Below are 56,608 nucleotides of genomic sequence, written 5' to 3' on the forward strand. Positions count from 1 at the left end.
CCGGCGTCGGCGTTCATCGACGCCCCTCCGTCGCAGGGGCGTCAGTCCGTGTCGGCACTGTCCGATATGTCCTCGTCATTTCGCTGTCGCCTCCTGGATGGCGTGTTCGACGTCCGCGAGGATGTCCGCCGGGTCCTCGATGCCGACCGACAGGCGCACCAGATCCGGCGTCACGCCGGCCTCTTTCTGTTCTTCGGGCGTCAACTGCCCGTGGGTCGTGCTCGCCGGGTGGATCACCAGCGTCTTCGCGTCGCCGATGTTCGCCAGGAAACTCGCCAGTTCGGTCTCCTCGCAAAAGCGCTTGCCGGCGGTGTAGCCGTCTTCGAGTCCAAACGCGACCATGCCACCGTATCCTCCCTGCAAGTACTTGTTTGCGTTCCCATGCGTCTCGTGGCTCTCCAGTCCGGGGTAGGAGACCCACGCGACGTCGTCGTGGTCGTCGAGATACTCCGCGACGATTGCGGCGTTCTCACAGTGTTTCTCCATCCGGATCGGCAGCGTTTCGAGTCCCTGCAGGGTCTCCCAGGCGTCGAACGGTTTCTGCTGGTTGCCCAGACTGCGCAGCGAGCGGTATCTGACCGCGGCCGAAAACGGGGCGTCGGGGAAATCGCGCGTGAAGTCCGTGTCGTGGTAGGCCTCGTTCTGGCCCGCAATCTCCTCGTAGCCGCCGGCCGCCCAGTCGAACTCCCCGTCCTCGACGAGCACCCCCCAATCGTCGTTCCCGACCCGTGGATCCACTTGGTTGTCGACTCCCAGACCAGGTCGGCACCGTGTTCGAGCGGGCGACAGAGCGCGGGCGTCGCGAAGGTGTTGTCGACGAACAGCGGCGTATCGTGCTCGTGTGCGACTTCGGCGATCGCCTCAGATCCGGCGTCACCAGCGAGGGGTTCCCGACCGTCTCGACGTGGACGTAGGCGGTGTCCTCGTCGATCGCTTCCTCGTAGGCGTCGACGTCGAGCGTCGGAACGAACTCGACGTCGATGCCGCGCCGTCGCGCCGTATGCGAGAGATAGGCCGCCGTCCCGCCGTAGGTATCCGTCGAGCAGACGACGTTATCGCCCACCGACGCCAGCACGAGCGTCGCGGCGTCGAGCGCGGCCATCCCGCTACCCGTCGCCACCGCCCCGGCCCCCCTTCCAGATCAGCCAGCCGATCTTCCAGCATCGAGACAGTCGGGTTGCTGATCCGGGAGTAGATGTCCTCCTCGCGGTCGAGTGCGTACAGCTCCGCGGCGTGGTCGGCGTCGTCGAAGACGTATGAGGTCGTCTGGTAGAGCGGCGGAGCACGTGAGCGCGTCGCCGAATCCGGCGACTGCCCCGCGTGGAGGCTCCGCGTCCGAAACTTCGGGAGGTCCGGGTCGGTCATGTGTAGTATGCATATATCTCTACACTCCTATAACTCAGAGTTACGGCAATATTCGCAAATATTGTCGCTTGTTTGCATGCCACACTCTCGTCGTCGAACGAATCGAGTCGTCGTGTACCCTCGCTCCCTACTGGCGCTGAACTGTCGATAGGGGAGCGGAGACGGGCAGAAACGCAACAGGTAACCGGATCGCACCCCAATACTCCGGCGTGTCTTCGACTCGACGCGAACGGGTCCTGCTCGCGGCGGTCATCTACGTCGTCCTGCTCGCGCAGGTGCTTCTCTACCCTGGTCTCGGCAGACTCGTCGCGACGCTCGGCGCGACGACCGACCTCCAGCCACGGATGTGGTTTCTCGGCGCCGAGTTCGCCGCGTTCATCCTCTTTGTCGGGATCTGGGGGCGGTGAGCGATGCGACGGGACGCCGGGTGCCGTGGATCGTCGTCGGTGCGCTCGGCGGTGCGCTCGGGTACGGCGTACTCGCCCTCCTGCCGCGTCTCTCGCTTGCCTCGTTCGAGACCGTCCTCATTCTGCGCGTCGTCCAGGGCGCGGCGACTATCGGTGCGTTCTCGCTCGCGATTACGATGCTGATGGATCTCGATGGCGGCCACGGCCGGAACATGGGCGCGGCAGGGATCGCTATCGGCCTCGGAACCGCTATGGGCGCGCCGATCGGCGGCCAGTTGACCGAACTTTCACCGGTCGCGCCGCTGTACGCCGCCACCGTCCTGCTGGCCGCCGTCGGCCTGCTCGTCACGCTCGTCGAGGACCGGGCGCCGCAGGGACGGCGGAGTACCCGCGAAGCCCTGGCGACGATCCGGCGGACGCCGACGCTGTCGATTCCCTACGCCTTCGGCATGATCGACCGCATGACTGCCGGCTTCTTCGCGCTCGTCGGCGTTGCTTACTTCGAGTCGGCGTTCGACCTTTCGCCCGGCGAGAGCGGGATTATGCTCGCGCTGTTTTTCGCCCCCTTCGCCCTGCTACAGTATCCGATGGGTGCGCTCTCGGACCGGATCGGGCGGACGATACCCATCGTCGTTGGCTCCTCGCTGTACGGCCTGGGGATCGCAGCCATCGGCCTGGTCGAGCGGGTCGAGTTCGCGGGCGCTGGAATGGTCGTCATCGGCGTCCTCGGGGCGTTGCTGCGCCCGCGACGATGGCGCTCGTCACCGACGTCGCGAGCGATATCGACCGCGGGACGGCGATGGCCGGGTTCAATCTCTTCGGTAGCGTCGGCTTTTTCGCCGGATTCCTGCTGGGTGGTACCATCGCCGGCGCGTACGGCTATCCGCTGGCCTTTTTCGTCGTCGGTGGGCTGGAAGTCCTGATCGCCATCGTCACGCTGCCTGCGTTCCTCAGACTCGGTCTCGGCGATGTGCCGACGGTCACCGCTGGTTCGTCGGACTGACTGAGTTTTCGTATAGCGGTATATGATTTACCACCTCTGACAGCCGTCACTCCCAACACAGGTCCGATCGGTCGAAAATAGCCCGTATCGCCGTCAGGCGCCGTTTCTGGATCCCGGTGTGACCGATATCGACTGCTCGGCGCCATCGCGGATCACCGTCATCGAGATGGTCTCCCCGGGGCTCGCTTCGAGCGCCAGATACGACGAAAACGAGTTCCCGTCCTGGATCTCTTCTCCGTCGACTGCGACGACTACGTCGCCCTCCATGTTCGCTGGTCCGGTGCCCGTCTGGAGTTTGCCGTCGGCCGGTCCGCCGGGTTCGACGCCCGCGATCAGTACGCCCTGCGCTTCGTCGAGGTTGTTCGCCTCGGCGATTGCCGGGGTTACCGGCAAGAACCGTATCCCGAGATACGGATGCTCGTACTCGCCCGTCTCGACGAGCGCCGGGACGACACGCCGGGCCAGCGCCGCAGAGATGGCAAACCCGATGTTATCTCCGCCTCCGGCGAAAATCACGCCCTCGACGCCGCCGTCGAGATTGACCATCGGCCCCCCGCTGTTACCGGGGTTTACCGCGGCGTCGGTCTGGATGGCGTCCGGGATGTTGAAGTTTGTCGGACTCGGGAGCGAGCGGTTGACGCCGCTTACGATACCCCGTGAAACGGAGGCGTCGAGTCCAAGCGGGTTGCCGATTGCGACCACTTCCTGTCCGACGACTGCGTCGGATTCCGATAGCGAGAGCGACGTCGCCGATTCCGGTGGATCGTCGACCTCGAGCACCGCAAGATCGCTGTACTGGTCGGTCCCAACCACCGAGGCGGGACGCCACTCGCCGCCGTTGAACTGGACGTTGATCTCCTCGGCACCGGCCGCGACGTGGTTGTTCGTTATCAGATAGCCGTCCTCGTAGACGAAGCCCGTTCCCTCGCCCTGACCGAACTCCGACCCCGTGACCTGTACAAGGACGACGGAGTCGATCACCGCCTCGTAGACCTGTGTATACGGGCTGTCGACGTCGGATTCATCCGAGTGGTTCAGTGACGATTCTCCCCCGTTCTGCTCCTCGTCCGAGTCCGACGTGTCCATACATCCCGCACTCGCAGTGACAAGAGCCACGCCCGTCGCCGACAGGAACCACCGTCTGGTCGCCTGCTTCTCTCCCATACGCCATTTCTAGGCCGCCGGGCGGATATATCGCTCGCACAGGATACCACCTGCCTCGTTTCCGGCCTACTTTTGTGTACAAGCCTCCTTACCCCGGATATGACTGAGTTCGACCCCGAAAAGTTCGAGGACAAGTATGCCAACTACTTCCCCGAACTCCAGCGAGCCTACAAGAACGCCTTCGAGACGATGAACGACGCCTACGACTCGGAGCTAATCCACGCCATCGATCAGCAGGTGCTCAACGAGAGCGAACCGTTCTACGAGGACGGCGGTTTCCGCATCGAACTCCCCGAGAACCCGACAGAGCGTGTGAGTGCCATCGTCGTCGACGACGAGAAGCTGAAAAGACCCTCGAGATCTACCTCGACGAGATCGAGGCCGAACTACAGCGCGTGTTCGGCCTGCAGAGCGAGTAAACCGTTCCGAGACGGCCGTTCGGCCGATCCGGGGCAACCGGAGACCAAAGGTCTAAGGACGGTCGCGCCCAACTGGTCTCTATGAGTACCGAGACAGCCGAGGGGGACGACCTTGAAGAGCGTATTGCGAACTTCCTGCGACGGAACTTCCCACAGATACAGATGCACGGCGGCAGCGCAGCGATTCAGAACATCGACCGAGAGACCGGCGAAGTCGATATCCAGCTTGGCGGCGCGTGCAGTGGCTGTGGTATCTCTCCGATGACGATTCAGGCGATCAAAAGCCGCATGGTCAAGGAGATTCCGGAAGTCGAGAAGGTCCACGCCGGAACAGGCGAATCTGCCGGTCACGGCGGCGAAGGCGGTATGAGCCCGTCGTTCCCCGGTGAATCCAGCGACGACGACGCTGACGAAGGCCCACAGGCCCCGTTCTGATACTTACCGGCCCCCGTTTTCTCGCTCCCACGACCGAACGAGCGTCGCGAGCGTTACGTTGACCGGCACGTTGACCCCGTGTTCGTCCGCACGGTCGACCACTGCGCCGTTGATCGCATCGATCTCCGTCCGTCGACCCGCGACGACGTCCTGATACATCGAAGAGCGGTTGTTCGCGGTCCCGTCGATCACTTTCTCGATAGCGCCGACTGCGCGTTCGTCTGCGAGTTCGACCGCTTCCGCTCTGGCGACCCGGGCCGTTTCGGTGGCGGCGCGGCGGGCGAGCCGATTCGTCGACCCCTCGCCGAGTACCCCGTTTTGCACCCGTGAGAGCGCCGTAATCGGGTTGATACCGGCGTTGACCGCGAGTTTCTGCCAGAGCCGTCTGGGCATATCCGCCACCGCTGTGGCATCGATATCGGCGGCGTCGAACGCGGCGGCGACGTCGTCCGCGAGTGGGGAGACGCCGCCTGCGGCCGCGCCGACTGTTACGGTGCCTGTTCCTGTACACGCCACGTGTCCCGGGGCTTCGAGTCGTGCACCGTACGTCGCCGTGCCGGCGAGGACCGGGCAATCCAGATATTCTTCGAGCACAGCCTCGTTTCCGATGCCGTTCTGTACCGATAGTACGGCGTCGAACGTCCCGGATGAGAGCGTTCCCGCGGCCTGCTCGGTATCGAAGCTTTTGACGGCGACGACGACGAGATCCGCAGTCAGATCTCGTCCGTCAGTCGTCGCGTCCGGGTGCACTCTGTGGTCAAACTCCCCGTCGATGTACAGTCCGTCGTCGCGTACTGTCGAAACGTGTGGATCCCGCCCCACCAGAGTGACTTGATGTTCGGTTGCGAGTAGGCCTCCCAGTAACGTTCCCAGGCTCCCTGCCCCGAAGACGACGATCTCCATACCCGAACGGGGTGTCCCACAGCGAAAAAGCTAGTCCTCGGTCCAGTAGTACAGTTCCTCCTTCCCTGCCTCACAGGAGGGGCATTCCTCGGGCATCGAATCGATGCTACCGATCTCACCACACTGCCAGCAGCGCCACATCAGGTTCATCTCGCCGTAGCTCTGCCCCGAGCGAAGCCGTTCGACGGCGTCGACATCGGCATCGGGATTCAGTCTGACGTAAAACCCGCTCTCGTCGAACCCCGGACAGTCCCCAGTTTCGTCCCATCGTCGTTGTAGATGGCTGCCCCCAGTGACACGTCCGATTCGGTTTGCTGACTCATACGGTAGCATACGACATGATCCATTATAAACGAATACCGCTGCTCAGAATCGGCTTCCACCTGCTGATCTGCTCCCTACCTCTGTCGGCGCTTGCTGCACGCTCTATTCGTATATTGTATGCCGCTATATCAAACCATGTCGGCCGCGGGGTTTGCGCTGTATCGTTCCGGCAAGTCGCTATCGAGAACGGTGAGCGCCGCACCGTCGACTGGGCGGAGACGCATCCGAAGTGGGCGCTAGCCGGAAACGTAGGTTTCGTCGCCGGTCACCGAACTACTTGACAACGACCGGCCCTCGATAGTTGTCGACCCCCAGCGCGAGCACCGTGCGTTCCACTACGATAGGGACCTCAGTTGGACGCCGACCGAGGAACCGGCCCGGAGCGGTCCGGAACCGGCGACAAGCCCGACCGTCGCGGACGACTGACCGTCGTTACGGCGGCCGCAGGAGGAAGCCAGCGACGCCCGCGGCCAGCGCAGCCCCCACCGAGCAGGAACGCGGCCTCCCAGCCGATGACTCCGATCAGCCAGCCGACGACGCCGCCGCCGAAGATCCCGCCCCAGATCTTCCCCGAGTACACCAGCGAGTTGTTCGTCGAGGAGTGTTTCGTACCGTAGTAATCGCCGACGATACTGGGGAACAGCGAGAACTGAGAGCTCCAGAAGAAGACGGCGATGGCGACCGTGAGGACGTAGCCGACGCCGCTTTCGATCCCGGCGAGCAGGACGACGCCGATCGTTCCGACGCCACAGAGGAGAAAGGAGATGGCCGTCACGCGCTCGCGGTCGAACCGATCCGAAAGCCCGCCGACGACGAGGCGTCCCGCCCCGGACGCGACAGGGAGGACGGTCGCCGCGGCGGTCGCGACGCCCGCGGAGAGTCCCGCCTGCTCCGCGTAGAGGATGCTCCGAGCCGTGATCATCAGGCCCGCCGCGCTCACCGCCACGAACATGAAGTACATCACCCAGAACTGCCAGGTCCGGATCATCTCTGTCCACGAGTACTGATACTGGCCGCCGTCCGGTGCTCGTTCGGCCGCGTCACCGGGGTCGGCAGCAGACGTGCCCTCTTGCTCCTCCTCGTCGGCGGCCGCCGCGCCGTCATCAGCGGCGTGCCAACCCACCGGCGGGTCCTTGAGGATGACGGTGCCGACCACGACGCCGACGGCGATGAGAACGCCCATGCTCCAGAGCGCAGTCGTCAGGCGTCCCTCCCCGATCATGTACCGGAGGAACGGGACGAACGCCGCGCTACCGGCGGCGAAGGCCATCGTGCCGACGCCGGTCGTCAGTCCGCGCTTGTCGGGGAACCACTTGAGCGCGGTGTTGACCGCCACCGTGTAGACCATGCCGACACCGACTGCACCCACGCCGTAGGCGATGTACACCTGCCAGAGTTCCGTGGCGAACGCCAGCGCGACGTAGCCCGCCCCGGCGAGAACACCGGCAGTGAGCGTCACCGTTCGCGGGCCGTAGCGGTCCCGCCACCACCCCGCGGGAAACTGGACGAGCGACATCACGACGACGAACAGGGTAAACACGAACCCCAGCGCTGACAGGGAAGCGTTGAGTTCGGCCGCAAGCGGCCCCTCGAGCGAGGACCAGACGTACTGGTAGGGGCTCACGAGCGCCATCATCACTGCGGCGGCGGCGATTTGCCACCAGCGTGAGTAGCCAAGCAGCGACTTGGCTCTGGCACCGAGTTCGTCGGCCGTACTCATCGCCACGACGCGGTCGCTGCGGGGGCGAATCGCTTCCCGACTGTCCCGATAGCTTCCGACACCCCTTCACCATCCGAAGTGGTCCCGCCGCCGGACTCGACCGAGTCGGTTCCCGGACTCTGCCCGCCAACGGCCGCGCGGACCGATACCTGTCCGTGGGATTCGTCCCTGATCACACCACAACGAGGAACGGTGCGGTAAAAAACGTGCCGCAGGGTGCTCGTAGACGACTGACTCGCCGACCCGGTCAGCTATCGCTCCGCGGCAGGCCCCGATCAGGCCGGTTCATCCTGGCCCCGCACCCAGTGGTCGATCAGCACGGCGACGATGATCACCAGCGGCACGAGTCCCAGCGTGTACAGTCCGGCGACGAACAGCGCCGCGAACAGGGCGACGGTCGTTCCCACCTGCATCTCGATCGACTGCTCGCCGAACCAGTCCAGAAAGCCCCCGAGTAACGACATTGTCCATGGCTTGGACGGCCAGAATAAAATACCAGTGCCTGACCGGGCGACCCGTGGCTGGACTCCGAGCGGTTCACATGAAGTCCGCAATACCGCTCTGCTTGTTGTTGTCGTTCTCGAAGATGCTCTCAGCTTCGTCTCCAGCACCTCCAGTCGCTGTTTCGTGTAATCGCGCGTGCCGAACTCGTCGGCGACCGTGATCGCGGTCTGCATGTACTTGTTCACGGAGCCCTCGTGGACGGTGAGGTTCACCCGGCCGCCACACTCCCGACACTCGCGGGACAGGGGCATCCGGCGGTACTTCTCGCCGCAGTCCAGACAGCGCGTTTCCTGGCGGGAGAAGGCCCGGAGGTTCCCGATCAGATCCGGCAGGAAGTGGTACTCGATCACCCGCTCTGCGACGTCGGTTTCGTCGACGGCCCGGATCTTTCTCGATAGCTCTAGCTGGGCGTTCATCTTGTCCATCATCGAGTCGAGCGTTTTGTACGCCGACAGATCCGGCCCGAGCGCGATGTCCGTGGTGTCGTGCGTGTGGCCGAAGCCGGCGTATTCGAGATCCGTGCCGAGCGTATCCTCGGCGATTTCGACGTCGACCGACTCCGGATCGGCCATCTCCCGGGTCGCCTCGTAGAAGTCGAGTGAGTACCGCTCGACGACGTCCATGTTGTGCGCCTCGTCGTCGATTTCGGTAGGGTCGATCCTCGAAGACATGACCAGCGGGGCGTCCATCCGCCCCCGCGCTTGTCTGGCAAATATGTTATACTAAAGTTCAAAAGTCCATCAAGGAGAAGCATTACACAATCTTCATCTCCGTCACAGTTCCGCCGCTTCGCCGCGTGGAAGAACGGATGCGCATAGCCGACTGCCGCGCTGGTAAAGCCGATGACGCGTCCGACCGTCGCCGCGCTGGTGTGGGGGCCATCCCGAACACGAGTTCGCCGACCAGTTCCTGGCGTTCCTCGACCTCGTAGTAGGGGTCGAGCCCGTAGTAGCTCTCCAGCAGGTCGTCGACGAAGTCCGCGGTCTTGAGCATGTGCTCGGCCGCGCCGTCCGAAAGCACGACGTCCTGGACTTTCAGCTCGACGAGCTGGTCGTCGTGCTGGAGCAGGTCGCCGTGGATATCCTCGTGGTAGCCGAGGCCGCGAAGCTGATCGACGGTGATGTCGAGTTCGCTCGCGCGAACCGACGTGACCGGCAGGTCCGTCATGTCGTAGCGGACGGTGCCGTCCTTGAACGAGGAGACGCCGTGTTTCGCGCGGAAGACGCCTTTCTCCATCGGCTCCGGCGTCTTGTTGTGCGAGGCGAGCCCTTTGACCCCTTTGAGCATCTCGAAGGCGTTCTCGCGCTCGCCGACGGATTCGAGAGCCTCGCGGTACTCCGCGTGAATGTCGACGATGCGCGTTTCGACGGAGGTCCCGTCGATCTCACAGTGATCGCAGTGGACCCGTCCGGACTCGTCGGGGTAGAGTCGGGTCTCGCAGTCGGGACACTCGTAGTGTGGCTCGGTGCGGGCGTCGCAGTCGGGACAGCGCGTCTTGAAGCTGTGCGTGCCGCACGCGGCACACTCCCGGCGGCCGACCTGGACTTCGACCTCGCCGGGCGTGTCGGTCATCGAGTCGGCGTGTTTGGCCGCGGCGGAGACGTCACGCTGGGCGCCGCCGGCCTCGCCGATGGGAAAGAGGGTGTGGACGGCGGGGCTCAGTTCGCGCGACTCGGACTTTTCCGGGCGGCCCATCCGGTTGCCGACGCGGGTCGGCGAGCGCTCCCGGATCTCGAAGGGGGCGACCTCGTTGACCGCGTCGACGGCGTTGGGCCACGTCCGGGCGTCCTCGGAGAGTGTCTCCCAGGTTCGGGTAAGCCGGTCGCCGTCGACTGCGAAGCCGAGCGAGCGGACGAACGGCCGCCAGACGGGAACTCGCAGCGTCGTATCGGTCTGAGTGTGTTCCAGCAGGAGCGCCTCGACGGCCTCCAGCACCGTCTCCGAGCGCGGCAGGACGAGCACGTCGGTGTGGGTCGGTTCGACGCTATTGTGTTCGACCTCCGGGATGTCGGCGTCGACCGTTCCGTTCTCGACGGCCTCGACGACGGCCTCGAACGTCTCGACGTCGATGTCGTGCCAGAGACAGGTGTGGTCGGGGTGGAGCGGTGCATCGTGCTCGGTCGCCCACTCGATGGCCTCGTCCGGACCGGGAGACTGCAGGTCGATGCCCGGCGAGTCCTCCATCGCCTGAACATCCACCCCGGTCTCGGCGAACTCCTGAATCCACCACTCAAAGGTGTAGCCTGCGGGCGCGAGCGAGTGGTTGTTCTCGACGAACTCGCCGTAGTTGACCAGATACTCGCCGACGTCGATGATCTTCTCGACGCCGTTTCTGATTTCGAGGGCCTCCGCCGGATCGTCGATCTGGCGGACCTCGCCGTTGGCGAGGCGCACTGTCGGCCCCTCGATGCTGTCGACGGGGACGACACCCGCCGCCTTTCCGGGGAGTTCGGTCTTGATCTGCGTGCCGGTCGCGAGGAAGTCGTCGACCAGATGCATCGTCGCGGGATGGACGCCCGCCGTCGCGAAGCCGTGGTTGCGCGACCGACCGTAGTGGAGGCGAAAGCCGCCGGTCTCGCTGGGATGCGAGAAGACGGGTCGCCCGGCGATCAGGTCCCGCAGGAACTTCTTGCTGGAGTCGACCCGCGGCGGCCCCTCTCGCTCTGCGGGTTCGTCGCCGGCCTCGTCTCCCTCGTCATCGGTGTGCTCGCCGCTTTCGCTCTCGTCCCCGGCGTCGTCTTCCTCGTCAGAATCGCCGATCGTTCCGTCGATGAGGTCGTCGAGCCAGGGCCAGTCGACCTCCTCCAGGTTCCGCGTGTAGCGCTTGATCTTCGGCGCTTTGAGCGCGATTCCTCCGCGAGGACGAGACACATCCCGCCGCGGGGGCTGTTGGTCTCGATCCGTTCGAGATCCCGAAAGCCCGAGACTTCCTCCTCGCCGGTCGCCTCGCCGTCGAGCATGATCGGGCAGTTCCGCGTGATGAACTTCGTCTCCTTGTCCTTCGGCGAGTACTGCAGGCCGGTCTCCTTGTCGTAGAGGCCGACCTCCTCGGCGTAGCGCTCGACCTCCTGGTCTCTGGCTCTGAACTCGTCGACGTCAAGCAGCGCCCGGGCGTAGTCAGCGACGAGCACGGAGAGCGCCTGTGCGGTCCCGCCGGCCGAGCGGATCGGCCCGGCGTAGTAGACCGCGACGAACTCGGTGCCGTCGTCGTTCTCGTTGAGTTCGACCCGGTCGATCCCCTCGATCGGTGCCGCGACGACGCCCTCGGTCAGCAGGGCGACTGCCGTCCGGACCGCGCCTTCGATCTTCCCCTCCCGAGACTCGTAGTCGCCGACCCGCCCCTCGACGAAGTCGGTTACCAGTTCTGCGCGGCCTCCTCGCGGCTCATCTCGCCTTCGAGGTCGCGGACGCGCTCGGCGACGCCGTCGATTCCGAGGATGTTCTCGACCCGGTCGGCCATGTCCTTGGCGATCGGAATCTCGACTTCCGGTTTGGGGTCGCCACCGCGCGCTTTGGCCTCGCTCGCGACGTCCATCGCCACGTCGAGTTCGTCTTCAAGCCGGCCGAAGTAGCGCTCGTCTTCCTCCCGCATCTATAACCAGAGATCCAGATCGGTCTCGTCGTCGTGTTCCCGCACCAGCGGTTCCTCGAACACCCGCAGATACACCTCGCCCGCCCAGACGGTCCCGCCGTCCAGATGGCCGGCGAGCGCCTGCCCGCTCGGGCGAGAAAGGACGGCGTGCGTGTGGGCGAACCGCTCCTCGTCCAGCAGGGAGACGTTCCCGACGCAGCTAGCGACCTCCAGCGGTTCGTCGAACTGCACCGGGTAGTACTCGGTCTCGGCCTGATCGTAGAACCACAGTTCGGCGTCCTGAACCGCACCCAGCGCCGTAAACCACGCCGCGTCGGCGTCGACCGACTCGGCGAGGGCTTCGATCTCCTCGCGCCAGTCCGCGCCGTGTTCCAGACTCGCGAGGTACTCCCCGTCGTCTCGACCTCCCGATAGTTCATAGCCAGTCAAGCGTGTCCCACGGACAAAAATCTGCGTGTTCCGCTCACCCGGACAGCCACTGCCGGAGCCGTGCGTCGAGCCGCTGTATCCGGACCGTTGCCCACCCGAACGCATCTCGTATCGGATCCTGTACCGACGCGGGTAGCCAGTGTGCCCACCGGATGAACGTCGCCACCGACCCGACCGGATATCGCGCTCTGGGCGACGGATCGCTTGCGGCATCGACGACCGTCGCTGCGACAGTCGCCGGGGAGATAGCGAGCGGGCCGCCGTCCAGCGCCCACCCCTCTTCGAGGGCTGCGTAGCTCTCGGCGTACGCCCCGGTACGGTCGAGGTCGGCGAGTCGCTCGCGGGCCTGCTCGTCGAAGTCGGTATCCACCCACGGCGGTTCGACGAGCGCGACGTCGACGCCTGTCCCGCGTAGCTCCAGTCGGAGGGAGTCGGTCAGCGCCTCCAGCGCGGCCTTGCCCGCGGCGTAGCCTCCCAGCCCCTGATAGGCCGACAGTCCGAGGACGCTGGAGACGTTGATGATCCGTCCCTCGCCGCGCTCGCGCATGCCGGGTAGGACCAGCCTGACCAGCCGGTGGACGCCGTGGACGAGCACGTCGAACTCGTCTCGTACCTCCTCGACGGGGACGTCCTCGACCGGACCCGATACGGCGTAGCCGGCGTTGTTCACCAGCGCGTCGATGCGTCCGGTCTCGGCGGTGATCGCTTCGACGACCGTCTGGCACTGCTCGGCGTCGGCCACGTCCAGTTGGCGGGTGCGACAGCGGTCGGCCACCGGCGCGGGCAGCGGCGTCTCGACGTCCGTCGCGTACACCGTCCAGCCCCGGTCGGCGAAGGCGATGGCCGTCGCTGCGCCGATGCCCGAGCCAGCACCCGTGATCAGGACGACTCGCGGATCGGTTCTCGTCGCGCCGTCGGCCGTCGATTCCCGGGCGGTCACAACTGTTCGGCGCTTCGAGGTGTCGGCTTGTGATACTTGTGATGCGAGCAGGATCCGGGCTGTGAAGGGCATCCGACACGTACGGCGGGGTATGACTGCTCCCGAGGAGATCGACGACACGCCGACGCTCGCCTGTTCACGCTGTGGTCGCGAGTGGGACCTCGCCTTCGAACTCGACGAACTGGGCGTCGGCAATCAGGCCGTCGAACAGTTCGCGCTCGATCATATGCGGCATACCGGGCATTTCCCCGATGGCGTCGCGACCTGGCGCGCGGACTGCCGGCAGTGTCCCGCCGGCGAGGAGCGTCTCTCCGAGCACGGTGTTCGGCGCTGGGCGGAGACCCACGCACGACACACGCGTCACGAGATAGAGATCCGGAGCGACAGCGACGCGGTCAGCCTCGTCGAACCGGACGAGTAAGAGAGCGCTCCCCGGCCCGAGTGTCATCTTTGAAACTATATCCGTTATTATCGGTGGCGTCGTAGTTCGGTATGCAATGGCATCCCAAGAGATCCACGAGGAGTTACATGTCGATCAGTACACGCTCGGACTGGTCGGCCCAGAGCAGGAGTGGGCCGGCACGGTCGCCGACGGCGGAACGATTACGACCCACACGCCGCCGGCGTGCTGGGGCCCGATGATCACGCCCGGGTTCCGCGGCGGCCACGAGGTCACTCGGCCAATACGGGTCGAGAACGCAGAGGTGGGCGACGCCATCGCGCTCCGGATCAGGGATATCGACGTGACCAGCGTTGCGACGAGCACCGGATCGATGCGCGAGCGCGAGGAGGCGTTCGGGAGCGACCCGTTCGTCGACCACCGCTGTCCCGAGTGTGGCACCGAGTGGCCCGACAGCGTCGTCGAGGGCACTGGCGAGGACGCGATCCGGTGTGCGGAGTGTGGCGCGAACGCCTCCGCATTCGGTTTCGAGTTCGGCTACACCGTCGCGTTCGACGAGGACCGGACCGTCGGGATCACCGTCGACGAGTCGGGCGCACACGACCTCGCCAAGCGGGCCGAGGAGGCGATGGACCTCCCCGAGAACTCCCGTCAGCACCCGATCCTGCTCTACGAACCCTCGGAGATTCCGGGGACGCTCGGTCGGCTTCGACCGTTTATCGGGAACGTCGGGACGACGCCGCCGGTCGAACTGCCGGACTCGCACAACGCCGGCGACTTCGGCCAGTTCCTGATCGGGGCCGACCACGACTGGGGCCTCGACGACGAGAGCGACCTCGACGCCCGGACCGACGGCCACATGGACGTCCCAGAGGTCCGCGCCGGGGCGACGCTGATCTGTCCGGTCAAGATCGAGGGCGGCGGCATCTACGTCGGCGACCTCCACGCAAACCAGGGTGATGGCGAACTCTCCCTGCACACGACCGACGTGAGCGGGCGCACCGAGATCGATGTCGAGGTGATCAAGGATGCGGGCATCGACGGGCCGGTGCTGTTGCCGAACCGCGAGGATCTACCCTTCATTAGCCAGCCCTACACCGAGGCGGAACTCGACGCGGGCCGGGACCTCGCCGCCGAGTACGAGACCGACCTCGACGAGGAGATGGGGCCGATCCAGGTGATCGGGAGCGGCGCGACGATCAACGACGCCACCGAGAACGCCTTCGACCGCGCCGGGACCCTCCTCGACATGAGCGAGGGCGAGGTCCGCTCCCGGTGTACGTTCACCGGCGGCGTCCAGATCGGTCGGCTTCCCGGCGTCGTCCAGTTGGATATGCTCGCGCCGCTCGACCGCCTCGAAGCGCGCGGCCTCGACTCGCTCGTCCGCGAGCAGTACGATCTGGCGTAAAATCGCGTCCAGCGCTCCGCTGGACGTGCCGGTTGCCCTCCAACCTATTAAAAAAGAGCTCTCGCGCTGTCGCGTTACTCCTCCTCGGTGTCGCCGCCCAGTCGCTTGCTGGCCAGCGCACCGCCGGCCGCGCCAGCGATAGCCGCACCGATGCCGAATCCTGGCGAACCGTCGTCGTCTTCGGTGTCGCTCTCTTCGCCGTTCTCCGCCCCGTTCTCCATTCCGTTTTCGTCGCCGTTTTCGTCGCCGTTCTCCGTCCCGTCTCCGTCACCGTTCTCGTCGCCGTTCTCCGATCCGTTCTCGTCGCCGTTCTCCGATCCGTTCTCGTCGCCGTTGACGTTTTCGTCGTCGGTCGAATCCGGTTCCTCGTCGCCGAGAGTCACGAGCGGTATCTGGGGTGTCGTCTCGGGCGTGTTCGCCAGCACGTCCGCCCGGGTCGCGCCCTCGGGTAACAACAGATCCATGGCGGCCGGGTTGTTGGCTCCCGCGGTTCCACCCCCGATAACGTACTCGGCGGCTTCGGGCTCGATTGCGCGAATGCTTCCGTCTCCGTACCCGTCGAACGGCGTCATGATCGCGGAGAAGGCGACCTGGTCGTTCCAGTCGACTGCCTCCTGTGGGAAGTCGACAGCGACCGCGTTCGACGCGGTCTGTGTGTACTCGACGTCTCCCGAGACCTCCTCGCCGTCCGCGCTCTCGACCGCTGCCAGTCCCTCCCCGTGTGCGACGACCCGAGTGTGATACGGAGACTCGAACGCGAAGTGCGTGCCCGTCCGTCCGTTGGGGTCTTCGGGCCCGTCGGCCTCAGGTGAGTTGATATACACCTGGACGAACTGGTGAGAGACCGGATCGAGGTCGAAGTTGTTCTGGATGTCGGCCGCCATCGTGAACTCGATGCGGACCCGCTCGTCCGACTCGTACAGCGTCACCGTCTCGACGTCCCAGACGCCCTCGTAAAAATCCCCGCCGGTCGGCAGCGTGTACTGATCAGGGCCGTAGGGCGCTCCGCCGGTACCGGTCTCGAAGGCCTCGACTTCGGTAAAGTCGCCCTCCTGGGCGGCTACCGATGGCACGCCGACGACTGTCGCTGCAGTGGCTGCGCCGATTCCTGCAAGGTATTCTCTTCGTTGCATAGCTGAGTAATTATATTATAGATATAAAAACATTATGAACAATTGCATCATAATTAGATATAGCTCGCTCCACGGAGCACGTCAGATACATACCGGTACACCCGCTACGCCCGGCCATGAGTGAGGATTCGGTTCAGTGTTGGCTCGTCGAACGCTCCTACGGCGACGAGAACCTCGTCTCGTTCGTCTACGCGACGCCGGACGGGGGCCGGTACCACCAGCGGGACCTCTCTGCGAACATGCTCTTTCGCCTCGACGTGACGGCCGCCCGGTCGGTGCCCGAAGCGGACCTTCAGCCAGTCGATGACGAAGCGCTTCAGGAACGCTACGCCACCGAAGCCGAGCGAATGGCGAGCGACCACGACCCCGACGACGTGATCTGAGGGGATACTTTCGCGCTCCGTTGCACAAAGAAAATATACACTCGGCTCGTGGCCTTCCGATATGGCCGCCATCGAACTCGACGGGGTCACGAAACGGTACGACTCGGTGACCGCGATCCGTGACCTGTCCCTCCAGGTCGAGGACGGTGAGATCTACGGCTTTCTGGGACCGAACGGCTCCGGGAAGTCGACGACGATCAACATCCTCCTCGATTTCGTCCGACCGACCGACGGCACTGCGAAAGTGTTCGGTATCGACTGTCAGGAAGACCCGCTCGCCGTCCGACAACGGATCGGCGTCCTCCCCGAAGGATTCAGCGTCTACGACCGGCTTACCGGCCGCCAGCACGTCCAGTTCGCCTGCGAGTCCAAAGGCGTCGACGCTGACCCCGAGGCGTTGCTCGACCGCGTCGGACTCGTCGACTCGGCGAGCAGGCGAGCCAGCGACTACTCGAAAGGCATGAAACAGCGGCTGATACTGGCGATGGCGCTCGCTGGCGACCCTGACTTGCTGATACTCGACGAGCCGACGACCGGCCTCGACCCCAACGGTGCACGCCGGATGCGCGAACTGATCGAGGCCGAACGGGACCGCGGTGCGACGGTCTTCTTTTCGAGTCACATTCTCGCTCAGGTCGACGCCGTCTGTGATCGGGTCGGCATCCTCACGAACGGCGAACTCACCGCTCAGGACAGCATCGACGCCCTCCGCGAGTCGACCGACTCGACGGACACGCTTCGCATCACTGTCGCCCGACCGGACGGGCGTGCGCTCGACGCCGTCCGCTCGCTCGCGGGCGTTTCTGAACGTCTCTACGGACGGGAACACGATGCTGGTCGACTGCGCGGACGCCTCCAAAACCGCCGTCATCTCGGCTATCGAGGAGGCTGGTGTCGAAGTCACGGACTTCTCGACCGAGGAGGCGTCGCTGGAGGAACTGTTCGAGCAGTTCACGACGGAGGCACGCCGATGAGTTGGCAGGTCATCGCGCGCAAGGAACTGAAGGACTCGATCAGGTCCCGGTCGCTCATCGTGCTCTCGGTGCTGTTCGTGTTGCTCTCGCTGTTTATTACCGGGCTGTACGCCGCAGTCCCGTTCCTGGGTGCGACGGGCAGCGAGGAGCTAACGGTTCAGAGCCTGATCTCGTTTTTCGGTACAGCGGTGATGTTCGTCCCGATCATCGCCGTCCTACTTGGCTACAAGGCCATCGTCGGCGAGCGCCAGTCGGGCAGTCTCGCACTCACGCTCTCGCTCCCGCACACGCGTGACGACGTGGTCCTCGGGAAGTTCCTCGGGCGGTCGGTCGTCCTCGCCATCCCGATACTGCTCGCCTTCCTCGCCGGACTCGTCGTCGTCATCGCGCTGTTCGACGCGTACTCGGTGATCGACTATCTGGTGTTCGTCTTTGCCGTCCTGCTCATCGGGGTCGCGTACCTGAGTCTCGCGATCGGCTTTTCGGGCTCGACGACCTCCTCGGTGCTGTCAGGCGTCGGCGTCTTCGTCCTTTACGTGCTCTTTCGGTTTCTGTGGGGACCCGGCCTGTTCGTCACACAGAGCGCCGTCAACCGAGTCCAGACCGGTGAGTGGTCGATACTCTTCGAGTTCGACTGGTGGATGTACCCCATCGCGATGATCAACCCGCACTACGCCTACCAGATGGTGCTGTACGGCTTCGTCTACGGTGACGCCGCACAGCCGCGATATATGGGCGCGTGGTACGTCAACGGCTGGACCGGACTGGCCGTCCTCGCCGCCTGGACCGTGGTTCCGCTCGCGGTTGGCGGGTGGCTGTTCCGCCGGAGCGACCTCAGACGTTCGCCGTTTCGACGCCCTGCTCTTCAGCAACGCCTCGAACTCCGCCTCGCTGAGTCGTTCGACAGCCTCCGCTTCGGCGTCGTCGACCTTCGTCGCACCGGGATTCTCGCCGGTGACGAGATAGTCGGTGTTGCCCGAGACGCTGCTCGTCGCCGACCCCCGTGGGCCTCGACCAGTTCCTGGGCCTCGCTTCGCGTGTACTCGTCGAGGCTGCCGGTAAAGACGACTGTCAGACCGTCAGCTCGTCGCCGCCGGACGTCTCGGCGGACTGTGGCTCGACGCCCTCTTTGCGGAGTGCGGCGATCACTGCGCGGTTCGCCTCGGAAGCGAAAAAGTCGTGGATCTCCCTGGCGACGACCTCGCCGACCTCGTCGACCGACCGGAGCGCGTCGACGTCCGCGTCCATTAGGGTATCTAGATCGCCGAACTCGCGGGCCAGTTCGCGGGCCGTCGCCGGTCCGACGTGGGGGACGCCGAGCGCAGAGAGGAACTCCGCGAGCGGGGGTTCGGTCGTCGCCTCGATGGCGTCGACCAGGTTCTGTGTGCTCTGCTCGCCCCAGCCCTCTAACTCGGCGAGTTCGTCGGGTGAGATCCGGTAGAGGTCGGGAAGCCCGTCGATCAGCCCGGCGTCGAGCAGCTGGCGAACCGTCCGCTCGCCCAGCCCCTCGATGTCGAGGCCGTCGTCGCTTCCGTAGTAGACGATCGACTCGCGCAGTTGGGCATCGCAGGCGATCCCTCCGGTGCAGTGGGCCATCGGACCGTCGCGCTCGACGGCGCTGTCACAGACCGGACAGGTCTCGGGAAACTCGAAGTGGCCGTCGTCCCCGTCTTCGAGCACCTCCGCGACCTGCGGGATCACGTCGCCCGCACGCTCGATGCGGACCCTGTCGCCGACGTCGACGCCCAGTCTGGCGATCTCGTCGGGGTTGTGGAGGCTGGCGCGGGCGACTGTGACGCCCCCACGTCCACCGGATCGAGCAGTGCGACCGGCGTCAGGCGGCCGGTGCGCCCGACCTGTACTGCGATCTCGCGAACCGTCGTCTCTTCGGTGCGTGCGGGGAACTTGTAGGCCATCGCCCAGCGGTAGTGTCGGGACGTCGCGCCGAGTGTCTCGCGCTGGTCCCGGTCGTTTACCTTGATCACGACGCCGTCGATCTCGTAGTTGAGGTCGTCGCGACGCTCCAGCATCCCGTCGCGGTACTCGATGGCTTCGTCGATCCCCTCGACGCGGGTCGTGTGTTCGTTGACACGCAGGCCGTACTCTGGGAGGGTCTCGTCCTCGGCGTAGCGGGTCTCCCACTCGCGACTCGCGTCGAGCACCTCGAAGAAGAAACAGTCCAGTGGGCGCTCCGCGACGACTGTCGGGTCGTGCTGACGGATCGTCCCCGCCGTCGCGTTCCGGGGATTCGCGAAGGGGTCCTCGCCGCGCTCGACGAGTTCGCGGTTGTACGCCTGAAAGGCGTCCCTGGGCATGTAGATCTCGCCGCGGACGGCCAGGAACTCGGGATAGTCGCCCGACAGTTGGAGTGGGATCGACCGGATCGTCCGGACGTTCGCGGTCACGTCGTCGCCCTCCTGACCGTCGCCGCGGGTGACAGCGCGCTCTAACTGGCCATCGTTGTAGACGACTTCGATCGAGATGCCGTCGAACTTCGGTTCGCAGACGTAGCTCACGTCGGCGAACTCGCTCTCGACGCGCTCGGCGAAGGCGCGGATCTCCTTGACGTCCTCGCTCCCCTCGATCGAGAGCATCGGCGCGACGTGCTCGACGGTGTCGAACGCCTCGACTGGCTCGCCGCCGACGCGCTGGGTCGGGCTCCCCTCTCGGTCGAGGTCGAACGTCTCTTCGAGCGTTTGTAGCCGCTCGAACAGGGCGTCGTAGGCCCTGTCTGCGATCACCGGGTCGGCCTCGAGGTAGTACTGTCGGTCGTGATATCGGATCGCCTCACGGAGCTGTTCGGCCTGCTCGCGTGCAGCCTCTCTGGAGAGCGACTCCACGGCCTCGAACTCCGTCTCTGGCTCCTCGATATACGGGTTGTCCTCGAGTGCTGGCGGCATCGCTCGGGAGTTTGGCCCCGTCGCTAAAAAAATCGATCATCCGGAGAGTCCGCTCGGCTTACTGCCAGTCGGATAGCTCCGCCGCGTCGGCTACGTCCATCGAAATCCACGCGCCGTCTCGGGTAATATCTGCGATCACGTACTCGCCGCCGTGACCGTCATCGTCGACCGTTCCCACGATCTCACGTGTGTCCGTCGACATCTCGCTGTAGCCTGACGTGGACATATCTGTAACTATCTTTCATACATCTATAAAGCCATCGGATTGATTTTGAATCTATCCCCTGCTCGAACCGGTTCGAGCCCGCTCTGAGCGTCCCGTCTCGGTCGGCGCTGGAAGCACGGAGTTTATGGCGGTTTTGCACGTACGCCGGTGTATGAATGTTTCCGACGCGATGACACCCCGTTCGGAGCTCGTCACGGTATCGCTTCCGGGCAGCCGCGACGACGCCCTGAGTACCTGCAGGATCGCGAGTTCTCTTCGCTTCCGGTCGTCAAAGAGTCCGACGGTGGCGAGGAGTACCGTGGCCTGGTCTCCCGCGAGAGCCTGATCGAACAGCCAGACGAGGACCAGCTTGCCCTGCTGATGGAGGAGGTCCCGACTATCGAACACGACGCGACCATCGAGCAACTCGCCGAACTGATGGCCACCGAAGGTGCCCGGCGTATTCCCGTCGTCGATGGTGAACTCGAAGGCATCGTCACGATCACCGACGTGATCCGCGCACTCGCGACCGGCGACATCGACACCGAGACCAGCGTCGAGCAGTTGGCGACGCGGGACATCAACACGACCTATCAGGATGCACCGCTTGCCGTCGGGATGCGAGAACTGTTCTACGCGAACGTTCCCTACGCCGTCGTGCTCGACGAGGCTGGCGACCCCACCGGCATGCTGACCGAGGTCGACATCCTGGATGTGGCCCGTGTCGTCGAGGAGGAAGAGCGGACGGGCAACAGTTTCGCGGATCAGGACAACGACTGGATGTGGGAGGGAATCAAGGGCGTCGGGAGCCGCTCGATGACGGTCCGGAACGTCGAACTTCCCGACGACAGCGTCGCCGACCTGATGACTGCGGACCTCGTGACTGTCTCGAAGAGCAAGAGTGTCAAGGAGGCCGCCCAGCGGATGATCACGCACGATATCGAGCAGATCCCGCTGGTCATCGGCGACCAACTCGTTGGCGTCGTCCGAGACATGGACTTGCTGGAGGCGCTGTATGACTGATACGGGCGAGAAACTCGTCGAACTCGCGAAACGACGGGGTTACTTCCTGCAGGCGTCGGGCGCCTACGGCGGCGTCTCCGGCTTCTACACGTTCGGTCCCCAGGGCGCGGCGCTCAAGGGGAACGTCGAGGAGGCCTGGCGTGACCGCTTCGCGGTCAGGGAGGGCAACCAGGAGATAGACGCACCGACGATCATGCCCGAACCCGTCTTCGAGGCGTCGGGCCATCTCGACACGTTCGACGACATGCTCGTCGAGTGTCGCGAGTGTGGCGAGAGCCACCGGGCCGACCACCTGATCGAGGACAACACCGACCTCGAGGACGCGGAAGCCATTCCGATTTCGGAAGTCGAGGACCTGATCGCCGAGCACGACCTGACCTGTCCGAACTGCGGGACCGGACTCGCGGGCCAGTCCGTCGAGAGCTTCAACCTCATGTTCGGCACGAACATCGGTCCTGGCGACGCCTCGCCGGGCTATCTGCGCCCGGAGACCGCCCAGGGTATCTTCGTCGAGTTCCCACAACTCAAAGAGTACGCCCGCAATCAGTTACCCTTCGGCGTCACGCAGATCGGCAAGGCCTACCGCAACGAGATCAGCCCGCGCAAGTCCGTTATCCGAACGCGGGAGTTCACGCAGGCCGAACTGGAACTGTTCATCGACCCCGACGAGGACGAACCCGACCTCGCCACGGTCGAGGACGTCGAGGTGACGCTCTACCCCGTCGCCGAGCAACAGGACGACGAGGGCGAACCGATCACGACGACGGTCGGCGAGGCCGTCGCGGACGGCACCATCGCCAGCGCGTGGATCGGTTACTATCTCGGTATTTCCCAACAGTGGTACGACCGCGTCGGCATCGATATGGACCGGTTCCGCTTCCGCCAGCACCTGCCCGGCGAACTCGCCCACTACTCGGCGGACTGCTGGGACGCCGAATCCGAACTCGATGGCGACTGGGTGGAACTCACCGGCTTCGCCTATCGGAGCGACTACGACCTGAGCAAACACGGCGAACACTCCGACGAGGAGTTCACGATCTTCAAGCAGTACGACGAACCGAAGACCGTCGAACGAGCGACGGTCGATCCCGATATGAGCTACCTCGGGCCCGAGTTCGGCGGCGCGGCCGGCGAGATTGCCGACGCGCTGGCGACACTCGCCGAGGAGGATCGCTCGGCGTTTGACGGCGAGACCGTCACGGTCTCCGCCGATGGCGAGGAGTACGCCATCCCGGTCGAGAAAACCGAGTTCACCGTCGAGGAGGTCACCGAGGCGGGCGAGCAGATCACGCCCCACGTCGTCGAGCCGTCGTTCGGTATCGACCGCGTGCTCTACACGATTCTCGCCCACAGTTACCGCGAGGACGAGGTCGACGGCGAGGAGCGCACCTACCTCGCGCTCGACCCCGAGGTCGCACCGACGTTCGTCGGCGTCTTCCCGCTCATGGACAAGGAAGGGCTGGGCGAACTCGCCGGCGATGTTGCCACCGACCTCCGCGAGGCGGGCCTCTCGGTCGCCTACGACGACTCCGGTGCGATCGGTCGCCGCTACCGCCGCCAGGACGAGGTCGGCACGCCCTTCTGCGTCACTGTGGACTACGAGGCGCTCGAAGAGGGTACCGTCACCGTTCGCGAGCGCGATTCGACCGAGCAGGTGAGGGTCTCTCTCGACGATCTGACCGAGACCCTTGCGGCGCTTCGCTCCGGCGACCTGTCCTTCGACGTACTCGCGGAGCGGTAGATGGCCGACGAACTCAAGCGCCGACTGTTCCACGCGAGCACCTCGATCATCCCGGTGTTGTACCTGCTTGACGTCCTGACGTGGGCGCAACTGGGCACCCTGATGCTCGTGGCGAGCGGTGGCACGATCCTGATCGAGGCAGTGCGCCTGTTCACGCCGCTCGATCTCTGGATCTTCGAGAAACTCACCCGCGAGTACGAGCAGGACGCGCTTGCCGGCTACGCGCTGGGGGTCTTCAGCATCACCGTTGTCGTGCTGGCGTTCGGGCCGCCGATCGGCGTCCCGGCGATACTGATGCTCACCATCGGCGACCCAGTGAGCGGGCTGCTCGGCTCCGACACACTCCGGACGGTCAAACATCCCCGCTCGCTGGCGGCGATGTTCGTCATCAGCCTCATCATCGCGTGGCCGTTTCTGCCCCCGTCGCGGCGGCCGTCGCCGCACTTGGCGCGATGGTCGCCGACGGCGTCAAGCCCCGGATCAGTGGGTTCGTCATCGACGACAACCTCACGATTCCCATCGTCGCCGGGTTCGCGGCGTACATCGGCGTCGAGTTCATGCCGACTGTCGTTTGAGTGGTTACCGCTCTTCCAGCGCTCTCCGTACGATTATCACCTCGCTCGCCGCCGAGCGCCCGACGCCCTCTGCAATGGAGCCAACGAGTTTCCGTCGGAGGAACGGGGCCCGTGTCGCTCCGAGGATCGTGAGGTCGTGTTTCGCGGTCTCGTCGGTGATCGCTCCCCCAACGTGGTCGTTCCGGAGGATCGCCGTATCGACGTCGACGTCTTCGGGGAGGATGGTGGCGCTCTCCCGGAGCAACTGTTCTGCTGTTTCGGTTGCCGAGTCGCCAACGTCGGACTGGAGAACGTGTACTGCCGGACGTCGGCATTGCGCTCTGGCGCGATTGTCCCGGCCAGTTCCACGGCGAGTTCGGCGTGTGGCCCCTCCGTGACGGGGACGAGTATCGAGTCGACGTCCCACTGGGGTCGTCGGATCCGCTTGACGAACACGTCACAGCGCGCTTCACCGAGGACGCGATCGATGAAACTCCCCAGCACGATGTCCCGGCGTCGCGGCCGTCCGCGCCATCCCAGCAGGAGCGCGTCGGCGTCGTGCTTATCAACCCCCCGACAATCCCCGTCGCGATGTCCCGCGCAAACCGGATCTGGGACTCGGCGGGGACGTCAGCGTCCTCGATCCGATTTCTCGCGTCGTCGAGCAACTGCTCTTCCTCGCCGTTCTCGAGGAGGCGATGGCCCTGAGTGAGTGGGACCTGTTCCGGTACTTCGACCACGTGTAGAACGAGGATATGCAGCGACTGACCGTTCGCGATATCGATCGCGGTATCTATTAGCCGGTCGACCGTCTCCGGGTTCCCGACGGGGAACAGAAGCGTGCCGGTGGCGCTCTCGGCTACCATACTATGATATCGTCACGCGACGGCATAAACCTCATAACCCCTAATCGAGCGGTCGTCAGTCGACGCGTTCGACGCCGCTGATCTCGAAACGTAGGCCGCCCGCCGTGCTCTCTGTCACCGACATCTCCCAGCCGTGTGCGGAAACGATCTGTTCGACGATTGCGAGCCCAAAGCCCGTCCCGTCCTCCGTCGAGGAGTAGCCCGGCTCGAAGATCCTGTCCTGGTCGGCTTCGGAGAGCCCATAGCCGGTATCTTCGACGTAGAACCCATCCCTGTCGGGGAGTTCGCCGACAGTGACCTGGAGTGGTTTGGTGTCGCCCTGTGGCCGACTGTTCGTGGAGCCATGCTCCACGCTGTCCTGACGAACCTGTGAGTCAGGGCCTGTCGAGCCGTGCTCGACAGCGTCGTCGGTCTGCGACCGACTGTTCGTGGTGCCATGCTCCACGCTATTCCGAAACAGGTTCTCCAACAACTGCGCGAGACGACTCCGATCGGCACGGATTGCCATCGATATTTCGCAGCAAGCGTCGCCTCGCTGTTCGCTACAACGGTCCAACACTGGGTAACGATGTCGTCTAGTACGACCCGATCGGTCTCGCCGACGGCCTCTCCCTGGCGCGCGAGCGTCAGGACGTCGTCGATCAGGCTATCCATCCGGTCGAGCGCCCACCGAATCTCCTCGGTATGGTGGCTCTCGGACTCGGCTTCGAGCAGGTCCAGTCGGGCGTTGGCCACGCTTAGCGGGTTCCTGAGGTCGTGGGAGACGACGCTCGCGAACTCGTCGAGGCGCTGGTTCTGTCGCCGTAGCTGTTGTTCTTTCTCCTTTCGGTCAGTCGCCTCACGGATGGTCACCAGCACGCCGTCGATCGGCTCGGTTCCGAGCAGGTTCTCCGTACGGGTCTCGAACCACCGCCACGTGCCATCGGCGTCCTCGGCCCGGAACTCGGTCGTCACGACCTCGTCCGGGGACGCTATCGCCTGCTGGAACCCCTTGATCGCTTTTTCCTGATCGTCCGGGTGGACGTGCTGGATCGGATCGTTCTTCGTCACAACCTGTGGCTCGTAGTCGACTGCTGGGGAGATCGGGCTCTGATACTGGACGGTCAAGTCCTCTCCGAGAACGAGTATCAAGTCGGGCGTGTGCTCGACGAAGAACTTGAACTGTTCGAGTTCGGCCTCCCGCTCTTTCCGCTCAGTTATGTCCGAGAAGAGCGTGATGAACCGTCCCGGCTTCGGCGAGAACACGGCGATCTCGTAGTGTCTGTCGAGAGGTTCGGAGTACTGCTCGAACCGCATCGGCTCCCCTCCGAGGGCGACCTCGCCGAAGGTCTCGATGAACCCCGTCTCTTCGATCCCGTCTATCGCGTCCGTCGCGCGCTGGCCGACGACCTCGTCAGCGTCGAGACCGGTCAACTGCCCGAACCGGTCGTTGACCCGTCTGTACACGTAATCGACCGGCGTACCCGCCTCGTCGGTGATGATATCTCTCACGCCGATCCCGTCCAGTGACTGCTCGAAGAGTCCTGTGAGCAGTTGCTCGGTCTCCCGAGCGTCAGTGACGTCGGTATACATCCACAGGTTCGCCTTCCCTTTCGGCAGTTCGTAGGGGACGTAGTCGCGTTCGATGATGCGGCCGTCCGTGAGGGCGAACTCCTCACCCCTGACTGGTTCGCGCGCCTCGAGGTGCTCGTCGATCGTCGTTACGAACTCCTCGCTCCGGCGAAATACGCCCTTGAGTTCGTCCGCCAGTCGTTCGCAGTCCGCCCCGACGAACTCCTCGGGAGACCTGTTCCCGCCGAACATCTCGGTGAGGCTTGCGTTGGCGGCGAGTATTTCTCGGGACTCGTCCTCGACGAGGATCCCCGCAGGCAGGTTCTCGATCAGGGTTTCCAGAACCGACCGGTGCTGTTCGAGTTCGCTCTCGGCCCGGTACTGTGTGACGGCGTTCTCGATCCGGTTGTGCAGTAACTCGAACTGCTCTGTCCCCGTCTCCTTTTGCAGATAGTCCGTCACCCCGGCCGAAATCGCCTCACCGGCGACCTGCTCGCTACCTTTGCCGGTGAACAACACGAAGGGGAGATCCGGATGGGTCTCGCGAACCGTCTGGAGGAACTCGATCCCGTTCCGGCCCGGCATGTCGTAGTCCGAGACGACGCAGTCGAACGTCTCCTCTTCTAGCGCCGATAGTCCTTCGTCGGCGCTAGCGGCCGTCTCGACGACGTAGCGCTCGTCGGCCCGCTCCAGATGAGTCGCTGTCAGCCCCGCGAAACGGGCTTCGTCGTCCACGTGTAATATCCGGACCGGTTCACCCATAGCGGCCTATTAGCTCACTCCAAATGATAACGCTTGTGGGTAATCCATATCCCTGTAGTCCGATCCGGATTCGATACTGGCGTCAACACCTTGCGAATTCGGTCGTTCGCGTACTGAAAATATATAACTTTACTTACATAAATCCACATCTCTTTAACTCATCGGTGACTGACACGGTGCAATGGCTTCGGCACAGATTGCGGAGGTGCTCGTCGGCATCTATCTCGGGCTGCTTGCCGGTATCTTCCCCGGGTTTATCGCCTTCTCGATCGGGTTTGGCTTCAAATATTTCACGAACGTCACCGTCCCCGGACTCGGTGTCGTCGTTCTGGGCGGCGCGCTGCCGGCATCTCCGGTGGTCTCATGGGGTTAGTGGATCCACAGTTGGCCGATAGCTGGACCGGGATCACCGCCGTACTGGTCATCCTGATGGCCTGCCTGTGGGCCCACGGGCAGGGTGACGCACTCGCGGCGGCGACCCCGCGCAGGCTTACACTCAGGTCGCTCCGGGAGAGTCGACTGTCGACCGATCTGATCGAGCGCGTTGATTCCTACGGACAGATCCGTATCCGTCCGGTCGGGGAGGTGCTCGACGTCGAGGGCTATCCGGCGCTGTCCGACAGCGTCCGGGAGGCGCTCCACGAGGACTCCTGGAAGTTCCCCGCGAGCCTCTCGTTGCCGGAACTCGAAAGCCGACTCGAAGAGCGGCTTACGACCGAGTACGAACTGGCCGCCGTCGCGGTGACGATAGACGAGCAGGGCCGGGCACAGATCGCCGCGGCACCGAGCGCGGCGGGCCTCTCCCGTCGCGTGCCCGCCGGGAAACGCGCCGTCTCGATCCGGACGCTCCTGCCGAGCGGGGTCGCGAGGGGCGATTCCGTGACGCTCCGGCTTCCCGACGGAGACGTCACCGGCCCGGTCGTGAGCGCCCGGACGAGCGGCGGGGAGCCCCGGACCACGGAGCAGAAACCGAACGTGGCGGGAGATGGGACGGCTGAGCCGGCCACTGCGGACGAGACCAATCCCCCCGTACCGTCGGCGCCGACGACTACCGGTGGCGAGGGGCAGGTCACCGTTGCGCTCCCTGCCGACGATGCCCGGCAAGTAATCCGGGCCGAGTTCGCGCCAACCGTCTTCCACTCGCGGGGCAAGCAACGGGAGTACGAGGCGATCGGCGTCCTCAAAGAGCACGGGAACCGGTTCCGGAAGGTGGTGCTCGCGGAGGGGAGTAGCCTCGTCGGGCAGACCATCGGGACGGCGCGGGTCCGCGATACGTACGGCGTCGCCATTCTGGGGATCCGCCGGTCGATGGAGCGTATCGTTGCCCCCGATGGCGGCACCGAGTTGCAGGCTGGCGACTCGCTGATCGTCGTCGGTCGACCGAATCAGCTACGCGAGTTCGAGGCGATGGGCCAATGAACTTCCTCACGATGCTCGTTTCGCATCCGCTCGTCGCGGCGGCGATCCGGATCGCCGGACTGGCGCTCCTCGCCGGCGCGGTGACGACGCTCGCGACCTACATGTATCGAGTCAGAGCCCGCACCGAACTACCCGAAGGCGCGACGCTCATCATTGGCCTCGGCGTGGTCGCGATCTACCTCAACACGCGCCTCGTCTTCGTCCAGTTCGTCGGTGGGACGGGTGATCCGTTCAGCGTCAGCGAGGCGCTCGTCAACGTCGGCGTGTTCGTCGTCGCCGGCATCGCGTCCTACGGCGGCCGGCGTCTCGGCGACTGGGCGGGTACGTCCGAGCGGATCTCCTGGGGGCGGTTGCAGCCGGATTTCAGTCCGATCGTGCGTGCGGCGGGTCGGTTCATCACCGTTACGCTTCCCGACGAAATCGACGACATCGAGGGGTACGATCCCGTCGAGGAGGAAACCAGACAGGCGCTCGCGGGGCGCAAACTCGATTTCCCGCGCGGACTCACGGTGACCGAACTGGAGTCAGGGTTGACGGCCCGACTCAAGGAGGGCCACGATATCGGCTACGTCGATGTCGACCTCGCGCTCGACGGCACCGTCGAGTATTTCGCGGTCGGCCGCCGGGTCGCGGGCATCGGTCCGACGCTCCCGCCGAAGACCGCCGCGGTCGCGGTTCGCGCCGATCCGCCGTTTAGCGCGACACCGGGCGACACCGTCCAGATCTGGGATGTGGCCGATGGACGGGACGAACGGATCGGGACGGCCGAACTGCGCGCGAGCGTCGACTCCGTCGCGACGCTGGCGACCGACGAGACGGTGGCCGCGCGGATCGACCCGACCACCGAGTACCGACTGATGACGCTCTCAGCCGATCCCCACCCCGACCGCGAGTTTGCGGCGATGCTCCGCCGGGGGAGGAGACGATGGGCGTCGTCGAAATCGGGGCGGACAGCCCGCTCGTCGGGAAACCGATCGGTGCCCTCGACGCGACGATCATCGCCGTCCGGAGCCACGGCGGTGCGGTCGAGACCATCCCGGAGCGCGAGCGTTCCATCGAGATCGGTGACGCTCTGTTCGCTATCGGTCGGCCCGACGAACTTCGAAACTGGAGGCCGCGAACGGGGTACAGATGGTCGATACCGACGACGAACTGGGGGTGCTGACGCGACTACCGATCCCCTGGGCTTCGATGCGACGTCCGCCGAAGCCCGCCAGCGAAAAGACGATTAAACAGTGTCGCGCACGTCGGGACGCCGGGAACCGTCCCGCCGGTGCTCAGTCCGCAGTTCCGGCCGCCGCTTCCTCGTCGACGAGAAACGGCTCCGCAAGCGTCCATAGCCAGTCCGCGTACTGCATCGCCAGCGTCCCGAGCACGCTCATTACCAGCACGTAGCCGACGGCTATCGAGGGGATCGTCTGCGTGATAGCGTCGCCCCATAACTCGGCGCTCGCGGCGGCCGCAACCGAGGCGATAATCAGCGAGAACTCGCCGCGAGTCGTCATCCCGCAGGCGACCCGGAACGAGCGGCGTTCGTCGAGGTCGTAGACACGTCCGGCGAGGTAGCCGGTGACGAACTTCGTCGGCCCCGAGAGCGCGACGGTCGCGAGTATCAGCCCCGTGACGGTCGCGTCGAGGAAGACGAACGGATCGGTGAGGAGTCCGATCCAGAAGAAAAACACCGCGGCGAAGACATCTCGGAGCGGGCGCAGTAGCTCCTCGATCTGGTGGACGTGATCCGTGCTCGAAAAACCCATTCCGATGAAGAAGGCCGCAACGGCCTCGCTGACGCCCAGCGCGAGTGCGACGCCGGCGGCGAGTACCGTGATCGCGACCGTTCGGAGTAGGGTGAGTTCGACCGAGTCGACCGCCAGGAACTGCTGGAAGTATTCTGTGCCGAAATAGACGACGACCACGAGGACGAACAGGACCGCAATCGCGAGCAGGATATCCGTGATCGCACCCGCGAGTCCGCCGGCACCCAGCACGATAGCGGTGACAACGGCGAGATACAGCGCGATGATCAGGTCCTCGTAGACGAGCGTGCCGAGCATCGCGCCGCTCTCGTCGTTGGCGATCCAGCCCAGATCGATCAGCGACTTGGTGATGATCGCGGACGAGGAGATGTAGACGATCCCGCCCAGCAGGATCGCTTCGACGAACCCGCCGAAGACGACGTAGCCGATCACCAGGCCGGGGAGGAAGTTCAACAGGTCGATCGTCCCGGCCCTGCCGATCCGCTCTCCGCTTTCGATGAGACGGTTCATACTGAACTCCAGACCGAGAAAAAGAGCAAAAAGACGATTCCGAGCTCCGCACCGAGGTGGATGAACTCGGACTCGGGATCGAGCCAGAGGTCGCCGCCCGAGATCGCCATCCCGACGGCGTCGATCGATAGCGTTCCGACGCTGCCCAGTACTGCCTCTCCCATCACGATCCCGGCGACCAGATAGAACGGGATCACCGACTGGCCGATCCTGTTCGCGAGCCCGCCCGCCACGGCGATGACCGCGAACATCACGCCGACGTGAATCAGCTCTAGCTCGGCCATCTATTGGCCGTCGTCCAGTTCGTCTTCGTCGAGCTCCTTGCCGCCGGCGAACTGTTCGAGTTTCCCGTGGCTCGCCCTGTCACCCAGCGCGACGAGCGTATCGTCGGCCTCGATGACGGTGTCTCCGGCGGGGCTCTCGATGGTCTCCTCGCCGCGCTGGATCGCGATAACCGACGCGCCAGTTCTGTTTCGCACCTGTGCTGCTTCTAGTGTCTTGCCGGCGAGTTCGGCGTCCTCGGTGACCTTCGCCCACTCGATCAGTGTATCCTCGCCGAGCGCCGTGCTGATATCAGTATCTCTGATCGGCTGAAAGTACGCCCCTTCCATGATCGTTCCCACCTGTCGGGCAAGCTTGTCCGATAGTTCGAACAGTTTCTCCGAGTCCGCATTCGGCGTCTCTCGAATGAACAACTCGCGCTTGCCGGTGTTGTGAATGACGATGACGAGCGTCTCTTCTCCCTGCAGATCGACCTCGAACTTCTTGCCGACGCCGGGGAGGTCGCTCTCGTGGACTACCATGCTGTGGTGATTGGACCCACCGGTCCTAAAGTCAGGGGGAACGGCTTCGGGGCCGGCGTGCGCTCGCGTCGGTCACTCGTCGTCGTCCGGCGTCGGATCGAACTCCTTGACGGCGTCTCGATCCGTCCCGGCCGCTTCCTCGCTGTCGTCGCCGTAGGTAATCGTCCGCTGTGGGTACGGGATCTCGATCCCCTCCTCGCGGAGTCGCCTGTGGATGCGCTTGTTGACGGCGTGGCGCGCTCTGGGCTCCCGGGTGGAATGGGGGATGTAGCCGCGGACCTCGAACAGGAGCGCCGAGTCGCCGAACTCGATGAACCTGACCTCGCTCGGCGGCGACGACATGATATCGTCTTCGGCTTCGAGTTCCTCCAGGAGGACCTCCTCGACGTACTCCGGATCGGCTCCGTACTCGATGCCGACTGGGACGTTCATCCGCTTGTAGCGATGGGGCGAGGACTCGTTTATGACCTGTGTCGAGTTCAACACGGCGTTCGGGACCGTCACCATCACGCGATCCGGAGTGAGGATCGTCGTGCTCCGGAGTCCGATGTCGATGACGGTCCCCTTGTCGCCGGATTCGAGGACGACGAAGTCCCCCGGCTTGTACGTGCCATCGACGAACAGCGCGATTCCGCCGACGAAGTTGGCGATGGCGTCCCGAGCGGCGAAGCCGAGGACGATGCCAAACAGTCCAGCGGAGGCCAGAAGCGGCGTCAGATCGATCCGCCAGACCGAGAGTAACACGCCGACCGTGACGGCGACGACCGTCGCAGCCCAGAGGTTTTTCAGAACGGGTGCGATGTCGTAGACCGGATTGGTCTCGTCCAGTCGGGTGAGCCACTCCGCACCAAGCCGCTGACTACCCAGCGCCCACAGGACCACCAGTAGCGACTGCGTCGTCGCTGTGAGAAAGAACGTAACCCCCGGCGGTTGCAGCAACTGGACCACCGTGTACACGCCCGCCAGGATCACCGAGAGATACACCGGTACGTGGAGGACGTCGAAGACGACCGTCGAAATGTCGTCCGCCGGCCGTCGCTTGAGCCACGACCGGGCGACGATTTCGATGGCCGTCGCCAGCGCCGCCGAAATGAGGATAACGACTGCCACCTGTCGCCAGACCGAGAGTTCCTGGACGGCATCGACAACACCAGTAACGAACGCCTGCATACTCGTTTCGACTGCGGCGACGGTGTTAACTCTTGCTCGCTGTCCCGCCAACTACTTTCACCGCGGTACGGGAACGCTTAACCTCGCCGACGCCGAACGACCGGCAAATGGCTTCCACGGACGGAGACCAACAGTACGTGGACCACCCGATGCTCTCGCCCTCGTTCATCGAGCGACGGCTCTACCAACTCCAGCTAGCCGGGACAGCAGCAGAGGGCCATACGCTCGTCTGCCTGCCGACCGGACTCGGCAAGACGACGGTGAGCCTGCTCGTCACCGCCAGACGGCTCGACGAGGTCGGTGGCAAGGTGCTCTTTCTCGCCCCGACCAAGCCGCTGGTCCAGCAACACGCCGACTTCTACCGGGAGGCGCTCTCGATGCCGGAAGAAGACATCGTCGTCTTTACCGGCGACGTCAGCCCGGACGACCGCGCCGCACTCTGGGAGGAGTCGACCATCGTCATCGCGACGCCACAGGTCATCGAGAACGACCTCGTGGGCGGTCGGATCAGCCTCCGCGACGTCACCCACCTCACCTTCGACGAGTGTCACCGCGCGACCGGCGACTACGCCTACAACTACATCGCCGAGCGCTATCACGCCGACGCGAGCAACCCGCTCGTCACCGGGATGAGCGCCTCGCCCGGCGGCGACGAGGAGGAGATCCTCGAAGTCTGTGAGAACCTCGGCATCGGCGACGTCGAGGTGATGACCGAGGAGGACGCCGACGTGGACGAGTACACCCACGAGACGGAGGTCGAGTGGGAGCGCATCGAACTGCCCGACGAGATAACCGACATCCGGGACGCGCTAAACGAGGTCATCGAGGACCGACTGGAGAAACTGCGCGAACTCGGCGTCACCGGCAAACGCAGTGCAAGCCTCTCGGAGAACGACCTCCAGTCGATGCGCGCCGAGTTGCAGAAACTGATGAACAACGACCAGTCGGAGGGGTACAAGGGGATGTCGCTACACGCGGAGATCCGCAAAGTCAAGACCGCCGTCACCTACGTCGAGACCCAGAGCGTCGAGGCCTTAGAGCGGTATTTCGACCGCCTGCGCAACGCCGCCCGGTCGTCGGGCGCGTCCAAGGCCGACCAGCGACTGGTCTCCGACCCGCGCATTCGGCAGGCGATGAAAGACGTCGAGGCCTACGACGAAATCCACCCCAAGTTCTCGCGAATGCACGTCTTGCTCGCCGAGACGCTGGGCATCGAGCAGGGCGAGCGCGTCATCGTCTTCACCGAGTCGCGTGACACCGCCGAGATTCTCACCGAGTTTTTGAACGAGAACTTCGACGCCCGCCGGTTCGTCGGCCAGGGCGACCGCGAGGGGAGCGACGGAATGACCCAGAACGAACAACAGGAGACCCTCGACGCCTTCCGCAACGCGGAGTTCGAGGTGCTCGTCTCGACGTCGGTCGCCGAGGAGGGCCTCGACGTCCCCGAGGTCGATCTCGTGCTCTTTTACGAACCCGTCCCGACGGCGATCCGCTCGATCCAGCGCAAGGGCCGAACCGGACGACAGGACGAGGGCCGCGTCGTCGTCCTGCTGGCCGAAGACACCCGCGACGAGGCGTACTTCTGGATCTCGCGGCGGCGCGAACAACAGATGGAGGACGAACTCCGCGAACTCAAGGGAGCGACCGACGAAATCGTCGAGGAACTCGACGACAGCCAGCAGCAACTCGGCGATTTCGGCAGTGCGGCCGAAACGGCGTCGGCCGACGGCGGCGCTGTCGCGGCGAGCGACTCCGGGGATCAGCCCGGTTTACAGGAGTTCGCGGACGAAGACGACGAAGACGCCGATACGGAGAGTGACGAGGACGTCGACGACGCGGTCGTCGCAACCGCCAGTCGCGACGACGAGAAAATCGAGATCGTCGCCGACCAGCGCGAACTCGACGCCACCATCGCCCGCGAACTCTCGAAGCGCGACGACGTCCAGACGAGACTAGAGACGCTGGCTGTCGGCGACTATATCCTGTCCGATCGCGTCGCCGTCGAGCGAAAGACCGTCGACGACTTCCTCGATACGCTCACCGGCGGCGACCGCTCGATGTTTGAGCAGGTCGGCGACGCCGCCCGGCACTACTCTCGGCCCGTCGTGATCATCGAGGGCTCCGATCTCTACGGGAAACGGGACGTCCACCCGAACGCGATCCGCGGTGCGCTGTCGAGTCTCGCAGTCGACTTCGGTGCGAGCATCCTGCAGACCGAGGACGAGGCGGAGACCCGCGAACTACTGGCGGTGATCGCCGGGCGCGAACAGCAAAAGGACGACCGCGAGGTCTCGGTCCACGGCGAGAAACAGTCGAAGACGCTGGCCGAACAGCAGGAGTACGTGGTGGCCGCTATCGCCGATATCGGCCCCGTTACCGCCCGATCCTTGCTCTCGGAGTTCGGCACCGTCGAGGCGGTGATGACCGCCCGCGAGGAGGACCTGCTGGAGGCCGAGGGCGTCGGCCAGGTCACCGCGGAGCGGCTCCGGGAGGTCATCGGTAGCGAGTATACTGGGCTGTAACCATCGACGGCAGTTCCCCCAAAGATCCTTCGGGTGGGACGCTCCATGTCAATGTAGCGATGACGACAGATGACCCATCCGAGACGCCTCCCCGGGCGTTCAGGTCGATCCCCGGCCCCGAGGGTGACCCGCTACTGGGTAACACCGCCGAGTTCGCCGCCGATCCGCTCGCCTTCTACACGCGGGTCGCCCGCACGCACGGCCCGGTCGCCCGGTACAAGATCGGCCGGTTCGAGTTCGTTCAGTTGAGCGATCCGGCGTTCGTCAGACACGTCCTCGTCGACAACAACGCGGCCTACGACAAGGGCGAGCGGTTCCAGAGCACGCTCCGGCCGGCGCTGGGCAACGGCCTGCTGACCAGCGAGGGATCGTTCTGGCGCTCCCAACGACACACGATCGAACCGGCGTTCCACCCCGATGCCCTCCAGGGGTACGCCGACGTGATGGTCGACGCGACCGAGCGACTCTGTGCGGAGTGGCGGGCGGGCCACCAGCGCGACATCCACGACGACATGATGTCGCTGACCGTCCAGATCGCGGCCGAGGCGCTGTTCGACATCGACCTCGGCGAGCAGGAAGAAGCGATCGCGGACGCCCTGGAGACGGTGATGGACCGCGCGAGTACCCGCATCCAGCGGCCGATCGACATCCCCGACTGGGCGCCGACGCCGGGGAACCGGCGGTTCGACCGGGCGATGGAGGACCTCTCTGCCGTCGCCGATCGGATCATCGACCAGCAGACCGGTAGCGACGGCGACGACGTCGTCTCACTGTTGCAGGCCCAGGACGACCCGCCGTCCCGCGAGCAGATCCGCGACGAGGTGATCACGATACTGCTGGCGGGTCACGAGACGACCGCGCTCGCGCTGACGTACACGCTCCAACTGCTCTCGAAGAACCCCGACCAGCGCGCGATCCTGCAGGCCGAACTCGACGACGTGCTCGGCGGCGACCGGCCGACGGTGAGAGACCTGCCCGAACTCAGCTACACCGAGCAGGTCGTCCGGGAGGGGATGCGCATCTACCCGCCGGTGTACGATCTGATCCGCGAGGCCGCAGAGCCGGATACGGTGGGTGGCTACCGGATCCCCGAGGGCACCACGGTGTCGTTCCAGCAGTGGGTGCTCCACCGCGATCCGGAGTACTACGACAACCCGCTCGCGTTCCGCCCGGAGCGCTGGACCGACGACTTCGAACAGGAGTTGCCGGCGTTCGCGTACTTCCCCTTCGGCGGCGGGCCGCGGCGCTGTATCGGCGACCGCTTCGCAATGATGGAGGCCCGGCTCGTGCTGGCGACGATGCTCCAGGAGTGGACCGTCGAGTCGACCGTCGACGAACTCTCGTTTGCCCCCTCGATCACGCTGCGGCCGGACGGTCCGGTCGAGATGATCCCTCGCCGGCGGTAGCGTGGTGTGTCGTCCGGGATGGCTTCGGCCACCGCACAATACTTTCCGCTCTGGCCCGTACTGACCCTCGATGACAGACGATTCACTCGCCCACGCCACGCTCGGCGGTGGCTGTTTCTGGTGTACCGAAGCGGCGTTCAAGGAACTCGACGGTGTCGAATCGGTCACCTCCGGCTACGCGGGCGGCCACGACGACGACCCCAGTTACAAAGCGGTCTGTCGCGGGACGACCGGTCACGCCGAGGTCGTACAGATCGCATACGATCCCGACGCGATCAGCTACGTCGACCTGCTGGAAGTCTTCTTCAAGATTCACGACCCCACGACCGAGGACCGGGAGGGGCCGGACATCGGGTCGCAGTACCGTTCGATCGTGCTCTATCACGACGACGAACAGCGCGAAATCGTCGAAGACTTCGTCTACGAACTCGACGCGTCGGGCCTCTACGACGACTCCATCGTCACCGATATCGAACCCCTGGAGATGTTCTACGAGGCCGAAAAACACCATCAGGACTACTTCGAGAAGAACCCGCAGGACGCCTACTGTCGGATGCACGCCGCGCCGAAAGTCGAGAAAGTGCGCGAACAGTTCGGCAAGAGCGCCTGATCGGCCGTACTGTCGCCCCTCATAGCCACGCATTTCTCCCGCCAGTACGGCGACTGACGCAGCTATTTATGTCGTGTCGTTGATCGTAGACGTGTCAGTATGCAACGGGAGAGCTCAGCGGCTTCGACGACACTCTCGGACCACGCCATACGCGTCAGTGGGGACGACGCGCGGAGCCAGAATATTCAGGCGGGGAGAGCGCTCGCAGAGACGGTCCGATCGACGCTCGGGCCGAACGGCCGAGACAAGATGATCGTCGGATCGGACGGCGCGGTAGTGGTGACGAACGACGGCACGTCGATTCTCGATCGGCTGGAGATCGACCATCCGGCAGCCGAGGCGATCATCGACGTCGCGGCCAGTCAGAACGAGACGATCGGTGATGGAACGACGTCCGCGGTCCTCCTGACCGGCGCATTGCTCGACGAGGCCGAAGGACTGCTCGACGAAGGGGTCCATCCTGCTTCGATCACCGCCGGCTATCGGCGGGCGAGCGACCGAGCCCTGCAGTATCTGGAGGACGCCGCCCACGACATCGATACGGGGGACCGCTCGCTCCTCGAATCGGTTGCGACGACGGCGATCACGGGCCGATGGGACGAGGACTCGACGGCGTTTATGGCCGGTCTCGCCGTCGACGGTGTTCGTGCCGTCACTACCGATGGACGCGTCGATCGGTCGGACCTGTTACTTCGGCCCGTTCTCGGCGGGTCGTTGCGTGAATCGACCGCCCTCGACGGCGTCGTCATCGATATGGCCCAGTCGTCGACGACGGTTTCGACGCGCGACCTCGACGCGCCGCGAAAGCTGACGGATGCCGGAATCGCGATCGTCGACGCGCCGCTGACGATCGAAACGGCGGCGGCCGTCTCGAACGTGACGGTGACCGATCCCGACGAGCTGGAACGGCTCCGCGATCACGAGGCCGCGGTCTACCGCGAACAGGTCGATCGGATCGTCGAGAGCGGTGCCGACGTCGTGTTCGCACAGAAGTCAATCGACGACGCCGTCCGGACGTTGCTCGCCAGCAAGGGCGTACTCGCGGTCGAACGCACCCGACGAGACGAACTGCACGCACTGGAGCGTGCGACCGGCGCGAGGGCGGTCGCAGACACCGAGGAGCTGACGCCCGCACACGTCGGGGCCGCCGGCAGTGTCGAGCGGCGCTCGGTCGCGGGAACCGAGTTGACGATACTCACTGACTGCGTCGACGCGGATCCCGTCTCGATACTGCTTCGCGGCGGGACAGACCACGTTCTCGACGAAACGAAGCGGATCGTCGAGGACTGTCTCGACGTTACCGAACTCGTCCTCGAAACCGGGCGGGTCCTCCCGGGGGCGGTGCGGCCGAGATCGGGGTGGCCCGGGCGCTTCGATCGGACGCCGCCGGGGTATCGGGGAGAGAACAACTGGCTGTCCGCCGGTTCGCCGACGCGCTCGAAGCGATTCCGCGGACGCTCGCAACGGGGGCCGGTGCCGATCCGATCGACGCGATCACTGCGTTACGGCAGGCCCACCACGAGGGCCGTGATGACGCCGGCTTCGATGTCCACGACAGGCGGGTCGCGAACATGGTCGACGGAGGCGTGCTGGAACCCGCCGATCTGACGTGCCGGGCGATCGAGGGTGCCAGCGAGGCAGCGGTCCTGCTCCTGCGGGTCGACGACCTTATCGCTGCCCGGCGTCGGGAGAGCGACGACGCCGGCCACGATCACGACCACGGAGCCGGCGGTCTCCGGAGCGCTGGCGGGGGTATCCCTGGACGATCGGTCACTGATACCCGTCCGCCCGCTCTCGACGCCGCGGTTTGGACCGGGCCGAACTAAACATACGTCACTGGTAACATCGGTTTTTGTGGTGGTCGTTGACACGATGCATGGGCTTCACGGCCTTATGATAGCAATGCCAGAAGTACACTTCGAGGTGGATACGGACGAACCACCGGACGAACAGCCGGATTACAAGCCGTTCAATCGTTGGCATCCGGAGATCGAATCGGTTGTAACCGCAGAGCAAGGCGACCGAGTTCGGCTCGAATGTCTGGACTGGACGGGTGGGCAGATCACTGACAGCGACAACGCGAACGAGGTCCGCGACGTCGACCTGAATCAGGTTCACTACCTGAGCGGGCCCGTCGAGGTCGAGGGGGCCGAACCGGGGGACCTGCTGAAAGTGACCCTGCTCGACATCGGCCCACTGAACGACCGGTCCGAGTTCGGGTTTACAGGGATCTTTTCCCAGCAGAACGGGGGCGGCTTCCTGACCGATCACTTCCCGCATGCCGCCAAGGCAGTCTGGGATCTCGACGGGACATTCGTCTCGTCGCGGCACGTCCCGGACGTGCGATACGAGGGGATGATTCATCCCGGCCTGATGGGCACTGCGCCCTCCCAGGAGCTACTCGACGAGTGGAACGAGCGCGAGAACGAACTCATCGAGCGCCACGCGGAGGATCCGGAGTCGATCAACAACCACCCGACTGGCGAGTCGGAGCCGCCGGTGGCGAGTCCACCGACGGCTGACGGCGCACAGCCCGGTGAGGCGACCGGTGACGCCGCCGACCGGATCGCCGAGGAGGGTGCACGGACCGTCCCGCCGCGCGAACACGGCGGCAACTGCGACATCAAGGATCTCTCGCTTGGCTCGACGATCTACTTCCCGGTGTACGTCGAGGGTGGGAAGTTCGGCATCGGCGACATCCACGCCTCCCAGGGAGACGGCGAGATCACGTTCTGTGGTGCGATCGAGATGGCCGGCTACGTCGATCTGGAGTTCGACGTCGTGAAGAACGGCATGGACGAGTTCGGTATCGACCATCCGATCTTCGAACCCGGCCACCGCGGTCCGGACTTCTCCGATTACGTCGTTTTCGAGGGCTATTCGGTCACCGAAGATGGGGAGCAGAAGTATATGGACCCCCACGTCGCGTACCGGCGTGCAGCGCTGGACGCGATCGAATATCTGACGAAGTTCGGCTACACCCGAGAGCAGGCGTACATGATCCTCGGAACGGTGCCGATCGAGGGGCGACAGAGCGGTATCGTCGACATTCCCAACGCCTGTTCGACGATCGCCGTCCCGAAGGGCGTGTTCGATTTCGATATCAGCCCGGATTCGCTCGCGGACAGCGCCGACGACCGCGGCCAGATCGAGATCACGGACGACCCGCTCGGCTAACGTCGCCGGTCGAACGACGGCGTCGGTATCGACCCCCGCCGAATTTTTTATGCTTCCTCGATCCCCTCGGAGATATCCGCGTCCTCGACGACCGTTCGGACTACGCCTGCGAGTGGGAGCAGGTCATCCTCTGTCTGGCCCGCGCTCCCAGCCCCGTCCGTCGAGTCCGCTCCGCCGACCTCCTCCGCCGCAAGCGCGTGATACCGCGTCGCCGCGAGCAGTGCGATCTGGAGCACGTCGTTGGTCGTCGCGACCTGCTCTCCAGTAGTCTCGTTCAGTTCGTCACGGATCGCACTCAGTAGCTCTCGGGACTGCATCGACATCGTCAGCGAGACCTGAAACCGGTGTGGGACGTCCTCGTGGAACCGTGAGAGCGCCGCGGTAACTTCGGAGTCGTTCGTTTCCATCGTGTGATAAGATATCACATGTGGGCAAAAATAAGGGTGGGGGAGACGCCCGTCTCGGGTGGCGCTTACCGCGGGAGCGCACCGAGCGCTTCGGCCGCCTCACGGGCCGCGGCGAGTTGCTCTTTGGCCTGGCGCGGATCCGATTCCTGCGCTGCCTGCCGTGCTAACTGGGTCACCGCATCCGCTGCGCCGCCTCGGCCTCCGGCAGGGAACCGGTTGACCGCGCGGTTCCGTGCTGATTCGTGGCCGAACTGTTGGCTTGCTGGCGCGCTTCCGACGGTTCGCCCGGGGTCTCGTTCGGCTGTCCAGCACCCGCTGGTGGCTGGGACTGAGCGCCTGCGGCGGCCGTGGCGTCGGTTCGCTCCGCTCTCTGGTCGTGTGCGTTGGACCTCGTGGCACCCGCCTGAGTCTGTCCCTCGGCAGTCTCCTCTTCGACCTGGGCCGTCCTGTTGGCGACGTCCTGATCGGCGGCCTGCTGGCAGGTCGGGCAGAACTCCTGGTCGTTCTGCCGGAAGAGCGGGTCCCCACAGTTGTTGCAGTGTTTGTTCGTCATCGTCGCACCCTGCAGGAGCAGTTCGCTCATGTGCTCTGTCGATTGCCTGTCCTCGGCGTCCTCTTCGTACTTCTGCCGGAGCTTTTCGCGCTCGGCTTCCTTGTCGAACTCGCTCATGTGCGTATGCAGGTGGCGCACGGACTAAAAACCAGCAAGTTCGGTCTGGCCGTTATTCGCCAGCGACCAGCGTGTAGCCGATAGCGACCGGGGCGGCGAAGACGACGTGTCCGAGCGTGCTCATCAGCGTGCCGGGGAAGCCGACGTTCGGGAACGGCGGTGCGCCGCCGAAGCCGACCGCGCCCAGCCAGAGCGGCATGACGAGTACGGCAAGCACCAGGGTCGTCAGGACGCCGTAGAGGGCCCCAAGCGGGATCGCATCGGGGAGCGTCGAGGCTCGTGCTCGCAGTCCGGTGTTGCTGACCAGCAGGACGTACGCGACGCCGAGGGCGACGCCGTGGAACTGGTGGAGCGCCCAGCCTGCGGCGAGGGCCGGCCCTTCGATACCGTACATTGCGGGAATCGCCATCTTTAGCATCGGGGCCGGGATCACGAACTGCATGAGCAGTCCGAACAACACGCTACCGACGAAGCCGGCCACGGCTCCGGCGGCGAGTTCAGTCGTCGCAACGGTCGAAGTCGGACGGTGATCGGTCGTCGTTGCCATCTGTATCTTCACGATGACTGCTGTCCTACGTGAACGCTTTTCAGTTGGGTGTTCGGTACACACTTTCGGATCAGGTATAAATATACCCGCCAAACGACAGGTCAAAACCGCCCCATGACGGGCCGAACCGCCGGTTCCAAAGTTTTAATCATCATGGATGGGTCAGTTCTGGTGGTATGACCAAAGTAAGCGTAGTCGGTGCGGCCGGGACAGTCGGCGCTGCTGCAGGGTATAATATCGCGCTGCGCGACGTCTGTGACGAACTGGTGTTCGTCGATATTCCCGACAAGGAAGACGACACGGTCGGACAGGCGGCGGACGTCAATCACGGAACCGCCTACGACTCGAACACGACGATTCGGCAGGGCACGTACGCGGATACGGCCGGGTCGGACGTAGTGGTCATCACAGCCGGTATCCCGCGACAACCGGGTCAGACACGGATCGACCTCGCCGGCGACAACGCGCCGATCATGGAGGATATCGGCTCGTCGCTGGCCGAACACAACGACGACTTCGTGACGATTACGACCTCGAACCCAGTCGACCTGCTCAATCGGCATCTCTACGAGACAGGCGACCGGGCCCGCGAGAAGGTAATCGGCTTCGGCGGCCGACTCGACTCCGCGCGCTTTCGCTACGTCCTCGCCGAGCGCTTCGACGCGCCGGTCGAGAACGTCGAGGCGAGCATCCTCGGCGAACACGGCGACGCACAGGTCCCGGTGTTCTCGAAAGTCCGCGTCGACGGCCGTGATCCGGAGTTTACCGACGACGAGAAAAGCGAGATTCTGGCAGAACTCAAAGAGAGCGCGATGAACGTCATCGAGAAGAAAGGTGCAACCGAGTGGGGCCCAGCCACCGGCGTCGGGCACATGGTCGAGGCCGTCCTACGCGACACCGGCGAGGTACTGCCCGGTTCGATCCCGCTCGCTGGCGAGTACGGTCACGAGGACGTTGCACTCGGTGTCCCCATCCGATTCGGCGAGAACGGCGTCGAGGAGGTCGTCGAGTGGGAACTCGATAGCTTCGAGCGCGAACAGCTCGGCGAAGCGGCGGACAAGCTATCCGAGCAGTATGCGAAGATAGAGTAACCCGCTCGACCGGTCGGTATCGAGCGCGCGCCGGTCAGTTTCCGGCACGCGGATCGGGAGCGTCGCCGCGCTCTCCGGCCCGCACCGACTCCGGAACCTCCGCATCGACGAACTCTGCCCACTCTATGAGGTGGTCCTGTTCCCCTGTCATAGCTACGTGAGTATCTCACATGATCTATCATAACTTTTTCGCCGATTGCAAGCCGCTGAAGATCTGTTCGACAGGACGCAGGTCGCCGTTACAGAGATTCGAGGAGAAAGCCCACGACTTCAGTCGTGGGAGTAGTCACGGGATCAGTTGTTCCCCGTCGTCGTCGTATACGACGATGGCGTCGACTGGACAGGCCCGGGCCGCGAACTTCGCGTCTAGTTCGGCTCCCTCCGGAACATCGCGGACGAAGCGGTCCTCTTCGACCTCCTCGCCGTCGGCCAGCACTGCTTTCCCGGCGTCTTCGTCCTTCTCGAAGGCGTCCCACTCTGCGACACACTGGAACATTCCGATGCAGGTGTCCCGATCGAATTCGATTTGCATAGCGGACAGTTCGTCCGACACTACTAAAATCATGGCGGAGAGGGGCGGTCGTGCGTTTCTCTCGGACTCACCCGCCACCGGTACGCAAGTTTAAACCCCAAGAGGGGCCAACGGACGGGTAATGGATATCGCGGAGCTATCGGGCGTCCCTCCCGGCTTTACCGAGTACCTGGAGGCGGAGGGAATCGAGGAGCTATACCCGCCTCAGGCCGCGGCCGTCGAGGCCGGGATCCTGGAGGGCGAGAACGTTGTCGCCAGCGTGCCGACCGCCAGCGGGAAAACGCTGATCGCACAGCTGGCAATGCTTTCCGCCATCGAGCGCGGGGGTCGGGCAGCGCATCGAGCGGCCGAGCACTCTACATCGTGCCGCTACGGGCGCTCGCCAGCGAGAAAAAGGCCGAGTTCGAGGCGTTCGAGGCCTTCGACGTCTCTGTCGGCGTCTCGACGGGCAACTACGAGTCGGACGGGGAGTGGCTCGCCGACAAGGACATCATCGTCGCCACCAGCGAGAAAGTCGATTCGCTGGTGCGAAACGGCGCGCGCTGGATCGACGACGTCGACTGCGTCGTCGCCGACGAGGTCCACCTGATCGACGACTCGAATCGCGGGCCGACGCTGGAAGTGACGATGGCGAAACTGCGCCAGCTCAACCCCGACCTCCAGACGATTGCACTCTCGGCGACAGTTGGCAACGCCGACGAGATGGCCGAGTGGCTCGATGCCGAACTCGTCGACACGACGTGGCGACCGATCGATCTGAAGAAGGGCGTCCACTTCGGCAACGCCCTGCATCTCGATGACGGGACACAGCACGAGCTACCGGTCCGCAACAGCGAGAAACAGACTGCCGCAATCGTCCGGGATACGCTCGACGACGGCGGTTCCTCGCTCGTCTTCGTCAACTCCCGGCGCAATGCCGAGGCCGCGGCGCGACGGCTGGCGGACGTGGTCGACCCCTCGCTCTCGCCCGAGGCGCGCGAGGAACTCGACGAGATTGCCGAGGAGATCCGCGACGTCTCCGATACCGAGACGAGCGACGACCTGGCCGAATGCGTGATACGCGGCGGAGCCTTTCACCACGCCGGACTCGCGCCCGAGCACCGCTCGCTCGTCGAGGACGCCTTCCGGGACCGACTGCTGAAAGTCGTCTCTGCGACGCCGACGCTCGCGGCCGGCGTGAACACGCCGAGTAGACGCGTCATCGTGCGCGACTGGCGGCGCTACGACGGCACTGCGGGCGGAATGCAGCCCCTCGACGTGCTCGAAGTCCACCAGATGATGGGGCGGGCGGGCCGTCCCGGACGGGACCCCTACGGCGAGGCGGTCCTGCTGGCGAGCAGCCACGACGAACTCGACGAACTGTTCGACCGGTACGTCTACGCCGAGCCCGAACCGGTGCGCTCGAAACTCGCGGCCGAGCCAGCCCTTCGCACACACGTCCTCGCGACCATCGCCAGCGGGTTCGCCCGCACCCGAGAGGAGTTGCTTGGCTTCCTCGAAGAGACGCTGCACGCCAGCCAGGCGAACGACCCCGAGCGACTGGAGCAGGTGACCGACACGGTGATCGAGTATCTGGAGCGCAACGACTTCATCGAGAGCGCGAAGTCACGCTCCGCGGAAACTACGAGTGGTGGAGCCGCAAGTAATGACGGCGACGAACTCGATGCGACCGGGCTGGGCCACACCGTCTCGCGGCTCTACCTCGACCCGATGACCGCGGCCGAAATCGTCGACGGACTCGAAGCGAGCGATGGCGCTCCGACCCCACTCGGTCTCTATCACCTCGTCTCCCGCACCCCGGATATGTACGAACTCTACCTCAAGTCGGGCGACCGCGAGGAGTACACTGAACTCGCCTACGAGCGCGAGGGGAGTTCCTCGGCCCGATGCCCAGCGAGTTCGAGGACGTCCGCTTCGAGGACTGGCTGTCGGCGCTCAAGACCGCCCTGATGCTCGAAGACTGGGCGCGCGAAGTCGACGAGGACCGGATCACCGAACGGTATGGCGTCGGGCCGGGCGATATCCGCGGCAAGGTCGACACCGCCGAGTGGCTGCTCAACGGGGCCGAACAGCTCGCGGCCGACCTCGACCTCGACGTCACGCCGGCGATCCGCGAGGCCAGAAAACGGGTCCAGTACGGCGTGAGCGACGAACTGCTCGAACTCGCAGGCGTGCGCTCGGTCGGCCGCAAGCGCGCCCGACGGCTCTTCGACGCGGGCATCGAGAGTCGGGCACAGCTACGCGAGGCGGACAAATCGGTCGTCCTCGGCGCGCTTCGCGGTCGCGAGAAGACCGCCGAGACGGTGCTGGAAAACGCCGGCCGCCAGAACTACTCGATGGAGGGCGTGAGCGCGGACGACAGCGCCCGCCCGTCCGACGGATCGAGTGGGGAGAGAGCGGGGAGGACGCCGAGGACAGTTCCGACACCGACGACACCGGACAGGCCAGCCTGGGTGATTTCTGAATGGAGTTCGTGGAGGGCGAAATCGTCGTCGACGACATCGACGGCTTCGTCGAGACGCTCTCGGCCATCGGCGAGAAACACGACTGTACGATCCAGGCGTTCGACGCCCGCTACGTCGCCGGACGCGAGCATCTCGAACGCGCCGTTTCCCTCGCCGACCGAGCCATCGAGCGCGAGGAGAACGTGGCCCGGGACCGGGCCGTCGAGATACTGCTGTACGCCGCCGGTCGGCGACAGATCAACAGGGCGCTCCGGATGGGGCTCGATTCGGGCGAGAACCGTGCAGTCGTGCTCGTCGACGCGAAGCGGGAATCTGCGGACGAGGCGGGCGCGGTGACGGCGCTCCGGGAACGCCTCGACCTGACGCCCGAACCGACACTCGGCGTCGAGCACGCCGAGGAGGAACTGCTTCGGGAGTTCTTCGATATCGGTGTCGCCGAACTGGCGGCGACCGACGCCGGTCTCCCGGATCTGGTGCTGGAGCGGGTCGCCCTCCTGGACGTCGAGAAGTGAGGTAGCGCTGGACTACGGTGCTGGCAGGCTCTTGCGCGGGCAAAGAATTATTTTCGATGCGATAGATCTGTCAGTAGGGCTGACTGATGACCTCTACACATCGTCCCTGATCTGGTCGTCACGTCCCCGCCGTCCGCACGTGACGGGACGATCACGCTCGTCGCACCGGTAGTCGACAGATCAGAAGAATCCGTGATAATGACACGAGCGACGTTCATCGAATGCGATCGACTTGATCTCGCACCGCCCGAAGAAGACGACATCGGGTTCCTCCAGCAGGGAGTGAACCATCCTGACGTCCGCCGGTATATCGGCGTCTTCAGGACGCCCTACACCGAAGATCGGTATCGTGAGGAACTGTGGCCCATCGAAAACGGCGAGGGGAGCGTGTCGTTGCTCGCCGTGCCGAAAACGGGCGAGTTCGCGGGGGACCCCGTCGGATCGGTACAACTGCATCCGATCCAAACCGACGACGGCTACGCCAACTTCGGCGTCTGGTTCCACCCGAAGGCCTGGGGCAATGGCTACGCTCTCGAGGCCAGCGCGTATCTCATCGAATACGGCTTTTCGACGCTCAGGCTACACCGCATCTCCGCGACCGCGGCAGTCACAAACGAGGCGTCGATCCGGCTCTGTGAACGGCTTGGCTTCGACCACGAAGGCACCGCCCGCGAGAGCCAGTTCGCAGACGGCGAGTTCGTCGACGTGGAGCGATACGGACTGTTGGTCGACGAGTGGGCTGGCCCCGAGGCAGTGCTCGACGGCGAGCCCTGACCGTCGAGATGGGTCACCTTATCCCGCCGTTTGTGCGGCCTCATCGAGCCAGTCGGGCTCTTCGACGGTGACGTCGTCGTACTCGAACTCGAAACTGGCCTCGACGTCCGCGCCGTCGGGGACGGTGTAAGAGACGCTGAAGGAGTGGATCGCCCCCTCCTCGTCGACGACGACCTCCGTCTCGACGTCCTCGACGTCGCCGAAGGAGGTCTCTTCGTCGAGAACGCCGCTTCCGCTGTAGGTCAGGCGTCGTGGCTCGTCCTCGGAGACGGTGTCGAGCGACAGATTGGCGACTGCGAGCGCCTCGCCGAAGGTGCGGGGCGAGAGTGCGTCGGGCGTCTGGACTTCGTCGGCGGTGTACTGGACGTTCTCGCCGTCGTCGATTCGGGTGTAGACGACCCCATCGCCGCTCCGGTACGTCTCGGCGACGCTCTCGGTGAGTTCGATGCGTGCGTACTCCGTCCCGGTGCCGTCGGTCTGGGTCTCCATGCTGAGTTGCTGGACGGTCTCCTCACCGTCGTTCTCGCCCGGTATCGTCAGCCGAATCGTGGTCTGCGCCTGCGTCGGTCGATCCGCGATTGCGGCGTCATGGGTTGCGAGTACCTCGCTGGCATTGGCGACGCCGCTCTCGTCGTAGCCAGCGGGGTAGGTCAGTTCGTCGGTCGGTGCATCGCCTTCCGTATCGTTTGGCGGCGCGTCGGCCCCGTCGTCGCCCATCGGCAGGCCACTACAGCCTGCGAGTACGACGAGGAACACCACTCCGAGCACGGCAAAGTGACGGCGCATGGATAGAAGGCGATTCGCATCGATCATAGCGCTTCTGGCCGTTAGGGCGTCGGCGCCGAACCGTCGTAGGCGTCGTGGTCAGTGTAGAAGTTGAGCATGGCGAACTTCAGTTTCTCGGGGTCGACGTCGATCATTTCGTCGCGCTCCTCGGCCGGGAACGTGTCCTTGACGCTGTACTTGCCCAGTTCGCGCTCCTGTTCTTCGGTGTAGCGCGCGTCGAGCAGGATCCGGACCCCGACTTCCTCGGGGAGCGAAGCACCCGCCCGAGCGCCTGTCTGGTCTTCCGGACCGTCGGAATCTCGACGGCGTAGCGCCAGCCGGCGTCGTCGACGCCCGCCCGGTCGCTAAAGGCCGTCTCGTAGGCGTCCTGTACGGCCTCGGAGCGGTCGTCCAGATGCGGATACGGGACGCCGACGACCGCAACCGTGTGTGCGTCGTCGCCGTCGAAACTCACGCCCTCCGAGAGCGTCCCCCACAGCGAGGTTAGCAGGACGCCGTCGTCGTCGTCGACGAACGACTGCCGGAGGTCTTCGGCGCTCGTCGCCGGTCGATCCAGATAGAGTCGGTCGGACGGGATGCTCTCTCGCAGGTGGCTGTGATACCGTTCGGCCTCGCTATAACTGGGGAAGAACGCGAGCAGGTTCCCCGGCGTGAACTCGGCGGCATCCACGAGGGCGTCGGAGACGGCGGCCTGTACCTCGGGGTCCTCCCGGTCGCTGGCGAACAGCGGCGGCGTCCCGACGGCGTAGGTCCGGCGGTTCTCCGGTGGGAACTGCAGGCCGTAGGCCAGCGTGACCGGACTCTCCAGTCCGAGCACGTCCTCGAACACGTCGAACGGGCGCAGCGTCGCGCTCATCAGCACACAGGAGTACACTTCCTCGAACAGTTCGCCGGTCACCTCCCGCGGAATGCAGGTGTATAGCTCCGCCCGGCCGTACACCTCGCCGGTCCCCTCGTTTCGACGGACGGAGACGACGGGATACTGGCCGAGTTTGGTGCCGTCGGACATCCACGAGTCCAGAAAGGCGGCCGCAGCGAGCGTCTGACACTCCTGTCGGGTGCTCGATTTGCCGCTCTTGTAGGCCTCCTCGTACTCCTCGTCGAGTTCGCGACCGAGCTTTCTGGCGGACTCGATATCGTCGTCGATTCCCCGACCGGTGTAGCCCTGCAGAAACGCTCGCGTGAGGTCGTCCCGGCCTTCCTCATTGGCGATAGGGACGTCCTCCCAGTTCTCGTCGACCTGCTCGCGGCCGCCGAAGCCAAAGGAGTCCTCGTAGGTCTCGACCAGCGCGTCGCGGAACGTGCGGATCACGTTCTCGGCCTGGTCGGCCCGCAGGTCGTCGGTCTCCTTCAGTTCGTCCAGCGCGGCGTCGAGCGTGTTCTCGGTCAGCGTCTTCGTCGCGTGTTCGCGCGCCGCCCCTCGACGTTGTGGGCCTCGTCGAAGACCGTAATCACGTCCTCGGGGTCGCGGCCCAGCCATCGGAAGAACTGCTCGCGGATGTTTGGGTCCAGCAGGTGGTGGTAGTTACAGACGACCAGGTCAACGCCCTCCATGCCTTCCTTGAGTAGTTCGTAGCCACAGAACCCCTGCTCGTGGGCGTGTTCGTAGATCTCGTCGGGCGTTCGGACGTCCTCGTAGAGCCAACTGTAGAACGCATCGGTGTCCGCGGTGAGATTCTGGTAGTAGTAATCACAGGTGTTCTGTTCTTCCAGCGTCTCGACCTGCTCTTCGAGGGCGTCGAGTTCGTCCATCACCGCGCTCCGGGCTTCCGTCGCCTGCTCGTCGCCCTCCTGGCTGGCCTCCAGTAGCTCCCCTTCGCGGCGTTCGAGCTGGTTCCTGTCGCGTTCGGTGTCGACCAGGTCGTAGGTGTTGTCCCGGAGCACCTGACACTCCTCGTAGTCGACGTCGATGTGACACATCGAGGATTTTCCGCGGAAGACGATGGTACGGATCGCCTCGCGTTTCGTGATCTGACGGGCCTCGTGGACGAACTGGCGCATCTGCTGGTGGACGTTGGTCGTGATGACGACCGTCTTGTCCTCCTCGCGGGCGTACTCCAGCGCGGGTACGAGCGCCGAGAGTGTCTTCCCGGTCCCGCAGGCCCCCTCGAAGAGGACGTCCTGCCCGCGAGAAAGCCCGTTGTAGATGCGGTCCATCGCCGCGCGCTGGTTCTCGTAGGGCGCGTCGTACGGGAAAAAGCGCATATACCCGTTGGTCTCTGGCACATCTCTGGGATGGTGCGTAACCGACTAAAAGGGTTCGCCCGACCCAAACGGATACCCGCCTCCCACCCCTCTAGACAGCCATGAGCCACACCACCTCCGACAGCACGGGCCTCCCTGGAGACCTCGGGGGCCGCGACCTGCTCACGCTGGTCGGCTTCGTCGTCGCAGTCAACGTCGTGGGGGCGCTCCCGGCCGTCTTCGCCGGAACGGACACGTCGTGGATCGAACAGCCGTGGTTCTATCCGCCGGCGGTCGCCTTCCCGGTCGTCTGGACGCTCCTCTTCACCCTGATGGGCGTCGCGCTCTTTACCCTCTGGCGGCGGGGGATCGAGCGCCGCGACGTCAAGATCGCCGTCGGCGTCTTCGCCGCCCAGATGGCGGTCAACGTGACGTGGACGCCGGTCTTTTTCGGCCAGCAGGAACCGGGCCTCGGGCTGGCGATCATCGTCGCACTCTGGGCGCTGATCGTCGCGACGATCTACGCCTTCGACCGGGTGGACCGGCGGGCCGCCGCGCTGCTGGTGCCGTATCTCGCGTGGGTCACGTTCGCCGCGGTGTTGAACTACGAGATCTGGCGACTGAGCGGGTAACCACTGCCTACTCTCCGTCTCTGTTGTTTTCGCAATCAAAAGCGGAAAGTATTGAAACGTTCACGTGCAAGATCACCCCAAGACCGTGAACGTCAGACAGGCCGACTACGTCGCACTCGCAATCGTCGGGGCCGTGCTCGTCATCGGACTCGCGATCACCTGGCAGAACTACCAGCAGTGGGTCGCGCTGGGCGACATGAGCGGGCGGATGGGGATGGACACGACGTCGATGCACGGCACACACCCGGTGTGGTACCTTCTCGGGACGCTCGTCACCGCAGCGGCCGTCGGCGGCGGCTACCTGGCCTTGCGCGAGCAGTTCGTCGGGACGGAGGAGCGCACGGCGTCCGCAGATTCCTCCCGGACGGCTGCTACCGGCGTCGGGAGTTCGTTTGAGCCGGACACAGCGGAAAGCTCCGCTGGACAGGGCGCCGTCGAGGGCTCTTCTGGACAGGAATTTGCTGAGGGATCTCCCGCAGACACACCCGAAGAGCCGTCGACTGGGGCCGAAGAGTCCGGACAACGGCCGAATGAGACGACCGACGCTGCCGATACGGACGCCGACTCCGGAGCCGGTCCCGAAGACTCGGCCCACCCAACGCGTCCGCTGCTCGACGTCCTGCCGGAGGACGAACGCCGCATCCTCCAGCCAGTCGTCGACTCGCCGGGACTGACCCAGATCGAACTTCGGGACCGGGCTGACTTCTCGAAGAGCAAGGTGAGCCAGACCGTAAGCGACCTCGAAAAGCGCGGGTTGCTGTATCGCGAACCGCAGGGCCGGACGTATCGAATCTACCCGTCCGACGATCTCGACGAGTCGTAGCTCCCAGAGCCCGAAACCCGGCCGGACGAACGGTCTCTTCGAAACGAACGGTGTAGAAGACGTTAAAAACGTTCTAAAACGTTCTCGTGGGTGAGTTCACGCCCGTGGTCATAACCACTCCACTCCCTTTGTTACGAATGAGGAGAACCACCATGAGATCTACACTGACCACAATCGTCGTCGCGATCGCACTCGTCGTCGCGCTGATCGGAGCCGTCGGCTTCGTCAGCGCCGACGTGACCAGCCAGCAGGATACCAACGCCCACGCGAACGGTCCGGTCGGCACGATGGCCGACTACGCGCCCGGCCAGTTCGGCGAGATGATGCACGGCTTCGCGGCCGATCACGTGCCCGGTGTGCATCAGGCCGATGACGACCGCGGCGCGCATCATCAGGGTGGGCATCACGCGACCTCCGCGGGTGAGTACCACGCTGACCACGCCGAGTACGAGGACGGCGAGCATGCCGAGTACCACGACGAACAAGACCACAGTGAGTACGAAGAGCACGACCACGCCGGCGAGTACCAGGATGACTACGACCACGCGGAGTACTCGGAGGAGCGGACCGAGAGCGACCGTCACGCCGACTCCGCGCCTGAGGACCGCCAGCGCGGGTATGGCGGGCACGGTGGGCACTGCTAACCACTGATCCAGCAGTAGACAACGATTCGACTTTTCTGAACCGCTCTTCGATCACTCGTCCGTTTCGAGCGCCAGCGAGGCTAGCATCGCTTCTAACTGCACTTGCTCGTTTGCACCCTGCGTGATCCGGTAGTCGGCTTCGCCCACCCGGTCCATCAGGCGGACCGCGGCTTCCTCTTCGATTTCCAGGTCCCAGACGGAGCGGTGCAGTTGGTCGATGATGTCGCCGCCGGCGATTCCCTTGTCGACGATCAGGTCCCGTAGCTGACTTCGCGCGGCGATGAAGTCGCCGTCGATAGCCGTCTGGACCATCTCCTGGACTTCTTCGGGACGCGCCGTCGCGGTGATCTTGAAAACGGTCTCCTCGTCGACGGTCTCGCCCATCACTGCGGCGGCCTGCAGGGCGTTGATCGCCTTTCGCATGTCGCCGTCCGCGGCGTAGACGAGCGCGTCGACGCCGTCCTGCGTGAGCGTGATCCCTTCGGCGTCGGCGATCTTTCGGATCTGGGCCTCGACGGCATCGTCGCCCAGCGGCGCGTAGCGAAAGACCGCACACCGGGACTGGATCGGGTCGATGATCTTGCTGGAGTAGTTACACGAGAGGATGAATCGGGTGTTGTTCGAGAACTGCTCCATCGTCCGGCGCAGCGCGGACTGGGCATCGCTGGTCAGCGCGTCGGCCTCATCGAGGAAGATGATGCTGGGTTTCGAGCCTGCGCGGCCGCTCCAGTCGGTGCTCGCGAAGTTCTTGATCTTCTCGCGGACGACGTCGATCCCACGCTCGTCGGAGGCGTTCAGTTCGAGGAAGTTCTCCTCCCAGTCGTCGCCGTAGAGCTCTTTGACGATGGCGACGGCACTGGCGGTCTTGCCGACGCCTGCCGGCCCGGCGAAGAGTAGATGCGGCAGGTCGTCGCGCTCGATATAGCTCTCCAGGCGGTCGGTGATGTTGTCGTGGCCAACCACGTCTTCGAGCGTGTGCGGCCGGTACTTCTCCGTCCAGACGTCCTGACGGCCCCCCACAGAGTCCTGCTCGGCTTCGGCGTCGCTCATAGTTCCAGTCAAGTCCCTCCGCGTCATAAAACGTCCGAGAGCGATCCCGACGATCCGGACGACAGTCTCAAGCCACTGTCAGCGCAACCGTGGGATATGCAGGTCACCGTCGAGGTGAAAGGCGAGCGGACGGTCGAACTCGATGTCGAGGACGCGACCTACGCTGAGCTACTGGACCGCATCGACATCAGCCCGCACGAGGCGTCGGTGCTGGTCGATGGCCGCCCGGTCCCCGAGGATCAACCGGTCGAGGCAGAGCACGTCACCGTTCTCAGACTGATCAAGGGCGGATAGCCCGGCGGGTCCCGACTGTTCGTTTCCAGACAGCCGCCACCACACGATTTAGGATGATTCGCTCCAATGGTGGGGTATGTCATCTGATGGCAAGTTCGGAGAGTTCGGCGGACGACACGTGCCGGAACCGCTCGAAGAACCGCTCGAAGAGCTGCAGCGGCGTTCGATCGGTTCGTCGACGACGAGGAGTTTCAGTCGGAGCTATCCTACTACCTGAAACATTTCGCGGGCCGCCCGACACCGGTGTTCTATGCCGAATCCCTTAGCGAGCGCTACGACGCTGAGATCTACTTCAAGCACGAGGATCTCCTCCACGGTGGGGCGCACAAACTCAACAACACGCTGGGACAGGCCCTCCTCGCGAAACGCGCCGGAAAGGAACGGCTGATCGCCGAAACGGGGGCCGGCCAGCACGGCACTGCGACGGCGATGGTCGGCGCGCTCCTGGACATCGATACGACAATCTACATGGGTCGCAAGGATATCCAGCGTCAGGAGATGAACGTCTTCCGGATGCGCCTGATGGGCGCCGAGGTCCGGGAGGTCACTCGTGGCAACGAGGGGCAGCCGAGGCCGTCGACGCCGCGCTGGAGGATCTGGTCGAGAACACTGAGGAGACCCACTATCTGGTCGGGAGCGTGGTCGGCCCCGACCCGTTCCCGCGGATGGTTCGTGAGTTCCAGTCGGTGATCGGCGAGGAGGCCCGCGAACAGATCCAGGAACAACACGGCGAACTGCCGGATGCCTGTGTTGCCTGTGTCGGCGGCGGATCGAACTCTCTCGGTCTCTGGCACGCGTTCAAGGACGACGACGTCGCCTTCTACGGCGCAGAGCCCGGGGGATCGACGACGAACACCACTCCGCGCCGCTCTCGAAGACGCGAAAGGAAGAGCCACAGATCTTCCAGGGCATGAAGACGCAGATGATCGACGACGACACCGAGAACCACTCTATCTCGGCGGGCCTCGACTACCCCGCCGTCGGCCCCGAACACGCCGCCCTGCAGGCACTCGGACGTGCCGAGTACCACGCCGTCTCCGACGAGGAGGCGCTGGCGGCCTTTCGCGAACTCAGCGAGACCGAAGGGATCATCCCCGCGCTGGAGCCGAGTCACGCTATCGCGCTCGCGATCAAACTCGCCGAAGAAGACCGTCACGACACGATTCTCGTCAACCTCTGTGGCCGGGGCGACAAGGACATGCAGACCGCCGCCGAGCGGTTCGATCTGAGCTAGGACTCGATCCGTTTTCGAAGTGGACGAGGTCGTACTCGCCCATCGTCGACTCGCCGACCTGCGCGTAGCCGGCGCTGGGATAGAACGCGACGGCCTTGCGCTGTCGTCGCGCCGTCGTCGCCAGTATCGGATCGTATCCTGCCGCCACGATACGTGATTCGAGGTCGGCCAGTAGCTTGCGCGCGAACCCCTGTCGTTGAGCGGCGGGATGGACGCGCATCCGGTGGAGTTCCGCCCCGCCCGCCACGCTCCGCTCGTCGGCGTAGCCCGTCTCGCTGGGGAGGTAGCCGCCGATTGCGACCACATAGCCGTCGTGGGTTCCGACGTCCTCGAACGAGCGGTCGTCCGCACCGGGGAGCATCTCCCTGTCCTCGACGACGCCGACGACGAACTCGCCGCCAGCGTCGGGATACGACGCCTGTACGTCCGCGAGGTCGTCGTTATCGGGAATGTCGTCCGGGTTGGTCTCGGTCTCGGCCAGGGACAGTTCGTCGACGCGGCGGATCGCGCTCGCGTCCCGTGGGTCGTACGACCGACAGACGAGGCCGCTCATACGTCGGCGTTCTCGTGAACCCAGTCCAGCAGTTCGTCGCCGCTCACTTCCATCCCCTGCCGGCGGAAAAACGAGGCGACGTTCTCGCAGTCCCGTTCGAGGAACTCTTCAGCGTTCTGATGGTGGATCGTCACCGCCTGCCCGACATCGATGACGACCAGTTCGCCGTCGTAAAAGAGCACGTTGTACTCGCTGAGGTCGCCGTGAACGAGTCCGGCGGAGTATAGTCGGCGGATGTACTCGCGGACGACCTCGTAGGCCGTCTCGGGGTTCTCGATCTGGACTTCCGCAAGCCGCTTCGAGCGACTGTCCTCGGTGCCGATGTACTCCATGATGAGGACGTTTCGCTCCGTGGTGATCGGCCGCGGGACGCGAACCCCGGCTTTCCGGGCGCGTTCCAGGTTCGAGAGTTCCTTGCGCGTCCAGGCCATCACGATCTTTCTCTTGTCGCCGAGTTCCTCGAAGCGCGGGTCGCCGATGAGGTACTCGCGCATGTCCTGGAAGTTGGTCGCGCGGGTGCGGTACACCTTCATCGCGACCTCCTCTTCGCCCTCTCGTAGCATCTCCAGCGATCGGTCGCCGGCGAGCGCGTTGTAGACGTTCGCCTCCTTGCCGGTCGAGAGCGGCCCGCCGATGGCGTCGACGTAGCCGTCCTGAACGAGTTTGTACAGCGCGGCGAATGTGGCATCGTCGAAGGCTCCGTCGTCGACTTTGAACCCGTCGGAGTCCTTGATCCGTTCGCGGAACTGGCTGAACTTCCGATCCCGCTTGCGGGCGATCCGATCGGCCTCGGTATCGCTGACGTCGATCTGCTCGAATTCGTCGTCGGGGGTGTCCGACTCGTTGGGTTCGAGCAAGCCGTACTCGCCTGTCATCTACCATTCCTGGCGATCCAGCGGTAAAAGGATGCGTTCTGGGTCCGGCGCGGACC

41 protein-coding genes and 18 pseudogenes (1 of these 59 running past the window's edge) are annotated in these 56,608 nt (G+C 64.7%); 29 read left to right on the forward strand and 30 right to left on the reverse strand.

All coding sequences use genetic code 11. The annotated features are described in order from the left end of the window. A pseudogene (metX, locus tag ACFQH2_RS02525) lies at positions 1-17 on the reverse strand (homoserine O-acetyltransferase MetX) (it extends 1,212 nt beyond the left edge of the window). Positions 18-75: 58 nt separating this feature from the next. After that, positions 76-1,365, reverse strand: a pseudogene (locus tag ACFQH2_RS02530) (O-acetylhomoserine aminocarboxypropyltransferase/cysteine synthase family protein). A gap of 209 nt (positions 1,366-1,574) precedes the next feature. Between ACFQH2_RS02530 and ACFQH2_RS02535 the strand changes: the two are divergent. Then, positions 1,575-2,775: pseudogene (locus tag ACFQH2_RS02535) on the forward strand (MFS transporter). Between the two features lie 93 nt (positions 2,776-2,868). Here ACFQH2_RS02535 and ACFQH2_RS02540 read toward each other — a convergent pair. Then, positions 2,869-3,939, reverse strand: coding sequence for a S1C family serine protease (locus ACFQH2_RS02540; RefSeq protein ID WP_377056504.1), 1,071 nt, complete (start codon positions 3,937-3,939; stop codon positions 2,869-2,871). Positions 3,940-4,038: 99 nt separating this feature from the next. On the opposite strand from ACFQH2_RS02540, the pseudogene ACFQH2_RS02545 reads away from it, so the two are divergent. Together ACFQH2_RS02545 and ACFQH2_RS02550 are read left to right on the forward strand one after the other, a co-directional pair. Continuing rightward, positions 4,039-4,358: pseudogene (locus ACFQH2_RS02545) on the forward strand (DUF5783 family protein). 81 nt (positions 4,359-4,439) lie between these two features. Next, the gene (locus ACFQH2_RS02550; protein WP_377056508.1) at positions 4,440-4,793 is read left to right on the forward strand and encodes a NifU family protein; all 354 of its coding nucleotides are present in this window, start codon (positions 4,440-4,442) and stop codon (positions 4,791-4,793) included. Positions 4,794-4,796: 3 nt separating this feature from the next. Here ACFQH2_RS02550 and ACFQH2_RS02555 read toward each other — a convergent pair whose 3' ends face one another. Next, entirely contained in the window at positions 4,797-5,696 is a 900-nt protein-coding gene (locus tag ACFQH2_RS02555; protein WP_377056510.1) for a ketopantoate reductase family protein, read from the reverse strand. Between the two features lie 30 nt (positions 5,697-5,726). Continuing rightward, a pseudogene (locus ACFQH2_RS02560) lies at positions 5,727-6,043 on the reverse strand (rubredoxin-like domain-containing protein). Between ACFQH2_RS02560 and ACFQH2_RS02565 the strand changes: the two are divergent. Further along, positions 6,035-6,301: a putative inorganic carbon transporter subunit DabA gene (locus tag ACFQH2_RS02565; RefSeq protein ID WP_377056514.1), complete on the forward strand. Its 267-nt coding sequence runs from the start codon at positions 6,035-6,037 to the stop codon at positions 6,299-6,301. The pseudogene ACFQH2_RS02560 and the gene ACFQH2_RS02565 sit on opposite strands and share 9 nt — an antisense overlap. Before the next feature lie 68 nt (positions 6,302-6,369). Here the strand turns inward: ACFQH2_RS02565 and ACFQH2_RS02570 are convergent, their stop codons facing one another. The 7 genes and pseudogenes from ACFQH2_RS02570 to ACFQH2_RS02600 all read right to left on the reverse strand — a co-directional run bounded on the left by ACFQH2_RS02570 (position 6,370) and on the right by ACFQH2_RS02600 (position 13,277). Then, a complete protein-coding gene (locus ACFQH2_RS02570; protein ID WP_377076426.1) occupies positions 6,370-7,740 on the reverse strand; it encodes an OFA family MFS transporter in 1,371 nt (456 codons plus the stop codon). Next, positions 7,737-7,916 carry a hypothetical protein gene (locus tag ACFQH2_RS02575; RefSeq protein ID WP_377056518.1) on the reverse strand — a complete coding sequence of 60 codons (180 nt, stop codon included), beginning with the start codon at positions 7,914-7,916 and terminating at the stop codon, positions 7,737-7,739. Before ACFQH2_RS02575 ends, ACFQH2_RS02570 begins: the two co-directional genes overlap by 4 nt. Before the next feature lie 99 nt (positions 7,917-8,015). Then, a complete protein-coding gene (locus ACFQH2_RS02580; RefSeq protein ID WP_377077018.1) occupies positions 8,016-8,933 on the reverse strand; it encodes a hypothetical protein in 918 nt (305 codons plus the stop codon). 149 nt (positions 8,934-9,082) lie between these two features. Further along, positions 9,083-11,606: pseudogene (polC, locus tag ACFQH2_RS02585) on the reverse strand (DNA polymerase II large subunit); the annotation flags it as partial. Next, a complete protein-coding gene (locus ACFQH2_RS02590) occupies positions 11,600-11,836 on the reverse strand; it encodes a hypothetical protein (protein ID WP_377076427.1) in 237 nt (78 codons plus the stop codon). The pseudogene polC and the gene ACFQH2_RS02590, both read right to left, overlap by 7 nt. Continuing rightward, a pseudogene (locus tag ACFQH2_RS02595) lies at positions 11,837-12,255 on the reverse strand (PPC domain-containing DNA-binding protein). It lies immediately after the preceding gene. 44 nt (positions 12,256-12,299) lie between these two features. Continuing rightward, positions 12,300-13,277, reverse strand: coding sequence for an SDR family oxidoreductase (locus ACFQH2_RS02600; protein WP_377056526.1), 978 nt, complete (start codon positions 13,275-13,277; stop codon positions 12,300-12,302). Positions 13,278-13,296: 19 nt separating this feature from the next. On the opposite strand from ACFQH2_RS02600, the gene ACFQH2_RS02605 reads away from it, so the two are divergent. After that, on the forward strand, positions 13,297-13,626 hold the full coding sequence (locus tag ACFQH2_RS02605; protein ID WP_377056528.1) for a hypothetical protein: 330 nt from the start codon (positions 13,297-13,299) through the stop codon (positions 13,624-13,626). A gap of 76 nt (positions 13,627-13,702) precedes the next feature. Then, positions 13,703-15,013: an acetamidase/formamidase family protein gene (locus ACFQH2_RS02610; RefSeq protein WP_377056530.1), complete on the forward strand. Its 1,311-nt coding sequence runs from the start codon at positions 13,703-13,705 to the stop codon at positions 15,011-15,013. A 74-nt stretch (positions 15,014-15,087) separates the two neighbouring features. Here the strand turns inward: ACFQH2_RS02610 and ACFQH2_RS02615 are convergent, their stop codons facing one another. Continuing rightward, on the reverse strand, positions 15,088-16,146 hold the full coding sequence (locus tag ACFQH2_RS02615; protein WP_377056532.1) for a glucodextranase DOMON-like domain-containing protein: 1,059 nt from the start codon (positions 16,144-16,146) through the stop codon (positions 15,088-15,090). Between the two features lie 116 nt (positions 16,147-16,262). Between ACFQH2_RS02615 and ACFQH2_RS02620 the strand changes: the two genes are divergently transcribed. From ACFQH2_RS02620 to ACFQH2_RS02630, 3 genes and pseudogenes are all read left to right on the forward strand, one after another. Beyond that, a complete protein-coding gene (locus tag ACFQH2_RS02620; protein WP_377056534.1) occupies positions 16,263-16,529 on the forward strand; it encodes a hypothetical protein in 267 nt (88 codons plus the stop codon). Between the two features lie 61 nt (positions 16,530-16,590). Continuing rightward, a pseudogene (locus ACFQH2_RS02625) lies at positions 16,591-17,503 on the forward strand (ATP-binding cassette domain-containing protein). Between the two features lie 68 nt (positions 17,504-17,571). Continuing rightward, a pseudogene (locus ACFQH2_RS02630) lies at positions 17,572-18,279 on the forward strand (ABC transporter permease); the annotation flags it as partial. Between the two features lie 81 nt (positions 18,280-18,360). Here the strand turns inward: ACFQH2_RS02630 and ligA are convergent. Both ligA and ACFQH2_RS02640 read right to left on the reverse strand, forming a co-directional pair. Continuing rightward, positions 18,361-20,403: pseudogene (gene ligA / locus ACFQH2_RS02635) on the reverse strand (NAD-dependent DNA ligase LigA); the annotation flags it as partial. 58 nt (positions 20,404-20,461) lie between these two features. After that, entirely contained in the window at positions 20,462-20,605 is a 144-nt protein-coding gene (locus tag ACFQH2_RS02640) for a DUF7556 family protein (protein WP_377076428.1), read from the reverse strand. A gap of 175 nt (positions 20,606-20,780) precedes the next feature. On the opposite strand from ACFQH2_RS02640, the pseudogene ACFQH2_RS02645 reads away from it, so the two are divergent. The 3 genes and pseudogenes from ACFQH2_RS02645 to ACFQH2_RS02655 all read left to right on the forward strand — a co-directional run bounded on the left by ACFQH2_RS02645 (position 20,781) and on the right by ACFQH2_RS02655 (position 23,947). Beyond that, positions 20,781-21,631: pseudogene (locus ACFQH2_RS02645) on the forward strand (CBS domain-containing protein). Beyond that, positions 21,624-23,372: a glycine--tRNA ligase gene (glyS, locus tag ACFQH2_RS02650; protein WP_377056546.1), complete on the forward strand. Its 1,749-nt coding sequence runs from the start codon at positions 21,624-21,626 to the stop codon at positions 23,370-23,372. The pseudogene ACFQH2_RS02645 and the gene glyS overlap by 8 nt, the downstream one beginning before the upstream one ends. Beyond that, positions 23,373-23,947 (forward strand): annotated as a pseudogene (locus ACFQH2_RS02655) (dolichol kinase). Between the two features lie 4 nt (positions 23,948-23,951). Here the strand turns inward: ACFQH2_RS02655 and ACFQH2_RS02660 are convergent. The 3 genes and pseudogenes from ACFQH2_RS02660 to ACFQH2_RS02670 all read right to left on the reverse strand — a co-directional run. Beyond that, positions 23,952-24,191 carry a universal stress protein gene (locus ACFQH2_RS02660; RefSeq protein WP_377076429.1) on the reverse strand — a complete coding sequence of 80 codons (240 nt, stop codon included), beginning with the start codon at positions 24,189-24,191 and terminating at the stop codon, positions 23,952-23,954. Between the two features lie 656 nt (positions 24,192-24,847). Next, entirely contained in the window at positions 24,848-25,300 is a 453-nt protein-coding gene (locus ACFQH2_RS02665) for a sensor histidine kinase (protein ID WP_377076963.1), read from the reverse strand. Between the two features lie 113 nt (positions 25,301-25,413). Next, positions 25,414-27,105: pseudogene (locus tag ACFQH2_RS02670) on the reverse strand (PAS domain-containing protein); the annotation flags it as partial. Between the two features lie 181 nt (positions 27,106-27,286). On the opposite strand from ACFQH2_RS02670, the gene ACFQH2_RS02675 reads away from it, so the two are divergent. From ACFQH2_RS02675 to ACFQH2_RS02685, 3 genes are read left to right on the forward strand one after another with little or no spacing between them, the layout of a single operon-like run. Beyond that, on the forward strand, positions 27,287-27,478 hold the full coding sequence (locus ACFQH2_RS02675) for a hypothetical protein (RefSeq protein WP_377076430.1): 192 nt from the start codon (positions 27,287-27,289) through the stop codon (positions 27,476-27,478). Then, positions 27,478-28,524 carry a TrkA C-terminal domain-containing protein gene (locus tag ACFQH2_RS02680; protein ID WP_377076431.1) on the forward strand — a complete coding sequence of 349 codons (1,047 nt, stop codon included), beginning with the start codon at positions 27,478-27,480 and terminating at the stop codon, positions 28,522-28,524. The genes ACFQH2_RS02675 and ACFQH2_RS02680 overlap by 1 nt, the downstream gene beginning before the upstream one ends. Beyond that, complete coding sequence (locus tag ACFQH2_RS02685) at positions 28,521-29,756, forward strand: potassium transporter TrkA (protein ID WP_377076432.1); 1,236 nt, start codon at positions 28,521-28,523, stop codon at positions 29,754-29,756. Before ACFQH2_RS02680 ends, ACFQH2_RS02685 begins: the two co-directional genes overlap by 4 nt. 45 nt (positions 29,757-29,801) lie before the next feature. Here ACFQH2_RS02685 and ACFQH2_RS02690 read toward each other — a convergent pair. The 3 genes and pseudogenes from ACFQH2_RS02690 to ACFQH2_RS02700 form a co-directional block, all read right to left on the reverse strand. Then, positions 29,802-31,075, reverse strand: a pseudogene (locus ACFQH2_RS02690) (cation:proton antiporter). Further along, positions 31,076-31,594 (reverse strand): cation:proton antiporter regulatory subunit, encoded by a 519-nt coding sequence (locus tag ACFQH2_RS02695; RefSeq protein ID WP_377056560.1) that lies wholly within the window; start codon positions 31,592-31,594, stop codon positions 31,076-31,078. A 72-nt stretch (positions 31,595-31,666) separates the two neighbouring features. Further along, positions 31,667-32,764, reverse strand: a complete 1,098-nt coding sequence (locus ACFQH2_RS02700; RefSeq protein ID WP_377056562.1) for a mechanosensitive ion channel family protein — start codon at positions 32,762-32,764, stop codon at positions 31,667-31,669. Positions 32,765-32,871: 107 nt separating this feature from the next. On the opposite strand from ACFQH2_RS02700, the gene ACFQH2_RS02705 reads away from it, so the two are divergent. The 5 genes and pseudogenes from ACFQH2_RS02705 (at position 32,872) to fmdA (ending at position 40,479) form a co-directional block, all read left to right on the forward strand. After that, the gene (locus ACFQH2_RS02705; protein WP_377056564.1) at positions 32,872-35,286 is read left to right on the forward strand and encodes a DEAD/DEAH box helicase; all 2,415 of its coding nucleotides are present in this window, start codon (positions 32,872-32,874) and stop codon (positions 35,284-35,286) included. 59 nt (positions 35,287-35,345) lie between these two features. Next, complete coding sequence (locus ACFQH2_RS02710) at positions 35,346-36,692, forward strand: cytochrome P450 (protein ID WP_377056566.1); 1,347 nt, start codon at positions 35,346-35,348, stop codon at positions 36,690-36,692. Positions 36,693-36,762: 70 nt separating this feature from the next. Further along, complete coding sequence (gene msrA / locus ACFQH2_RS02715) at positions 36,763-37,302, forward strand: peptide-methionine (S)-S-oxide reductase MsrA (protein WP_377056568.1); 540 nt, start codon at positions 36,763-36,765, stop codon at positions 37,300-37,302. A 249-nt stretch (positions 37,303-37,551) separates the two neighbouring features. Then, positions 37,552-39,128, forward strand: a pseudogene (thsA, locus tag ACFQH2_RS02720) (thermosome subunit alpha). A 76-nt stretch (positions 39,129-39,204) separates the two neighbouring features. Next, on the forward strand, positions 39,205-40,479 hold the full coding sequence (gene fmdA / locus ACFQH2_RS02725; RefSeq protein ID WP_377056572.1) for a formamidase: 1,275 nt from the start codon (positions 39,205-39,207) through the stop codon (positions 40,477-40,479). 47 nt (positions 40,480-40,526) lie between these two features. Here the strand turns inward: fmdA and ACFQH2_RS02730 are convergent, their stop codons facing one another. The 3 genes from ACFQH2_RS02730 to ACFQH2_RS02740 form a co-directional block, all read right to left on the reverse strand. Next, positions 40,527-40,886 carry a hypothetical protein gene (locus ACFQH2_RS02730; protein WP_377056574.1) on the reverse strand — a complete coding sequence of 120 codons (360 nt, stop codon included), beginning with the start codon at positions 40,884-40,886 and terminating at the stop codon, positions 40,527-40,529. A 172-nt stretch (positions 40,887-41,058) separates the two neighbouring features. Then, positions 41,059-41,556: an Sjogren's syndrome/scleroderma autoantigen 1 family protein gene (locus ACFQH2_RS02735; RefSeq protein ID WP_377076433.1), complete on the reverse strand. Its 498-nt coding sequence runs from the start codon at positions 41,554-41,556 to the stop codon at positions 41,059-41,061. Positions 41,557-41,608: 52 nt separating this feature from the next. Beyond that, entirely contained in the window at positions 41,609-42,103 is a 495-nt protein-coding gene (locus ACFQH2_RS02740; RefSeq protein WP_377056578.1) for a hypothetical protein, read from the reverse strand. 176 nt (positions 42,104-42,279) lie between these two features. Here ACFQH2_RS02740 and mdh point away from each other — a divergent pair, with 176 nt between their 5' ends. After that, positions 42,280-43,194: a malate dehydrogenase gene (mdh, locus tag ACFQH2_RS02745; RefSeq protein WP_377056580.1), complete on the forward strand. Its 915-nt coding sequence runs from the start codon at positions 42,280-42,282 to the stop codon at positions 43,192-43,194. Positions 43,195-43,480: 286 nt separating this feature from the next. Here the strand turns inward: mdh and ACFQH2_RS02750 are convergent, their stop codons facing one another. Continuing rightward, a complete protein-coding gene (locus tag ACFQH2_RS02750; RefSeq protein ID WP_377056582.1) occupies positions 43,481-43,726 on the reverse strand; it encodes a ferredoxin in 246 nt (81 codons plus the stop codon). 121 nt (positions 43,727-43,847) lie between these two features. Here ACFQH2_RS02750 and ACFQH2_RS02755 point away from each other — a divergent pair. The 3 genes and pseudogenes from ACFQH2_RS02755 (at position 43,848) to ACFQH2_RS02765 (ending at position 47,477) form a co-directional block, all read left to right on the forward strand. Next, positions 43,848-46,190 (forward strand): annotated as a pseudogene (locus tag ACFQH2_RS02755) (ATP-dependent DNA helicase). Then, a complete protein-coding gene (gene cgi121 / locus ACFQH2_RS02760) occupies positions 46,191-46,703 on the forward strand; it encodes a KEOPS complex subunit Cgi121 (RefSeq protein ID WP_377056586.1) in 513 nt (170 codons plus the stop codon). It begins immediately after the preceding pseudogene. Between the two features lie 198 nt (positions 46,704-46,901). After that, positions 46,902-47,477, forward strand: a complete 576-nt coding sequence (locus ACFQH2_RS02765) for a GNAT family N-acetyltransferase (RefSeq protein ID WP_377056588.1) — start codon at positions 46,902-46,904, stop codon at positions 47,475-47,477. Between the two features lie 18 nt (positions 47,478-47,495). On the opposite strand, the gene ACFQH2_RS02770 is transcribed toward ACFQH2_RS02765, so the two are convergent. Then, the gene (locus tag ACFQH2_RS02770) at positions 47,496-48,263 is read right to left on the reverse strand and encodes a DUF7537 family lipoprotein (protein WP_377056590.1); all 768 of its coding nucleotides are present in this window, start codon (positions 48,261-48,263) and stop codon (positions 47,496-47,498) included. Between the two features lie 41 nt (positions 48,264-48,304). Then, positions 48,305-50,468 (reverse strand): annotated as a pseudogene (locus tag ACFQH2_RS02775) (ATP-dependent DNA helicase). A gap of 101 nt (positions 50,469-50,569) precedes the next feature. Between ACFQH2_RS02775 and ACFQH2_RS02780 the strand changes: the two are divergent. The 3 genes from ACFQH2_RS02780 (at position 50,570) to ACFQH2_RS02790 (ending at position 52,546) form a co-directional block, all read left to right on the forward strand. Continuing rightward, a complete protein-coding gene (locus ACFQH2_RS02780; RefSeq protein WP_377056594.1) occupies positions 50,570-51,079 on the forward strand; it encodes a TspO/MBR family protein in 510 nt (169 codons plus the stop codon). Between the two features lie 85 nt (positions 51,080-51,164). Next, complete coding sequence (locus tag ACFQH2_RS02785; RefSeq protein WP_377076434.1) at positions 51,165-51,902, forward strand: helix-turn-helix transcriptional regulator; 738 nt, start codon at positions 51,165-51,167, stop codon at positions 51,900-51,902. 152 nt (positions 51,903-52,054) lie between these two features. Then, positions 52,055-52,546: a hypothetical protein gene (locus ACFQH2_RS02790; RefSeq protein WP_377056598.1), complete on the forward strand. Its 492-nt coding sequence runs from the start codon at positions 52,055-52,057 to the stop codon at positions 52,544-52,546. A 51-nt stretch (positions 52,547-52,597) separates the two neighbouring features. Here ACFQH2_RS02790 and ACFQH2_RS02795 read toward each other — a convergent pair whose 3' ends face one another. Next, positions 52,598-53,596 (reverse strand): replication factor C small subunit, encoded by a 999-nt coding sequence (locus ACFQH2_RS02795; RefSeq protein ID WP_377056600.1) that lies wholly within the window; start codon positions 53,594-53,596, stop codon positions 52,598-52,600. A 96-nt stretch (positions 53,597-53,692) separates the two neighbouring features. Between ACFQH2_RS02795 and samp2 the strand changes: the two genes are divergently transcribed. Together samp2 and trpB are read left to right on the forward strand one after the other, a co-directional pair. Next, the gene (gene samp2, locus ACFQH2_RS02800) at positions 53,693-53,890 is read left to right on the forward strand and encodes a ubiquitin-like small modifier protein SAMP2 (RefSeq protein WP_377056602.1); all 198 of its coding nucleotides are present in this window, start codon (positions 53,693-53,695) and stop codon (positions 53,888-53,890) included. Positions 53,891-53,966: 76 nt separating this feature from the next. Beyond that, a pseudogene (gene trpB, locus ACFQH2_RS02805) lies at positions 53,967-55,124 on the forward strand (tryptophan synthase subunit beta). On the opposite strand, the gene ACFQH2_RS02810 reads toward trpB, so the two are convergent. Both ACFQH2_RS02810 and rio1 read right to left on the reverse strand, forming a co-directional pair. Continuing rightward, positions 55,060-55,677, reverse strand: a complete 618-nt coding sequence (locus ACFQH2_RS02810; protein ID WP_377076435.1) for a GNAT family N-acetyltransferase — start codon at positions 55,675-55,677, stop codon at positions 55,060-55,062. The pseudogene trpB and the gene ACFQH2_RS02810 sit on opposite strands and share 65 nt — an antisense overlap. Next, positions 55,674-56,552, reverse strand: a complete 879-nt coding sequence (rio1, locus tag ACFQH2_RS02815) for a serine/threonine-protein kinase Rio1 (protein ID WP_377056608.1) — start codon at positions 56,550-56,552, stop codon at positions 55,674-55,676. The genes ACFQH2_RS02810 and rio1 overlap by 4 nt, the downstream gene beginning before the upstream one ends. Positions 56,553-56,608: the final 56 nt, after the last annotated feature.

This window comes from Natronoarchaeum sp. GCM10025703, from assembly GCF_042661985.1.
In the GTDB taxonomy this organism is placed as follows: domain Archaea; phylum Halobacteriota; class Halobacteria; order Halobacteriales; family Natronoarchaeaceae; genus Natranaeroarchaeum.

Bases quoted from the DNA above. Each gene is read 5' to 3' on its own strand.
- ACFQH2_RS02705 (WP_377056564.1), top strand. From the start codon at position 32,872: ATGGCTTCCACGGACGGAGACCAACAGTACGTGGACCACCCGATGCTC.
- ACFQH2_RS02685 (WP_377076432.1), top strand. From the start codon at position 28,521: ATGAACTTCCTCACGATGCTCGTTTCGCATCCGCTCGTCGCGGCGGCG.
- ACFQH2_RS02730 (WP_377056574.1), bottom strand. From the start codon at position 40,886: ATGGAAACGAACGACTCCGAAGTTACCGCGGCGCTCTCACGGTTCCAC.
- samp2 (WP_377056602.1), top strand. From the start codon at position 53,693: ATGCAGGTCACCGTCGAGGTGAAAGGCGAGCGGACGGTCGAACTCGAT.
- ACFQH2_RS02790 (WP_377056598.1), top strand. From the start codon at position 52,055: ATGAGATCTACACTGACCACAATCGTCGTCGCGATCGCACTCGTCGTC.
- ACFQH2_RS02675 (WP_377076430.1), top strand. From the start codon at position 27,287: ATGGCTTCGGCACAGATTGCGGAGGTGCTCGTCGGCATCTATCTCGGG.
- rio1 (WP_377056608.1), bottom strand. From the start codon at position 56,552: ATGACAGGCGAGTACGGCTTGCTCGAACCCAACGAGTCGGACACCCCC.
- ACFQH2_RS02640 (WP_377076428.1), bottom strand. From the start codon at position 20,605: ATGTCGACGGACACACGTGAGATCGTGGGAACGGTCGACGATGACGGT.
- ACFQH2_RS02610 (WP_377056530.1), top strand. From the start codon at position 13,703: ATGGCATCCCAAGAGATCCACGAGGAGTTACATGTCGATCAGTACACG.
- ACFQH2_RS02710 (WP_377056566.1), top strand. From the start codon at position 35,346: ATGACGACAGATGACCCATCCGAGACGCCTCCCCGGGCGTTCAGGTCG.
- ACFQH2_RS02750 (WP_377056582.1), bottom strand. From the start codon at position 43,726: ATGCAAATCGAATTCGATCGGGACACCTGCATCGGAATGTTCCAGTGT.
- ACFQH2_RS02590 (WP_377076427.1), bottom strand. From the start codon at position 11,836: ATGCGGGAGGAAGACGAGCGCTACTTCGGCCGGCTTGAAGACGAACTC.
- ACFQH2_RS02550 (WP_377056508.1), top strand. From the start codon at position 4,440: ATGAGTACCGAGACAGCCGAGGGGGACGACCTTGAAGAGCGTATTGCG.
- fmdA (WP_377056572.1), top strand. From the start codon at position 39,205: ATGCCAGAAGTACACTTCGAGGTGGATACGGACGAACCACCGGACGAA.
- msrA (WP_377056568.1), top strand. From the start codon at position 36,763: ATGACAGACGATTCACTCGCCCACGCCACGCTCGGCGGTGGCTGTTTC.
- ACFQH2_RS02700 (WP_377056562.1), bottom strand. From the start codon at position 32,764: ATGCAGGCGTTCGTTACTGGTGTTGTCGATGCCGTCCAGGAACTCTCG.
- ACFQH2_RS02605 (WP_377056528.1), top strand. From the start codon at position 13,297: ATGACTGCTCCCGAGGAGATCGACGACACGCCGACGCTCGCCTGTTCA.
- ACFQH2_RS02695 (WP_377056560.1), bottom strand. From the start codon at position 31,594: ATGGTAGTCCACGAGAGCGACCTCCCCGGCGTCGGCAAGAAGTTCGAG.
- ACFQH2_RS02600 (WP_377056526.1), bottom strand. From the start codon at position 13,277: ATGCCCTTCACAGCCCGGATCCTGCTCGCATCACAAGTATCACAAGCC.
- ACFQH2_RS02770 (WP_377056590.1), bottom strand. From the start codon at position 48,263: ATGCGCCGTCACTTTGCCGTGCTCGGAGTGGTGTTCCTCGTCGTACTC.
- ACFQH2_RS02665 (WP_377076963.1), bottom strand. From the start codon at position 25,300: ATGGCAATCCGTGCCGATCGGAGTCGTCTCGCGCAGTTGTTGGAGAAC.
- ACFQH2_RS02735 (WP_377076433.1), bottom strand. From the start codon at position 41,556: ATGAGCGAGTTCGACAAGGAAGCCGAGCGCGAAAAGCTCCGGCAGAAG.
- cgi121 (WP_377056586.1), top strand. From the start codon at position 46,191: ATGGAGTTCGTGGAGGGCGAAATCGTCGTCGACGACATCGACGGCTTC.
- ACFQH2_RS02780 (WP_377056594.1), top strand. From the start codon at position 50,570: ATGAGCCACACCACCTCCGACAGCACGGGCCTCCCTGGAGACCTCGGG.
- mdh (WP_377056580.1), top strand. From the start codon at position 42,280: ATGACCAAAGTAAGCGTAGTCGGTGCGGCCGGGACAGTCGGCGCTGCT.
- ACFQH2_RS02810 (WP_377076435.1), bottom strand. From the start codon at position 55,677: ATGAGCGGCCTCGTCTGTCGGTCGTACGACCCACGGGACGCGAGCGCG.
- ACFQH2_RS02580 (WP_377077018.1), bottom strand. From the start codon at position 8,933: ATGGACGCCCCGCTGGTCATGTCTTCGAGGATCGACCCTACCGAAATC.
- ACFQH2_RS02795 (WP_377056600.1), bottom strand. From the start codon at position 53,596: ATGAGCGACGCCGAAGCCGAGCAGGACTCTGTGGGGGGCCGTCAGGAC.
- ACFQH2_RS02765 (WP_377056588.1), top strand. From the start codon at position 46,902: ATGACACGAGCGACGTTCATCGAATGCGATCGACTTGATCTCGCACCG.
- ACFQH2_RS02620 (WP_377056534.1), top strand. From the start codon at position 16,263: ATGAGTGAGGATTCGGTTCAGTGTTGGCTCGTCGAACGCTCCTACGGC.
- ACFQH2_RS02615 (WP_377056532.1), bottom strand. From the start codon at position 16,146: ATGCAACGAAGAGAATACCTTGCAGGAATCGGCGCAGCCACTGCAGCG.
- ACFQH2_RS02540 (WP_377056504.1), bottom strand. From the start codon at position 3,939: ATGGGAGAGAAGCAGGCGACCAGACGGTGGTTCCTGTCGGCGACGGGC.
- ACFQH2_RS02740 (WP_377056578.1), bottom strand. From the start codon at position 42,103: ATGGCAACGACGACCGATCACCGTCCGACTTCGACCGTTGCGACGACT.
- ACFQH2_RS02555 (WP_377056510.1), bottom strand. From the start codon at position 5,696: ATGGAGATCGTCGTCTTCGGGGCAGGGAGCCTGGGAACGTTACTGGGA.
- ACFQH2_RS02570 (WP_377076426.1), bottom strand. From the start codon at position 7,740: ATGAGTACGGCCGACGAACTCGGTGCCAGAGCCAAGTCGCTGCTTGGC.
- ACFQH2_RS02565 (WP_377056514.1), top strand. From the start codon at position 6,035: ATGATCCATTATAAACGAATACCGCTGCTCAGAATCGGCTTCCACCTG.
- glyS (WP_377056546.1), top strand. From the start codon at position 21,624: ATGACTGATACGGGCGAGAAACTCGTCGAACTCGCGAAACGACGGGGT.